The sequence below is a fragment of the Flavobacterium sp. GCM10022190 genome, from assembly GCF_042656445.1.
Classification (GTDB): Bacteria; Bacteroidota; Bacteroidia; order Flavobacteriales; family Flavobacteriaceae; genus Flavobacterium; species Flavobacterium nitratireducens.
On sequence record NZ_JBHSOQ010000001.1, the window covers coordinates 1,577,050 to 1,634,720 of the forward strand.

52 protein-coding genes (2 of these 52 only partly in view) are annotated in these 57,671 nt (G+C 34.5%); 28 read left to right on the forward strand and 24 right to left on the reverse strand.

The genetic code is table 11. From position 1 onward, the window contains the following. Nucleotides 1–377, forward strand: the 3' portion of a protein-coding gene (locus tag ACFPTQ_RS06505) for a peptidoglycan-binding protein LysM (protein WP_379775301.1). It extends 262 nt beyond the left edge of the window; only the last 377 of its 639 coding nucleotides appear in the window; the start codon falls outside the window, past its left edge; its stop codon occupies nucleotides 375–377. 50 nt (nucleotides 378–427) lie between these two features. Here the strand turns inward: ACFPTQ_RS06505 and scpA are convergent, their stop codons facing one another. From scpA to dnaA, 10 genes are all read right to left on the reverse strand, one after another. Beyond that, on the reverse strand, nucleotides 428–2,593 hold the full coding sequence (gene scpA, locus ACFPTQ_RS06510) for a methylmalonyl-CoA mutase (protein ID WP_379775304.1): 2,166 nt from the start codon (nucleotides 2,591–2,593) through the stop codon (nucleotides 428–430). 46 nt (nucleotides 2,594–2,639) lie between these two features. After that, a complete protein-coding gene (locus ACFPTQ_RS06515; protein ID WP_379775307.1) occupies nucleotides 2,640–4,004 on the reverse strand; it encodes a methylmalonyl-CoA mutase subunit beta in 1,365 nt (454 codons plus the stop codon). 50 nt (nucleotides 4,005–4,054) lie between these two features. Continuing rightward, nucleotides 4,055–4,378, reverse strand: a complete 324-nt coding sequence (locus ACFPTQ_RS06520; protein ID WP_379775309.1) for an FtsB family cell division protein — start codon at nucleotides 4,376–4,378, stop codon at nucleotides 4,055–4,057. Nucleotides 4,379–4,483: 105 nt separating this feature from the next. Then, complete coding sequence (udk, locus tag ACFPTQ_RS06525; RefSeq protein ID WP_379775312.1) at nucleotides 4,484–5,092, reverse strand: uridine kinase; 609 nt, start codon at nucleotides 5,090–5,092, stop codon at nucleotides 4,484–4,486. Nucleotides 5,093–5,463: 371 nt separating this feature from the next. Beyond that, a complete protein-coding gene (locus tag ACFPTQ_RS06530; RefSeq protein ID WP_379775315.1) occupies nucleotides 5,464–6,624 on the reverse strand; it encodes a hypothetical protein in 1,161 nt (386 codons plus the stop codon). A 423-nt stretch (nucleotides 6,625–7,047) separates the two neighbouring features. Next, nucleotides 7,048–7,929, reverse strand: a complete 882-nt coding sequence (locus ACFPTQ_RS06535) for an SDR family oxidoreductase (protein ID WP_379775318.1) — start codon at nucleotides 7,927–7,929, stop codon at nucleotides 7,048–7,050. 171 nt (nucleotides 7,930–8,100) lie between these two features. Then, the gene (locus tag ACFPTQ_RS06540) at nucleotides 8,101–9,228 is read right to left on the reverse strand and encodes a methionine aminotransferase (RefSeq protein WP_379775321.1); all 1,128 of its coding nucleotides are present in this window, start codon (nucleotides 9,226–9,228) and stop codon (nucleotides 8,101–8,103) included. Between the two features lie 351 nt (nucleotides 9,229–9,579). Then, nucleotides 9,580–10,302: an SAM-dependent methyltransferase gene (locus ACFPTQ_RS06545; protein WP_379775324.1), complete on the reverse strand. Its 723-nt coding sequence runs from the start codon at nucleotides 10,300–10,302 to the stop codon at nucleotides 9,580–9,582. 31 nt (nucleotides 10,303–10,333) lie between these two features. Further along, the gene (locus ACFPTQ_RS06550) at nucleotides 10,334–10,801 is read right to left on the reverse strand and encodes a low molecular weight protein-tyrosine-phosphatase (RefSeq protein WP_379775326.1); all 468 of its coding nucleotides are present in this window, start codon (nucleotides 10,799–10,801) and stop codon (nucleotides 10,334–10,336) included. Between the two features lie 4 nt (nucleotides 10,802–10,805). Then, the gene (gene dnaA, locus ACFPTQ_RS06555; protein WP_278035086.1) at nucleotides 10,806–12,233 is read right to left on the reverse strand and encodes a chromosomal replication initiator protein DnaA; all 1,428 of its coding nucleotides are present in this window, start codon (nucleotides 12,231–12,233) and stop codon (nucleotides 10,806–10,808) included. A 188-nt stretch (nucleotides 12,234–12,421) separates the two neighbouring features. Here dnaA and ACFPTQ_RS06560 point away from each other — a divergent pair, with 188 nt between their 5' ends. Continuing rightward, a complete protein-coding gene (locus ACFPTQ_RS06560) occupies nucleotides 12,422–12,823 on the forward strand; it encodes an acyl-CoA thioesterase (protein ID WP_379775329.1) in 402 nt (133 codons plus the stop codon). Nucleotides 12,824–12,845: 22 nt separating this feature from the next. On the opposite strand, the gene ACFPTQ_RS06565 is transcribed toward ACFPTQ_RS06560, so the two are convergent. The 3 genes from ACFPTQ_RS06565 to ribD all read right to left on the reverse strand — a co-directional run bounded on the left by ACFPTQ_RS06565 (nucleotide 12,846) and on the right by ribD (nucleotide 15,179). Next, the gene (locus ACFPTQ_RS06565) at nucleotides 12,846–13,451 is read right to left on the reverse strand and encodes an IMPACT family protein (protein ID WP_379775331.1); all 606 of its coding nucleotides are present in this window, start codon (nucleotides 13,449–13,451) and stop codon (nucleotides 12,846–12,848) included. Between the two features lie 89 nt (nucleotides 13,452–13,540). Beyond that, entirely contained in the window at nucleotides 13,541–14,143 is a 603-nt protein-coding gene (locus ACFPTQ_RS06570) for an HAD family hydrolase (protein WP_379775334.1), read from the reverse strand. Further along, a complete protein-coding gene (gene ribD, locus ACFPTQ_RS06575) occupies nucleotides 14,136–15,179 on the reverse strand; it encodes a bifunctional diaminohydroxyphosphoribosylaminopyrimidine deaminase/5-amino-6-(5-phosphoribosylamino)uracil reductase RibD (RefSeq protein ID WP_379775337.1) in 1,044 nt (347 codons plus the stop codon). The genes ACFPTQ_RS06570 and ribD overlap by 8 nt, the downstream gene beginning before the upstream one ends. Nucleotides 15,180–15,380: 201 nt before the next feature. Here ribD and prmC point away from each other — a divergent pair, with 201 nt between their 5' ends. Further along, complete coding sequence (prmC, locus tag ACFPTQ_RS06580) at nucleotides 15,381–16,265, forward strand: peptide chain release factor N(5)-glutamine methyltransferase (RefSeq protein ID WP_379775340.1); 885 nt, start codon at nucleotides 15,381–15,383, stop codon at nucleotides 16,263–16,265. Between the two features lie 105 nt (nucleotides 16,266–16,370). On the opposite strand, the gene ACFPTQ_RS06585 is transcribed toward prmC, so the two are convergent. Together ACFPTQ_RS06585 and ACFPTQ_RS06590 are read right to left on the reverse strand one after the other, a co-directional pair. After that, complete coding sequence (locus ACFPTQ_RS06585; protein ID WP_379775342.1) at nucleotides 16,371–16,730, reverse strand: four helix bundle protein; 360 nt, start codon at nucleotides 16,728–16,730, stop codon at nucleotides 16,371–16,373. Between the two features lie 63 nt (nucleotides 16,731–16,793). Then, nucleotides 16,794–18,035, reverse strand: a complete 1,242-nt coding sequence (locus tag ACFPTQ_RS06590) for an ABC transporter permease (protein ID WP_379775344.1) — start codon at nucleotides 18,033–18,035, stop codon at nucleotides 16,794–16,796. Between the two features lie 171 nt (nucleotides 18,036–18,206). On the opposite strand from ACFPTQ_RS06590, the gene hisS reads away from it, so the two are divergent. The 18 genes from hisS (at nucleotide 18,207) to ACFPTQ_RS06680 (ending at nucleotide 41,079) form a co-directional block, all read left to right on the forward strand. Further along, a complete protein-coding gene (gene hisS / locus ACFPTQ_RS06595) occupies nucleotides 18,207–19,865 on the forward strand; it encodes a histidine--tRNA ligase (RefSeq protein ID WP_379775346.1) in 1,659 nt (552 codons plus the stop codon). Between the two features lie 329 nt (nucleotides 19,866–20,194). Continuing rightward, complete coding sequence (locus ACFPTQ_RS06600) at nucleotides 20,195–20,773, forward strand: nucleotide exchange factor GrpE (RefSeq protein WP_379775348.1); 579 nt, start codon at nucleotides 20,195–20,197, stop codon at nucleotides 20,771–20,773. Nucleotides 20,774–20,827: 54 nt separating this feature from the next. Then, the gene (gene dnaJ / locus ACFPTQ_RS06605) at nucleotides 20,828–21,937 is read left to right on the forward strand and encodes a molecular chaperone DnaJ (RefSeq protein ID WP_278035094.1); all 1,110 of its coding nucleotides are present in this window, start codon (nucleotides 20,828–20,830) and stop codon (nucleotides 21,935–21,937) included. 158 nt (nucleotides 21,938–22,095) lie between these two features. Continuing rightward, on the forward strand, nucleotides 22,096–23,022 hold the full coding sequence (locus tag ACFPTQ_RS06610; protein ID WP_379775351.1) for an ABC transporter ATP-binding protein: 927 nt from the start codon (nucleotides 22,096–22,098) through the stop codon (nucleotides 23,020–23,022). A 69-nt stretch (nucleotides 23,023–23,091) separates the two neighbouring features. Further along, complete coding sequence (locus ACFPTQ_RS06615) at nucleotides 23,092–24,408, forward strand: ABC transporter permease (RefSeq protein WP_379775354.1); 1,317 nt, start codon at nucleotides 23,092–23,094, stop codon at nucleotides 24,406–24,408. A gap of 96 nt (nucleotides 24,409–24,504) precedes the next feature. After that, a complete protein-coding gene (locus ACFPTQ_RS06620; RefSeq protein WP_278035097.1) occupies nucleotides 24,505–25,668 on the forward strand; it encodes a sigma-54-dependent transcriptional regulator in 1,164 nt (387 codons plus the stop codon). 72 nt (nucleotides 25,669–25,740) lie between these two features. After that, nucleotides 25,741–26,415, forward strand: coding sequence for a DEAD/DEAH box helicase (locus ACFPTQ_RS06625; protein WP_379775356.1), 675 nt, complete (start codon nucleotides 25,741–25,743; stop codon nucleotides 26,413–26,415). 11 nt (nucleotides 26,416–26,426) lie between these two features. Beyond that, complete coding sequence (locus ACFPTQ_RS06630) at nucleotides 26,427–26,645, forward strand: DUF2007 domain-containing protein (protein ID WP_379775359.1); 219 nt, start codon at nucleotides 26,427–26,429, stop codon at nucleotides 26,643–26,645. A gap of 392 nt (nucleotides 26,646–27,037) precedes the next feature. Then, nucleotides 27,038–27,604 carry an RNA polymerase sigma-70 factor gene (locus ACFPTQ_RS06635; RefSeq protein ID WP_379775361.1) on the forward strand — a complete coding sequence of 189 codons (567 nt, stop codon included), beginning with the start codon at nucleotides 27,038–27,040 and terminating at the stop codon, nucleotides 27,602–27,604. A gap of 82 nt (nucleotides 27,605–27,686) precedes the next feature. After that, complete coding sequence (locus ACFPTQ_RS06640) at nucleotides 27,687–28,652, forward strand: FecR family protein (RefSeq protein ID WP_379775363.1); 966 nt, start codon at nucleotides 27,687–27,689, stop codon at nucleotides 28,650–28,652. Nucleotides 28,653–28,824: 172 nt separating this feature from the next. Beyond that, nucleotides 28,825–32,349, forward strand: a complete 3,525-nt coding sequence (locus ACFPTQ_RS06645; RefSeq protein WP_379775366.1) for a SusC/RagA family TonB-linked outer membrane protein — start codon at nucleotides 28,825–28,827, stop codon at nucleotides 32,347–32,349. 10 nt (nucleotides 32,350–32,359) lie between these two features. Then, nucleotides 32,360–33,928, forward strand: a complete 1,569-nt coding sequence (locus ACFPTQ_RS06650) for a SusD/RagB family nutrient-binding outer membrane lipoprotein (protein WP_379775369.1) — start codon at nucleotides 32,360–32,362, stop codon at nucleotides 33,926–33,928. A gap of 13 nt (nucleotides 33,929–33,941) precedes the next feature. Then, nucleotides 33,942–35,168, forward strand: coding sequence for a BACON domain-containing protein (locus tag ACFPTQ_RS06655; RefSeq protein WP_379775371.1), 1,227 nt, complete (start codon nucleotides 33,942–33,944; stop codon nucleotides 35,166–35,168). A gap of 7 nt (nucleotides 35,169–35,175) precedes the next feature. Next, nucleotides 35,176–37,155 (forward strand): calcineurin-like phosphoesterase C-terminal domain-containing protein, encoded by a 1,980-nt coding sequence (locus ACFPTQ_RS06660; protein ID WP_379775373.1) that lies wholly within the window; start codon nucleotides 35,176–35,178, stop codon nucleotides 37,153–37,155. A 22-nt stretch (nucleotides 37,156–37,177) separates the two neighbouring features. After that, nucleotides 37,178–38,761, forward strand: a complete 1,584-nt coding sequence (locus ACFPTQ_RS06665; RefSeq protein WP_379775376.1) for a calcineurin-like phosphoesterase C-terminal domain-containing protein — start codon at nucleotides 37,178–37,180, stop codon at nucleotides 38,759–38,761. Nucleotides 38,762–38,824: 63 nt separating this feature from the next. Continuing rightward, entirely contained in the window at nucleotides 38,825–39,739 is a 915-nt protein-coding gene (locus ACFPTQ_RS06670; protein WP_379775379.1) for a glycerophosphodiester phosphodiesterase family protein, read from the forward strand. 222 nt (nucleotides 39,740–39,961) lie between these two features. Continuing rightward, nucleotides 39,962–40,252 carry a hypothetical protein gene (locus ACFPTQ_RS06675; RefSeq protein WP_379775381.1) on the forward strand — a complete coding sequence of 97 codons (291 nt, stop codon included), beginning with the start codon at nucleotides 39,962–39,964 and terminating at the stop codon, nucleotides 40,250–40,252. Nucleotides 40,253–40,281: 29 nt separating this feature from the next. Beyond that, nucleotides 40,282–41,079, forward strand: a complete 798-nt coding sequence (locus tag ACFPTQ_RS06680) for a Cof-type HAD-IIB family hydrolase (protein WP_379775383.1) — start codon at nucleotides 40,282–40,284, stop codon at nucleotides 41,077–41,079. A gap of 242 nt (nucleotides 41,080–41,321) precedes the next feature. Here ACFPTQ_RS06680 and ACFPTQ_RS06685 read toward each other — a convergent pair whose 3' ends face one another. Together ACFPTQ_RS06685 and ACFPTQ_RS06690 are read right to left on the reverse strand one after the other, a co-directional pair. Next, entirely contained in the window at nucleotides 41,322–41,744 is a 423-nt protein-coding gene (locus ACFPTQ_RS06685) for a hypothetical protein (protein WP_379775385.1), read from the reverse strand. Nucleotides 41,745–41,788: 44 nt separating this feature from the next. Further along, on the reverse strand, nucleotides 41,789–42,598 hold the full coding sequence (locus ACFPTQ_RS06690; protein WP_379775387.1) for a T9SS type A sorting domain-containing protein: 810 nt from the start codon (nucleotides 42,596–42,598) through the stop codon (nucleotides 41,789–41,791). Between the two features lie 377 nt (nucleotides 42,599–42,975). Here ACFPTQ_RS06690 and mtaB point away from each other — a divergent pair, with 377 nt between their 5' ends. Further along, entirely contained in the window at nucleotides 42,976–44,304 is a 1,329-nt protein-coding gene (gene mtaB, locus ACFPTQ_RS06695) for a tRNA (N(6)-L-threonylcarbamoyladenosine(37)-C(2))-methylthiotransferase MtaB (protein ID WP_379775389.1), read from the forward strand. A gap of 147 nt (nucleotides 44,305–44,451) precedes the next feature. Here mtaB and ACFPTQ_RS06700 read toward each other — a convergent pair whose 3' ends face one another. The 4 genes from ACFPTQ_RS06700 to ACFPTQ_RS06715 all read right to left on the reverse strand — a co-directional run bounded on the left by ACFPTQ_RS06700 (nucleotide 44,452) and on the right by ACFPTQ_RS06715 (nucleotide 49,215). After that, nucleotides 44,452–46,362: a vWA domain-containing protein gene (locus ACFPTQ_RS06700; RefSeq protein WP_379775392.1), complete on the reverse strand. Its 1,911-nt coding sequence runs from the start codon at nucleotides 46,360–46,362 to the stop codon at nucleotides 44,452–44,454. A 39-nt stretch (nucleotides 46,363–46,401) separates the two neighbouring features. Continuing rightward, nucleotides 46,402–47,565, reverse strand: a complete 1,164-nt coding sequence (locus ACFPTQ_RS06705) for a carboxypeptidase-like regulatory domain-containing protein (protein WP_379775394.1) — start codon at nucleotides 47,563–47,565, stop codon at nucleotides 46,402–46,404. A gap of 2 nt (nucleotides 47,566–47,567) precedes the next feature. After that, nucleotides 47,568–48,068 carry an RNA polymerase sigma factor gene (locus ACFPTQ_RS06710; protein WP_379775396.1) on the reverse strand — a complete coding sequence of 167 codons (501 nt, stop codon included), beginning with the start codon at nucleotides 48,066–48,068 and terminating at the stop codon, nucleotides 47,568–47,570. Between the two features lie 430 nt (nucleotides 48,069–48,498). Continuing rightward, complete coding sequence (locus ACFPTQ_RS06715; RefSeq protein ID WP_379775398.1) at nucleotides 48,499–49,215, reverse strand: 3-ketoacyl-ACP reductase; 717 nt, start codon at nucleotides 49,213–49,215, stop codon at nucleotides 48,499–48,501. Nucleotides 49,216–49,354: 139 nt separating this feature from the next. On the opposite strand from ACFPTQ_RS06715, the gene ACFPTQ_RS06720 reads away from it, so the two are divergent. Next, entirely contained in the window at nucleotides 49,355–50,233 is an 879-nt protein-coding gene (locus ACFPTQ_RS06720; RefSeq protein WP_379775400.1) for a PPK2 family polyphosphate kinase, read from the forward strand. Between the two features lie 135 nt (nucleotides 50,234–50,368). Here ACFPTQ_RS06720 and ACFPTQ_RS06725 read toward each other — a convergent pair whose 3' ends face one another. Next, a complete protein-coding gene (locus ACFPTQ_RS06725; protein ID WP_379775402.1) occupies nucleotides 50,369–50,911 on the reverse strand; it encodes a hypothetical protein in 543 nt (180 codons plus the stop codon). A gap of 286 nt (nucleotides 50,912–51,197) precedes the next feature. Between ACFPTQ_RS06725 and ACFPTQ_RS06730 the strand changes: the two genes are divergently transcribed. The 3 genes from ACFPTQ_RS06730 (at nucleotide 51,198) to ACFPTQ_RS06740 (ending at nucleotide 53,754) form a co-directional block, all read left to right on the forward strand. Next, complete coding sequence (locus ACFPTQ_RS06730; RefSeq protein ID WP_379775576.1) at nucleotides 51,198–52,574, forward strand: MATE family efflux transporter; 1,377 nt, start codon at nucleotides 51,198–51,200, stop codon at nucleotides 52,572–52,574. A 66-nt stretch (nucleotides 52,575–52,640) separates the two neighbouring features. Further along, on the forward strand, nucleotides 52,641–52,871 hold the full coding sequence (locus ACFPTQ_RS06735) for a hypothetical protein (RefSeq protein WP_026713350.1): 231 nt from the start codon (nucleotides 52,641–52,643) through the stop codon (nucleotides 52,869–52,871). Nucleotides 52,872–53,010: 139 nt separating this feature from the next. Next, a complete protein-coding gene (locus ACFPTQ_RS06740) occupies nucleotides 53,011–53,754 on the forward strand; it encodes a hypothetical protein (RefSeq protein WP_379775405.1) in 744 nt (247 codons plus the stop codon). Nucleotides 53,755–53,771: 17 nt separating this feature from the next. Here the strand turns inward: ACFPTQ_RS06740 and meaB are convergent, their stop codons facing one another. Beyond that, nucleotides 53,772–54,842: a methylmalonyl Co-A mutase-associated GTPase MeaB gene (gene meaB / locus ACFPTQ_RS06745; protein ID WP_379775408.1), complete on the reverse strand. Its 1,071-nt coding sequence runs from the start codon at nucleotides 54,840–54,842 to the stop codon at nucleotides 53,772–53,774. Between the two features lie 186 nt (nucleotides 54,843–55,028). On the opposite strand from meaB, the gene ACFPTQ_RS06750 reads away from it, so the two are divergent. Both ACFPTQ_RS06750 and ACFPTQ_RS06755 read left to right on the forward strand, forming a co-directional pair. Further along, nucleotides 55,029–55,940: an AEC family transporter gene (locus ACFPTQ_RS06750; protein ID WP_379775410.1), complete on the forward strand. Its 912-nt coding sequence runs from the start codon at nucleotides 55,029–55,031 to the stop codon at nucleotides 55,938–55,940. Between the two features lie 639 nt (nucleotides 55,941–56,579). Beyond that, the gene (locus ACFPTQ_RS06755) at nucleotides 56,580–57,218 is read left to right on the forward strand and encodes a peroxiredoxin (RefSeq protein ID WP_379775413.1); all 639 of its coding nucleotides are present in this window, start codon (nucleotides 56,580–56,582) and stop codon (nucleotides 57,216–57,218) included. A gap of 112 nt (nucleotides 57,219–57,330) precedes the next feature. Here ACFPTQ_RS06755 and nudK read toward each other — a convergent pair whose 3' ends face one another. Further along, a protein-coding gene (nudK, locus tag ACFPTQ_RS06760) for a GDP-mannose pyrophosphatase NudK (protein ID WP_379775416.1) crosses the window boundary here: on the reverse strand, nucleotides 57,331–57,671 show its 3' portion. The gene runs 241 nt beyond the window's last position; only the last 341 of its 582 coding nucleotides appear in the window; its start codon lies beyond the right edge, outside the window; it ends in the stop codon at nucleotides 57,331–57,333.

Here is a 57,671-nt window from a genome sequence, read left to right on the forward strand (position 1 = left end):
GGTATTTGGGGAAATATCAATTTGGTAACGAAACTTTAAGGTCTATTGGAATTCATGACACTCAAAAATTTTTAAGAAGTCCTAAACTACAAGAAAGAGCCTTTGTTGCTTTATTATCTAAAAACAAATCTATTTTAAAAGACATTATTGAGAAATACGACGGAAAAGTTGTAGGCGGTGTTTTGATTACTGAATCAGGTATCTTGGCTGCTGCTCATTTAGGAGGTGCAGGATCTGTAAAACGTTATTTTAAAAATAATGGTAAACGACAAATTCGAGATGCGTACGGAACTTCGATTCGTAGTTATTTAATCGCTTTTGGAGGTTATGATACTTCGTTCATTCAACCCAATGTAAATGCGGTTGTTTCCCTTTAATAGTAAACCAAAAAAAGATAAGAGTCATTTGTTTATAAATGGCTCTTTTTTTAGGAGTTAATTTCGTCAATAAAAAGGCTTAAAATACTACAAGCTATTTTACTGATGTTCGTACCAGGTCCGAAAATAGCAGCTGTTCCAGCATCAAATAAGTATTGGTAATCTTGATTAGGAATTACGCCGCCTACAACAACCATAATGTCTTCACGGCCTAATTTTTTTAATTCTTCGATAACTTGTGGAACCAGTGTTTTGTGTCCAGCCGCAAGTGAAGAAACACCTAAGATGTGAACATCATTTTCCACGGCTTGTTTCGCTACTTCAAATGGTGTTTGAAAAAGTGGAGCAATATCCACATCAAAACCAATATCGGCAAAGGCTGTAGCTACTACTTTAGCGCCACGGTCATGACCATCTTGCCCCATTTTGGCAACCATAATCCTAGGTCGACGACCTTCTTGTTTAGCAAAAACATCGGCTAGGTGTTTTGCTTTTTCAAAATGTTTGTTCTTTTTTATTTCCTTGCTGTACACACCACTAAACGATTTAATTTGTGCTTTATGTCTTCCGTAAACCGTTTCTAATGCCTGACTAATTTCGCCCAATGTGGCTCTTTCTCGTGCAGCTTCAACGGCAAATTCTAGTAAATTACCAATTCCAGTTTCGGCGGAAAGTCTTATTTTTTCTAAAGCTTCCTTTACTTTCGAAGCATTGCGTTTGGCTTTAACCTGAAGTAATCGTTCCAATTGTTGGTTGCGAACTTTTTCAATATCAATATTTAATATATTTAAAGATACTTCTTTTTTGGCTTGAAATTTATTAACCCCCACAATTATATCCTGTTCGCTATCAATTCGGGCTTGTTTTCGGGCAGCGGCTTCTTCAATTCGTATTTTTGGAATTCCAGTAGCTAAGGCTTTGGTCATTCCTCCTAAGGATTCGATTTCTTCAATATGTTTCCAGGCTTTTTGCGCTATTTCATGTGTCAAACTTTCCACATAATAGCTTCCAGCCCAAGGGTCAACAGTTTTACTAATCTTTGTTTCTTCCAATAAATACAATTGGGTATTTCGGGCTATTCGTGCCGAAAAATCACTAGGCAAAGCCATAGCTTCATCTAAAGCATTAGTGTGTAGGGATTGGGTACCTCCAAAAACAGCAGCGGCGGCTTCTATACAGGTTCGAGCCACATTATTAAAAGGATCTTGGACAGTTAAACTCCATCCGCTAGTTTGGCAATGGGTTCTTAAAATCAGTGATTTTGGATTTTTAGGATGAAAACTTTTGATGAGTTTCGTCCAAATCATTCTGGCAGCTCTCATTTTGGCAATTTCCATAAAATGATTCATTCCAATACCCCAGAAAAAGGATAATCGAGGGGCGAAATCGTCAATTTTCATTCCGGTGGACAATCCTGTTCTTACGTATTCTAAACCATCGGCGAGGGTGTAAGCTAATTCAATATCAGCCGTTCCTCCTGCTTCCTGAATGTGGTAACCCGAAATAGAAATCGAATGAAATTTGGGCATTTTTTTACTGCAATATTCAAAAATGGATGCTATAATTTTCATCGATGCTTCTGGTGGATAAATGTAAGTGTTGCGCACCATGAACTCTTTCAGAATGTCATTTTGAATCGTTCCCGAAAGTTTCTCGGGACTAATACCTTGTTCTTCGGCGGCAACAATGTAAAATGCCATAATAGGTAAAACGGCTCCGTTCATGGTCATCGAAACCGACATTTTGTCCAAAGGAATTTGGTCAAATAAAATCTTGAAATCTTCTACGGTATCAATTGCCACGCCTGCTTTGCCTACATCGCCTACGACACGTTCGTGATCGGAATCATAGCCCCGATGGGTGGCCAAATCAAAGGCAATCGAAAGCGCTTCCTGACCTGCTTTGAGATTTCGTTTGTAAAAAGCATTGCTTTCTTCTGCGGTTGAAAAACCTGAATATTGACGAATGGTCCAGGGTTTCTGAACGTACATGGTCGTGTGTGGACCCCGAAGAAAAGGAGGGAAACCCGCCCCAAAATCCAAATGTTCTAAATCTTCAATATCCTCTTCTTTATAGTTTTGTTTCAACTCAATTCCTTCGGCTGTAACAAAATTTTCAGTTGCCGAATTTTCTTTTGCAAAAGAATATTCGAAACTGGAGTTAACTTCAGATGGCTGAGTTTTGAGTTGAATATGGCGGAGGTCTTTTCGAATCATTTGGGTGTTTTTTTACCAATGTATAATTACTAATTGAATTTTATTGTTATTCGGCTGCGAGTCGTTCCTGTTCAATTTTCTCAGCCAAACGTTTTTCAATTATAGGGGTTATCAGAGTTTTTCGGGGTTTTATTTTTACAAAAGGATACAATTCGATGTTGTCTTTCATCTTGTCTTTTGGATTCGGGTATTTGTTGGTTCCAATTAAGATTTCCTTATCCGAATCAAAAAGCTGTTGTTCTTTGTCGGCACTCTCCTGAATTTTTCTTTTGATAATACCTTCATTCAGTTGTTTTAAAAAACCTCCGTTGGCTTCGATTTCTTTGAATAAAGTCAATGCTTTTTCAGCTAGTTGTTGTGTCAAAGTTTCGATATAATAACTGCCCTCAGCGGGATTGTTGACTTTGTCAAAATAACTTTCGTCTTTCAGAATCAACAATTGGTTACGTGCCATTCGGTCGCCAAATTCATTGCTTTTATGATAAATCGCATCGTAAGGCAAATTAGCAACGGCATCCGCACCTCCAATTATGGCCGACATGCATTCGGTAGTGGTGCGCAACATATTCATATTGTAATCGTACAAGGTTTTGTTGCGTTTAGTTGGGGTTACCAAAAGATGGCAATCTTTGTCATGGTAGTATTCCTTGGCGATTAATTGAAATATCAAGCGCAAAGCACGCAATTTCGCAATTTCAAAAAAGTAATTGCTTCCTACCGCCACTTCAAAAACAATGGATTGATGTATGGTTGGAATGCGGTTGAAATATTCATTGGCATGTGCCAAACCATAAGCCAGTTGTTGCACCATGTTGGCTCCCGCATTTTGGTACAAGCCCATATCGACGCTTATCAACGAACTTTCTCTGGTGTTTTTGGAAAGGAGTTGCAGCGATTCGAAATTGTTTTTTTCTTTAGTTTGGTGCCAATTTCCCTCGCGGGCTAATTGTCCGATAGGATCCAGATTGTAAAAAACCTTTCCTTTTTTTTGAGCAAGGAGGTTATTTATTTTCGAAATAGATTCCACCGATAAAAATTTGAAATCAAAATAGATCGGAGTGTTTTCTAAAGGCAAACTTGCAAGTAGTAGGGCAATATCCAGCGATTCATCGGTTATGGTAAAACGCAGGCTTTCGGCTCCTCTATTGAGTGAATCTAAAGCTCGGTCTATTGATTTTTGGATATCAAAAACAAAGATATTTTGGCAAATTTTAAATTGGGTGGCAAGGGTTGGAGCAGTAGCAATTTGGCTATAGTCGTCCCCATGATAAAAAGGTCTGACTTTGATGTCTTCGGGTGAATTCCAAACTAGATTTTCATTATAGTCGGCTCCATCCAATTCGAATTGGATTTTTTGTTTCCATTGTTTGGATGAAACAGCATCGAATTCTTCGAAAAGTAGAGTAGCCATTTTAGTTTGGTATTAATTCCCCTCTTGAGAGGGTTTAGGGATGTGTTGTATTATTTCTTTTCAATCGTGTCGCCTTCAAATTCAATGATATAGATATCTTCGCTGTCTTTTTTCATAAAGTATTTTTCGCGGGCGTATTTTTCAACTTGGTCAGGATTTTTGAGTTGTTTAATTTGTGACTCATCTTTTTTAATTTCCTCCTGATAATAGTTTTTGTTGTCTTCTAATTCTTCAATTTGATTGTCTAAAACACGATGATCAAAATAAGAATAATTGTCCAGAAATAACATCCAAACGACGAAAAATAATAAGGACCAAATGTATTTGTTACTTAAAAATTTGAACCAAGCTTTTTCTTTATAGGGGTTTGTCATGAGTTGTATTTAATTTCAAATGATGGTTACTTGATTTTTGGGGCTTCGACAGGCTCAGCCTGACAATTCAAGTCAATAATTAAACGCAATAAAATTACAATAAAATTATAGAATTTTTTGATTAATTACGCTGCGAAGCATGTCGATGGCTACAGTGTTGTAATGATTGTTTGGGATGATGATATCCGCGTAGGCTTTAGTAGGCTCAATAAACTGTTCATGCATCGGTTTTAGCGTTTTTTGATAGCGGTTTAACACCTCGTCCATATCACGACCACGTTCGGCGATGTCTCTTTTTAAACGACGGATTAAGCGTTCATCGGCATCGGCGTGAACAAAGATTTTGATATCAAATAAATCTCTTAATTCAGGATGTGCCAAAATCAAAATACCTTCTACTAGCATTACTTTTCTAGGGTGAGTGCTTATGGTGTCCTCGGTACGGTTATGGGTTACAAAGGAATAGACAGGTTGATCGATGGTTTGACCTGCTTTGAGTTGGTTTAAGTGCGCTACCAAAAGATCAAAATCAATGGCTCTGGGATGGTCAAAGTTAATCAAAGCACGTTCGTCATAACTCAAATGACCTGTAGGTTTATAGTAGGAATCCTGAGAAAGTACGCCTACTTCGGCATCCGGTAACTGATTCATAATTTGCTGTACCACCGTTGTTTTTCCACTTCCTGTACCGCCTGCAATTCCTATAATAAGCATAAAAAGGTTTTGTTTGATTTGCTAACAAAAATAGGGATTTAATCGCATTAGGCCACGGATAACACAGATTAAACGGATTAATACAGGTAGTTTTTTGGAAACGTTAAAAGAAACGGTTTGTTTTTGCTCCGCAAAGTCTCTGACTTTGAGGAATCGTTTTGCTGTCTGTGACAGCTATAGTATCGGTTGCAAACCGATAAACACTGCCGCAAAGTTGCAAACTTTGCGGAGCTGGGGTAGCATATAACGGTTGGGCTAAGAGTAGTTGCGTGGTTTAGCGATTAACTTTACAAGTACACACCAAACTGAAAATCCAATAGGATTTTCAGAAGTAGGCTAGAACAAGCAATTACTTTTAGCCATTATTGTGCTTAGTTTTTTTTAAATCTTGCAAGAAAATCATCAAAACTACCAGAGTTTTCAGGTAAGTCAAAGTCGCCATTTTTTGGTGCTGTTGTTTGACCAAATACTTTGTAAAAACTTTCAGTTTCTTTAATCCAAAATATCCAAGCTGTTCCAGTGCTTCCAGAACTATTATTAGCCCCAAAATTTCTTGAATAAATTTCAGAATCTAATTGAGAATCTAAAATTTTAAAATCAAGATTTTTATTTAATGTGTTGTTATATCCGACATACAAAAATTGTCCAATAGAATTGTAAGTAAAATGCAATAATTGACTTAAAAATTTTGTGTTAATTAAAGTTCCATCAATATTGTACACCTCTATTTCCGTTCCTAATCCTTTATTATATAAACGATGTATTCTGTTGTTTAGAACTATTAATCTATCGTAACTGTTATCAATGTAGTCAAAACTGTTACTGTAAATCAGCTGTCCATTAATATCATAAACACGGCATATTTGGTTTTTGTATCCTTGACCTAGCACAAAATTATTTTTACCAATTAAAAAGACTTTATTATTCTCAAAATAGACATTCTCAATTAAAGGATCGTCAGTGCTTAAGTCAATCGTTTGATTATTTATTAGATTACCAGCTTGATTAAATATCTTGTATTTCAGAGAATGTTCCTGTGAATTCCAGATTTCTGTAAAAGCTAGGAATCCATTAGAGAGACTTTTTAAACTTGCATAGATAGTATTAGTTTCTAATGTTTGTTGATTAATTAAAGTTCCGTTATAATCAAATGTTATTAAGTTAATATTTAATTGAGATGGATTTACCTCTTCCTGAACAAAAACTAAATTGATCTGATTGTTATAGTCATAGAGAATATAATTTGAAGAAATACCATAATTTGATATAACTGAAGATATATCAGTTGTTGTTGTATTGCCTGATTCATCAATTCTTATAAATTCTGATAAAGATGTCTCATTATTAGTTCTTAAATAAATGGAATTGTCATTTTTAATAGTTTCAAATCCGAGTCTTAATATCCCTGAAAACATTTGTAAAAAATAGGCATCATTTTTTTCTGGATTTTGTGATGAGTCACTGTCACTAGAACAACTCAAATTAGAAAGAATTAGGACTAATAGAATGATTATGTTTAAAATGTTCTTCATTATGATTTTGTTAGGTTGAAAATTAAGCACAACTCGTTTATACACGCAACAAAGTAGCTACAATCTACCTCTATTCGGTTGTATAGTCGCAATTTTATGCGTTTTAGTTTTTCAAATATATCAAAAAATATTTACAAATATAGGCTTCTGGTTTTTAGATTTAATTGTGTTTGAAAAGCTGGATGCGATTAGCTAAAGCTTAATTTGCTGCGCTTGGGTGCTTCCGCCACGTCGGACAAGTCGCTTTTCGCAATGACAAACTTGATGGGGATTGGGGTTTGCGTTAAGGATGGAAGCGGTATCTCCCGATACAAAAACGAGGCTTTTTGCCGAAGTTTTTATCGGGAATAAAGCGTACAGCCTGACCTGAGCCACGGAGCTTTGCGGAGTGGGGAAGGGAACGCCCAAAAAAAGAATAAGGAATTATGGGTTCTTTTTGGCTTTAATCATCATTTCGAGTTGGTCCCAAAGTTCCTCAGGAATGGCTTCCAGTAGGTTGAATTGGCCAGCGCCTTTGAGCCATTCGCCACCGTCAATCACGATGACTTCGCCATTGATATAAGCGGAAAAATCAGAAACCAGATAGGCAGCCAAATTGGCTAATTCCTGATGGTCGCCCACGCGTTTGAGTGGTACTTTTTGCGCTAAATCGAATTTTTGCGCTAAATCGCCTGGTAATAATCGGTCCCAGGCGCCCTTGGTAGGGAAAGGTCCGGGAGCAATGGCATTGGTGCGAATGCCGTATTTAGCCCATTCTACAGCCAGACTTCGGGTCATGGCAAGCACGCCAGCCTTGGCAGTGGCACTGGGAACCACATAAGCCGAGCCCGTCCAAGCATAAGTAGTGACAATATTTAAAACCGTCACCGAAGTTTGCTTAGAGTCAATCCAGTGTTTTCCAAATGCCAGCGTACTGTTTTTAGTTCCTTTTAAAACGATATCGATGATGGTGTCAAAAGCATTAGCCGAAAGTCGCTCGGTAGGCGAGATGAAGTTGCCCGCAGCATTGTTTAGTAAAACATCGACTTTGCCAAAGCTTTTTAAAACTTGTTGCAGCATATTTTCGACTTCCTCATAATGACGAACATCGCATTGCAGTGGCAGGCAGGTTCCGCCTGTTAGCGTTTCCAGTTCGGTGGCTGTATGTGTTAGTTTGCTTAAATCGCGGGAAGTGATGGCTACTTTAGCACCTAGTTCTAAGAAATATTTCGTCATGGCTTTCCCTAGTCCGCTACCACCGCCGGTAACAACAATTACTTTGCCCTGCAAGGCATCGTCTCGTAACATTTTTTGGTTAAAGTTCATTTTGATGAGGTTTTATGGTAAATATACGAAATCGGTTTTTCTTTTTTGCTAGGACATTTTGTAAAAAGGAACACAGATGACACAGATAAAACGGATTTTAATGAGTTTTTTTAATACAATCTGCGATAATCCGTAAAATCAGTTTAATCTGTGTACCAATTAATAATCAATTTAAATTTTACAAAGTCGTCTCGCAGCTTCTTCTAAAGTAGCATTATCCTTAGCAAAACAAAAACGAATCAAACGCAAATCTTTCCCATTTTCATAGAAAGTAGAAATAGGAATGGCGGCAACTCCGTGTTCGATAATGAGGCGTTTGCAAAAATCTACATCATTTTCATCCGAAATGGCTTTGTAGGACACGACCTGAAAATAAGTGCCTTCGCAAGGCATTAATTCAAAACGACTGTTGGTGAGTAATTTTCGGAAATAATCTCTTTTTTCCTGATAAAACGGACTGATTTCTTCTACCGAAACCGAATCTAAATACTCACTAATGGCTGCCTGAGAAATACTGTTGACGCTGAAAACCAGAAATTGATGTACTTTTTTGATTTCATACATTAAATATTCAGGCGCTACTACATAGCCAATTTTCCAACCGGTAATATGGAAGCTTTTTCCAAAAGAAGCGGTAATTATCGCTCGATTACGTAGGGCAGGACGTGTATTAATGGAGATGTGTTTTTGTTCGAAAGTGATGTATTCGTAAACTTCGTCCGATAGCAAAATGATATTGGGGAATTTTGCTAAAATGCTTTCCAATCTTTCGATATCGGTCAATGACAGAATCTTTCCTGTAGGATTGTGCGGGTTGGTAATAACAATCATTTTGGTGTTGTCATTACAGCCTTTTTCGATTAAATCCCAATTTGGGGTGTAATCGTCATTTAATGGAATTCGGACAGGAATTCCGCCGGATAACAGAACATTGGGTTCGTAAGAGTCGTAACTGGGGTCTAAAATAATGACTTCGTCTCCGCTTCCTACTAAAGCCTGAATACTGCTAAAAATGCCTTGAGTGGCTCCAGCTGTTACCAATATTTCGGTTTCAGGTTGAATTGTTCTTTGGTACGAATACTTAACCAGCTTAGCAATTTTATTTAGTAATGGCGGAAAACCTGCCATCGGAGTGTATTGATGAACGTCTTCTTTGGTCAGTTGAGCTACGATATCAGTAAGTTTTTGATCAACTGGAAAATTAGGGAAACCTTGGGATAAATTGATCGCATTGTACTCGGTTGCCATTTTTGACATAACCGTGAAAATACTGGTGGTGAAATTGGGAAGTTTAGACATGACTTACTTTTTGAAAGTCTAAAAATAAGGAAAAGTACCAATAAGTAGTGTTGATTGAACCATTAAGGGATTAAGTTTTTTAAGTTTAGCTTTTGAAAAAAACTTATGTGACTTTTGTGGTTAAAAAAAATAAATAACCATATAAGTCATATAAGTTCATGTAAGGGGAAGTTCTTAAAATGAAGTGTTTTGTATGGGCTATATGTTTTAATTTATTAATGGGAATTAAAAGCTTAAATAACTTACATGACTTATATGGTTTAAAAAAAAGCAATTATAATCATGTTAGCTAATTAAGAGTAAAGCTTAATAAACTTATTTTCTTAATGGTTTAAAAACAAAAAACAAAAACTACATTTTATGAATAATAAAAATAGTAGGGCGTTTGTGTAAATCTACATTTTCTTTTTTCCATGCCGAAATTTTCTTGGTTTTGATGTACTCCGTTGGCAAGGTGATGTCGGTAGCGATACATAAATGAGTTTCAGGATGTAGTATCTGAATTAAATCTTCTACTAATTTGTTGTTTCGATACGGAGTTTCGATAAAAATCTGAGATTGGTTTTTTTCGAAAGAAAGACGTTCCAAGCTTTTTAGTGCGGTTCTTTTATCGTCTTTTTCAATAGGTAAATAGCCGTGGAAAGTAAAACTTTGTCCGTTCATTCCAGAAGCCATCATAGCTAATAAAATAGAAGAAGGGCCTACTAAAGGAATTACCTGAATCCCTTTTTCGTGAGCTAATTTTACAATTACAGCGCCCGGATCGGCAACACCAGGACAGCCGGCTTCGCTCATTAGACCTATGTTTTTTCCTTCTAATAAAGGTTTGATGAAATCTAAATGTTCTTTAGCATCTGTGTGTTTGTTTAATGCAAAAAGTACTAAATCAGACTGTTTTTTCTCTGGATGAACCGCTTTGATTGATTTTCTTGCTGTTTTTTCGTTTTCTACAATATAATGGTCTATGAAATCAATTGTTCTTTTTACGGTTTGAGGTAAAACATCCATTGGATCACATTCTCCCATTGTTGTTGGGATTAAATAGAGTTTGCCAAAAAACGTGCTTGATTTCATTTTGTTTGTGTTTGGAGTATTCAGCTAAAAATTAGTTGTGATTAGCTTTTAATTTTGAGGCTATGATTTCGCAAGCTTCGTCCAGCATTTGGTAAACCATCTCGAATCCATTGGATATACCATAATAAGGATCCGGAACATCTACGTTTTCATCTGGATACAACTCGTTCATAATGATTTCAATTTTTTCTTTTTGTGTATCATTTTCAGCTAAACGGATTACGTCTCTATAGTTGGATTTGTCCATTACATAGATGTAATCAAAAGTTTCGAAATCCTCTACTTTGAATAGTCGGGCTCTTTGTGAAGAAATGTCTAAATGATGTTGTTTAGCAACAGCAATAGAACGAGAATCTGGTTGGCTTCCTGAATGCCAAGCTCCTGTGCCAGCAGAATCAACGAAGAATTTATCTTTTGGTAGTTTCGAGGCTAAAATTCCTTCGGCCAAAGGTGACCTACAAATGTTACCCAAACATACCATTAAAATTTTAACAGACATTTCCTTAGAGCGTTAGTTTTTTGTGGATATCCTCTACAAATTTTTTGAACTGTTTATCAGTAGCAACAAGATTATCAACTGTTTTACAAGCGTGTAGCACTGTTGCGTGGTCGCGATCTCCTATTTGAGAACCGATGTTAGCCAAAGACGATTTCGTGAATTTTTTGGCAAAAAACATCGCTAACTGTCTCGCCTGAACAACGTGTCTTTTTCTTGTTTTTGACTGTAAGGTTTCAACGTCCAATTGGAAATAATCGGAAACAATTTTTTGAATATAATCGATTGATATTTCGCGTTTTACATTCTTAACAAATTTCTCTACGACGCTTTTGGCTAGTTCGATAGTTACTTCTTTTTTGTTAAAAGAAGATTGTGCAATCAATGAAATAATCGCTCCTTCTAATTCACGAACATTGGTCTTAATGTTACGAGCTACATATTCGATAATTTCGTCTGGCATTTCTACCCCATCACGGAATAAGATATTTTTTAGAATTGAAATTCTAGTTTCATAATCCGGTTGGTGTAATTCGGCAGATAATCCCCATTTGAAACGAGATAATAAGCGTTGCTCAATATCTTGCATATCAACAGGAGCCTTGTCAGAAGTCAGGATTACCTGTTTTCCGTTTTGATGCAAATAATTAAAAATATGGAAAAATACGTCTTGTGTACCGGATTTTCCAGATAAGAATTGCACGTCATCAATGATTAATACATCGATTAGTTGGTAGAAATGAATAAAGTCATTTCTGTTATTTTTCTTAACAGAGTCTATATATTGTTGCGTGAAAATTTCAGCTGAAATATACAGAACTGTTTTTTCGGGATATTTGTCTTTAATCTCAACCCCAATAGCGTGTGCAAGGTGTGTTTTTCCTAATCCTACTCCTCCAAAGATTAGCAATGGATTGAAAGATGTTCCACCAGGTTTATTGGCCACAGCCATACCAGCCGAACGTGCTAATCTATTTGAATCTCCTTCTAAGAAATTGTCAAAACTGTAGTTGGCATTTAATTGCGATTCAATTTTTAAATTTCTAATTCCAGGAATTACAAACGGATTTTTTAATTCAGGATCAAGGTTTTTTAACGGAGCATCTACGTTTTGTGGTTTCACAGGAGGACGACTGGCACTTGGTAACTGTTCTGTAAACGGTTGTTTGTTGCCATAGGTGTTCTCCATTTTAATTTTATAAAGTAACTTTGCATTTTTGCCAAGTTCTTTAGTAAGGGCAACCTTCAATAATTTAACATAGTGTTCTTCTAACCATTCGTAGAAAAATTTACTAGGAACCTGAATGTATAAAGCATTATCGGTAAGTTCAACTGACTTGATTGGTTCAAACCAAGTTTTGTATGCTTGGTCTTGAATATTGTCTTTTATGAAAGACAAACAGTTATCCCATACTGATTGAGCAGTTTTGTTCATAAATTCTGTTAAATTATTATATTTTTTATTCTGTTGTTTGAAGTAAATAACAGCAAAAAAAGATGTTATTTCTTGGGGTAACAAATATGTGAACAAATTTCTTTAAAAAAAAATTTAAGGGCATTGATTTTGTAAAAATATTGTTGTAAGTAATAGTAAAATTATTTCAAAAAATATAAAATTAAATTATGAGAGAATACGAGTTTAAGGTAAGAGTAAGGTATGCAGAAACCGATCAAATGGGGGTAGTTTATCATGGAAATTACGCGCAGTATTTTGAGATGGGACGTGTGGAATGGCTCAGAAACATTGGGATTTCTTATAAATGGATGGAAGAAAATGGTGTGATGCTTCCAGTGGTGTCCTTGACAATGAATTATAAAAAACCAGCTCGTTATGACGATATATTAAGAGTAAAAACGATTTTCAAAAGTCAGAAATCAGTTAAGATTGAATTCGATTATGAAATCTATAATGAACAGGATGAGTTATTAACAATTGGACACTCGGTTTTGGTGTTTGTTGATATGAAAACGGGTCGTCCAATAGCTGCCCCAAACTATGTTAAAACGCAAATTTTACGAATGTAAAAATCTAAGAATCTGATATTGATTATTCTTTAATTTTTACCTCTATTTCGTATAGAGAATTTAAAATTTCGAATAGTTGGGAGGCATTTTTTTTACGCGTTTTTACCTCAATTTCGCAGCTCATTTCCATTTTTTGATGTACAATATCTAAGTTTTTTTCTTTGATAATGCGCATTATTTTGTTCATGTTCTTGTAGTCAAATGAAATTAAAAAATGCGTGTCGATTGTTTTTTCGATAATTGTAGCATTTTCTAATGTAAGTTGAGCGGCGGTTTTGTAAGCTGTAATTAGTCCGCCAACACCTAATTTGGTTCCGCCGAAAATGCGAACAATAACGATAAGGATATTGGTGACAGAAAAAGATTGGATTTGTCCATAGATTGGCATTCCAGCTGAATTACTTGGTTCTCCATCGTCATTGGCTCGGTAACTGATTTTTTCAGCGCCAATTTGGTAAGCGTAGCAATAATGACAAGCGGTTGGGTGTTTTTTTCGAAGTGAATCAATAATAGGTTTGACTTCTTCTTCTGAAGTTATAGGATAAGCATAGCCAAAGAATTTACTTCCTTTTTCTTTAAAAAGAATTTCTTCTGAGGGAAAAGCAATCGTGTTATAGGTGTCTTTCATAATCAATGGCAATGGCAAAAATCAATTTCAATTGTAAAAGTCAATTTAAAAAACATTGCCATTGCCTTTGACTTTTGAAATTGTCATTGTTAGAGTATGTTTTTTTCAAATAGATCGACAACGTCTTCTTTGCCTACTTGTAGATTCCAAACTTGTATGCCTAATGCAGCTGCTGCATCGGTATTTTCTTTTTTGTCATCAACAAATAAAGTGCGCTTTGGTTGTAATTCGTGTTGGTTTAAAAGCGCTTGGTAAATTTCGGCATCAGGCTTGCGCATTCCCATTTCAAATGAAAAATATACTTTTTCAAAACATTGGTAAAAATCGCCGTAGAAGGACGAACCAACTCTTTGTTCGAAAGTTTCGATGTGAATCGAATCGGTATTGCTCAATAAAAACAAGCGGTATTTTTTAGACAGCATTTGTAAAAATTCCAATCGGTACAAAGGGAAATCGGCTAGAATCGTATTCCAAACATCTTGAATTTCTTCGATGGAAGCGTTAGGCATGTGTTTTTGAAAACCAGCTAAGAATTCGTTGCTTGAAATATTTCCTTTTTCAAATTGAATATTCAATTGGTCAAGCTCTTCATTCCATTCTTTTAGTCCTAAATTTTTAAAACCATCCATAGTGGTTTTTTTATCTAGGTTTATAAAGATATCTCCAAAATCAAAAATGATAGTATTAATCATGGTTTCTAAAAATTAAAAGTTCATCCTTAAGGATTAGCTGGGTTTGGTTTGTAGTTGGTTTTATAATTGGTGCTTTTGTTCCATTTTTAAAAGTATTTTGTCCTTTAAATATTCGTGCTTCGTCCCAAAGATTTTCATCAATGAAAGTTTGCAAGGTTTGACGTCCTCCTTCTATAATCACAGATTGGATTTGGTGATTAAATAATGTTCGAGCAATTTGAGGGGCAATATTTTGATTAAAATCAATTACCTCAAAGATAAGGTTTTCTTGGTTTGTATTTTGGTTTGATTGGCAAAAAACAATGGTTTTTTGTTGGTTGTCCAATAGGTGATTTGTTTTTGGAATGCGATTATTTTGGTCTAGAACAATTCTCACGGGTGATTTCCCTGTCCAATCACGAACATCTAATTTAGGATTGTCGTCTATTGCGGTTTGAGTGCCAACAAGAATTGCTTGTTCTTCAGTACGCCATTTGTGTACTAATTGTCTGGAATACGGATTACTAATCCAGACTGGTTTTTGTTTGTTTCTTTCATTTGGAGCAATAAAACCATCTGCGCTTTCGGCCCATTTTAGTATAATATAAGGACGTTGTTTTTGATGAAAAGTAAAAAAACGTTTGTTGAGTTCGTTGCATTCGCTTTCAAGTACACCAACGGTCACATTGCTTCCTGCTTCAATTAATTTTTTGATGCCTTTTCCGGCTACTTTTTCATTCGGGTCAACAGTTCCAATAACTACATTGGGAATTTGGTGCTGAATAATTAAATCACAACAAGGTGGTGTTTTTCCAAAATGACTGCAAGGTTCTAAGCTTACATAAATAGTAGCTTCTTTAAGTAAAGATTTGTCTTTAGCTGAATTTACGGCATTGACTTCGGCATGCGGTTCTCCCGCTTTTTTGTGCCAACCTTCACCTATAATTTGGTCTTTATAAACAATTACACTGCCCACCATCGGATTAGGATAGGTGGTTCCAAGCCCATTTTGAGCTAATTCAATACAACGTGCTAGGTATTTTTCATGTTTCTTCACGGGGCAAAAATAGGTATTTTTGAGTTGTTTTTTAAAACCATATAAGTCATATAAGTTTACATTCTTATTTTTTTTTAAAAAAGGGATTCACTTACGAAAGGGAGTGTAAGTTTTGATGTTATCTGGTTTTGAATTCATTTGCTAAAAATAATTTTAGTTATTTTGCACGTTAACAGTTTTGTTTCTAAACTGAATATGACTATGAGAATTAAAGAATACAGAGCCCAATTTATTCAGGAACTTTCACCTATATATGGAGTGGAGGAAGCGGAAAGTTTTTTCTATTTGATTTTAGAAAATCAAAAACAATTGAAGCGAATTGATTTGGCTTTGAATTCAGATTTGGTTTTTTCGGATTCCGATTTAGACTATTGGAATAGCATTTTGAATGAATTAAAAAAAGAGATTCCTGTTCAATATTTGCTAGGTAAAGCCCATTTTTACGGATTAGAGTTTGAAGTGAATGAAAATGTTTTGATTCCAAGACCCGAAACGGAAGAGTTAGTGGATTGGATTATTGAAAGTAAGAAGTCGGAGGTTAGAAGTCAGAATTTAAGAATTCTGGATATCGGTACAGGAAGTGGTTGTATTGCGATTTCATTGGCTAAAAATATTCCGAATGCTCAGGTTTTTGCCATTGATGTTTCTGAAAAGGCTTTGGCTACAGCCCAAAAAAATGCTGAAATGAATCAAACGGAAGTACATTTTATAAAAACTGACATTTTAAAAACGGATGATTTGGAGAATCTTCCAGCTTCTAACTTCCAGCTTCCAACTCAATTTGATATTATTGTGTCAAATCCTCCTTATGTACGAAATTTAGAAAAAGAGGAAATCAAGAAAAATGTTTTGGACTACGAACCACATTTGGCGCTTTTTGTTGCGGATGATAATGCTTTGATTTTTTATCGAAAAATAGCCGAATTGGCTCAAAAAAATCTAGCTCCAAACGGACAATTATTTTTCGAAATTAATCAATATTTAGGGAAAGAAATGATTGTATTACTCGAAAATATGAATTTCAAGAATGTTGAGTTGAGAAAGGATATATATGGTAATGATAGGATGACCTTAGGGAGAATTTAGAATTCAGAAATTAGATTTGAGAATGCATAAAGCAGACTATAGAAGGCATATTGCAGAAATTGTTAGTATAGAGCAGATTTTAGAATGTAAAGATAATTGTGTGTTTTACGAGAATTTATCTGGGTTATTTATCATGTAATTAATAAGCTTACCAATCTCTAAACTTTTTGTGGTTAATTCTGAGAATAATTCTTCAGAGATGTATTCACAAGCAAATGAATACTCTAACCAAGCTTGGGTTTCTGCATTTTCAGCGTCAGAGTCTGTAAGTTTTAATATAAAATGTTTTTTATATCTTATTTTCCGTGAAGCTTCGGCAATGTTAGCTGATACACTTCTTAACGAACGTCGAATTTGGTCAGTTAATGAATATTTTTCTTCAATTGGAAATGTTTTGGTTGTCTTGAAAATTAACATTGACAATTCGAAAGATTTTTTGTAAGCTAGTAAATCTTGAAATTTCATTTTTTCATTTTTTTATTAAATCTGCCTTCTGATTTCTGCCTTCTGATTTCGGATTTCTGAAAACTATTCGTAACGCAGCGCCTCAATAGGATCGAGCATTGCGGCTTTAATTGCTGGGTATAAACCAGAAACAATGGCTACAGCAAAACTAGTTAAGAAAGCAGCCATAATAGCTTGCCAGGGAATTACAAACACAAAACTAAGGGCAGATGCAATTCCGTAGCCAATGAGGATGCCAAAAATAATTCCGGCTAATCCGCCTATTTGCCCTATAAGTAAGGTTTCAATAAAAAATTGAATGGCTACCGTAGAACGTTTTGCTCCTAATGACTTTCTGACGCCAATTTCACGCGTTCGTTCTGTAACCGATACAATCATAATGTTCATTAAAGCAATGGAAGAGCCTAGAATGGTGATAATTCCGATTACCCATGACGCCCAACCCAAATATTGAGTAATACTTAGAATTCGGTTAATCAAATCGTCACTTCTTACTACAGCAAAATTATTTTCTTTGATAGGACTTAATTTGCGAATGCTACGCATCGAACTAATAGCATTGTCAATAGCTTGATCTAAAAATTCTTTGTTATTCACCATCACACTTACGCTATAATTAATGTTAGCTGCTGTAAATAAGGAACGAGCAACTTGGATAGGAATTAAAACTCTCAAATCTTGACTGTTGCCAAAGGTGGAGCCTTTTTCTTTAAGCACACCGATGACTTTAAAACGAGCACCACGTATCGAAATGATTTTATTGATAGGATTCACATCTTTTAGTAAGCCTTTCAAAAAGTCAGAGCCTACCACACAAACATAGTTGTTGTTGCTAATATCGAAGTTGTTAAAGTTGCGGCCTACACTGGTTTCTAATCCTGAATTAGGTACAAAATACTCATCAACTCCCATTATTGTAATTTCAGGATCTGTTTTTTCAGTGTCAAATTTTACCTCGGCAGTTGAAGTGGCTTTGAAAGAAAGTGAAGTCTGCGCTAAGGGGAAATTGTATTTGTTTTTAAAAGTTACTGCTTCGGGATAGCTAATAATGGGATTGATAATGGTTCGTCCTTCTCCACCTCGTCTTTTAATCGTGTTTTCATATCGATTTATGTTGAATGTGTTGGCGCCCATTGAAGCAAAGTCAGACGAAATTGTGTTTTCTAATGCCGAAACGACAGTTAGAATTCCAACCAATGCTGTAATCCCTATAGCAATAATTAGTACGGTTAAAGTCGTGCGTAGAATTTGGGTTTTGATAGATCCAAAAGCGATTTTTATATTTTCTTTTAAAAGACTGTTCATGAGGATAGTTTGTACGAAAATACAATTTTTGCTAGAAGTTTGTTTTCAAGGCAAGTTATTTATTTTAAAAATTGGATATTTGCACAGCGAAGCAGGAAGTGGGAAGATGGAAGTTTAATACTTCCGGCTTCGAACTCCCAGCTTCCAACTTCTAACTTCTAACTTTTAAAAATGGCATCAAAACCAAGTATTCCTAAAGGAACAAGAGATTTTTCACCAGCTGAGGTGGCAAAACGGCAATATATTATCCAGACTATAAAAAGTAATTTTGAAAAATTTGGTTTCCAACCAATTGAAACGCCTTCGTTTGAAAATTCAGAAACCTTAATGGGTAAATATGGAGAAGAAGGTGATCGTTTGATTTTTAAAATTTTAAATTCTGGGGATTATTTGAATGAACTTAATGATTGTTTAGTTCAATTTGTTAATGGTATGAGTAAATTTTATCAAAATTATTATAAAAATTTTGATGATTATTTAGAGGATGAATTGATTGTAAACTTTCAAAAAAATATTAAAAATTATGCTTCTGGAGCATTGAAATATTTGCAAAATACGAATATTACTATTGAAAGGTTTTCAGAAGATTTATTTCCGTTAATTGTATCAGGGGTTGGAAAAAGTGAATATGAAATTGAAAGGTTTTTGAATTTAGATGAAAATGAACTAACCTTTTTTTCAAAAGCCATTATAGGTAGATTTTATACTGAATTAAAACCTAAATATTTGACGGATTGGTTGACCGAAAAAGCTCTCCGTTATGATTTGACTGTGCCTTTTGCACGATATGTGGTACAGCACCAAAACGAAATAGAATTTCCATTTAAAAGATACCAAATCCAACCGGTTTGGCGTGCCGACAGACCCCAAAAAGGTCGTTTTAGAGAGTTTTTTCAATGTGATGCCGATGTGGTAGGTTCGAAATCATTGTGGCAAGAAGTAGAGTTGGTACAATTGTACGATACTGTTTTTACAGCTTTAGGATTGAACGGAGCGACGGTTAAGATTAACAATCGTAAAGTGTTGTCTGGAATTGCTGAGGTAATAGGTGCTTCGGATAAGTTGATTGATTTTACAGTAGCCTTGGATAAATTAGATAAAATTGGCGAAGACGGTGTAAAAAAAGAAATGATTGAAAAAGGAATTTCAGAAGAAGCTTTGGTGAAAGTACAGCCTTTGTTTTCTTTTTCAGGAAGTATCTCGGAGAAAATCGAGCAACTTTCCAGATTGTTGTCAACATCTGTAGAAGGGATGAAAGGGGTAGAGGAGTTACGTTTTATTTGTGACAAGGTGACTCAATTAGGTTTGTCTACTGCCATTTTGGATTTGGATGTAACTTTAGCACGTGGTCTAAATTATTATACTGGAGCTATTTTTGAAGTTGGTGCACCAAAAGGTGTTGCCATGGGTTCCATAGGCGGAGGCGGTAGATACGATGATTTGACGGGGATTTTTGGTTTGAAGAACATGAGTGGTGTAGGAATCTCATTTGGATTGGATCGTATTTATTTGGTTTTGGAAGAATTGAATTTGTTTCCAGAAACCGTAACTGCTTCTTCAAAGGCTTTGTTTGTTAATTATGGCGACGATGAAGCTTTTTATGCTTTACAAGCGATAAAGAATTTGAGAGCGCAGGGTATAAAAGTGGAACTGTATCCAGATAAGGCAAAAGTAGGGAAGCAATTTCAATATGCTGATAAGCGAAATATACCTTTTGCGGTAGTTGTAGGTGGTGAAGAAATGAGTTCAAATACCTATTCTTTAAAAAATTTGGTTTCAGGGGAACAAATTACCTTGGATTTTGAAGGTTTAAAGAATGCTTTACTTTAAAATTTACTCGAAGTAATAAAAAAAGCTTTGTCGTTTGACAAAGCTTTTTTTTGGTATAATAATCGTGAATTAATAATTGTTTAGAAATCAATTCTAATTTTCAGTCTTTTTTTAGAACGAAAATTAGAGACTGATTAGAACCTAGTAACAAACATATACAATCTATTTGAAATATGTATTAAAATTTTATTAAAATTTTAATTTAAGGCTAAAAAAAAAATAAATTCAGGAAAAAACCACCCTGTAAAATGCTTATTAGGAAAAAGAGTGACAATTTGGCATTTGATGTGGTTTGGCAGTACTTTTGCTATCCAAAGGAAAGTGTAAAAATGAAGTTTAAGAATATTTTTAAAAATAAAGGAAGTATGAGTACTGAGAATACAGAAATCGATAAAGAGATGGATGAAGTAACTATGGAGAACAAGGCTAGTGAAGAGCAAGCAGTTACTGAGGAGTTAAGTGTTGAGGAGCAATTGGCTCAAGACTTAGCGAATGAAAAGGATAAATATTTACGATTATTTGCTGAATTTGAAAACTACAAAAGAAGAACTTCAAAAGAGCGTATCGATTTGTTTAAAACAGCTAATCAAGAAGTTTTATTAGCAATGTTACCAGTTTTAGACGATTTTGACAGAGCTATAGTTGAAATTGCTAAATTAGAAGATGAAACTTTTACAAAAGGGGTAGAGTTAATCCATGAAAAATTAAAAAGCACCCTATCTTCTAAAGGTTTAGAGTTAGTAGATGTGAAAACAGGTGACGCTTTTAATGCTGATTTTGCCGAAGCAATTACTCAAATTCCAGCTCCATCTGACGAATTAAAAGGAAAAATTGTGGATGTACTTGAAAAAGGATATAAACTAGGCGATAAAATTATTCGTTTCCCAAAAGTTGTCATTGGACAATAATAAATGGGGTTCTGTACTAGTGCTAATCAGTACTTTTCTAAAAAATAGATACAAATGAAAAAAGATTTTTACGAGATATTAGGTGTTTCTAAAAATGCTGATGCTGCGGCGATCAAGAAAGCCTACAGAAAGAAAGCTATTGAGTTCCATCCTGACAAGAATCCGGGCGACAAAGCGGCAGAAGAAAAATTCAAAGAGGCAGCTGAAGCTTATGAAGTTTTAGGAGATCCTGACAAAAAAGCAAAGTATGACCAATTTGGGCACCAAGCTTTTGATGGTTCTGGCGGTTTTGGCGGTCACCATATGAATATGGATGATATCTTTAGCCAATTTGGAGACATTTTTGGCGGTGGCTTTGGTGGCTTCGGCGGAGGAAGTCGCGGTGGAGGTCCTCGTCGTGCAAAAGGAAGTAATTTACGAATCAAAGTGAAATTAACTTTGGAAGAAATTGCTAATGGTGTTGAGAAGAAAGTAAAAGTAAAGCGTAAAGTTCAGGCTCCTGGAGTTACTTACAAAACGTGTTCTACATGTAATGGACAAGGTCAGGTAATGCGTGTAACGAATACTATTTTAGGAAGAATGCAATCGGCTTCAACTTGTCCTAGTTGCGGTGGTTCTGGTCAAATTTTAGATCATAAACCGTCTAATGCTGATGCGCAAGGAATGATCGTAGAAGACGAAACAGTTTCTATCAAAATCCCTGCTGGGGTAGTGGATGGAATGCAATTAAAAGTTTCAAACAAAGGAAACGATGCTCCAGGTAATAGTATTCCAGGTGATTTGATTGTAGCTATTGAAGAATTAGAACATGAATTCTTAAAGCGTGAAGGTGAGAACTTGCACTATGATTTGTATGTGAGTTTCCCTGAAGCGGTTCTTGGGGTTTCTAAAGATATCGAAGCAATCAATGGAAAAGTAAGAATCAAATTAGAAGAAGGAATCCAATCGGGAAAAATCCTTCGATTAAAAGGAAAAGGTATTCCTAGTATCAACGGATATGGTAATGGAGATTTGTTAGTTCATATTAATGTTTGGACACCAAAAACATTAAATAAAGAACAACGACAATTCTTTGAGAAATATTTGGAGGATGATAATTTTTCACCAAATCCTGAAAAATCAGATAAATCATTCTTTGAAAAAGTAAAAGACATGTTTTCTTAAACTTTTTGAGTGAATCAAAATCAATAATTATAACCCATTCGCTGCGGCGAGTGGGTTTTTTTATAACACAATTATCGTCTATTTCGCTTGTAATTATTTACTTTTACAACCGCTAGGCCATAATGGCTTACTTGGTGAGCTAAATTCAAAAAATCAGCATGAGTACCTTATTAGAAGTCAATAAAATAGTTAAGCAATATGGAGATTATGTAGCGCTTAACGAAGTTTCTTTGTCTGTTCCTAAAGGCAGTATATATGGACTTTTAGGTCCAAATGGTGCCGGAAAAACATCTCTTATTCGTGTCATTAATCAAATAACCATGCCAGATAGTGGTCAAGTTATTTTGGATGGCGAAAAATTACAGCCTAAACACGTTCAGTATATTGGTTATTTGCCTGAAGAAAGAGGTTTGTACCAAAGTATGAAGGTAGGAGAGCAATGTTTGTATTTGGCTCAAATGAAAGGATTGACAAAGGCCGAAGCCAAAAAGCAGTTGGATTATTGGTTTGATCGTTTGGGAATTCAAGGATGGTGGAACAAAAAGATTCAAGAACTTTCTAAAGGTATGGCGCAAAAAATCCAGTTTGTGGTTTGCGTATTGCACCAACCTAAATTATTGATTTTTGATGAGCCTTTTTCAGGTTTTGATCCTGTAAATGCTACTATTATTAAAGACGAAATTTTAGCATTGAAAGAACAAGGAGCTACGATAATTTTTTCGACGCATCGAATGGAAAGTGTAGAAGAATTATGTGATCATATTGCTTTGATACATAAATCGAATAAATTAATCGAAGGAAAATTAGAAGATGTAAAAAGGCAACATAAGTCCAATAGTTTTGAAGTGGGTATTCTTACGGATAATGTAGAAGGTTTAATGTTTGACATCACACAAAAATTCACTGTTAGCCCAGCTAATTTTAAATCTTTGAATAATGAATTAAAGTTGGAGATTCAAATAGGAGATGCACTTCCTAATGAATTGTTGCATCTCATTACACAACGAGGTCAAGTCACTCATTTTGTCGAAAAAATTCCAAGTGTAAACGATATTTTTATTAAAACTGTAACAGAAAAGCAATAACCAATATTTAAAATTCCAAATCCCAATACGCATTGGAATTTGGAATTTGAGATTTGAATATTTTAAATTATGAGCATAATATCACTAATTATAAAAAGAGAGTTTTTTGCCAAAGTGCGTAACAAATCTTTTATTGTAATGACTTTTTTAAGTCCGTTATTGTTTGTTGTTATTGCTGTTTTTGTTGGTTATTTGAGTTCCATGAAAGCCGATGTAAAAAGGGTAGCAATTCATGATGAAACAGGTTTGTTTGTTTCTGAATTTTTAGCTCAAAATACAGAAGATAATGAGTATCAATACCTAGATTTGTCGCAAATAGACAGTCACTATTTAAAAGATAGTATTGTAAATCATAGTTATGAAGGAATTTTGATTATTCCTAAAACAGAGGATGTAAAGACCTTAGAAAATAAAATTGAATTTGTTTCTAATACGAGTCCGAGTATTTCTTTTATCGAAAATACACAGGGAATTATTGCTCAAAAATTAACCAAAATTAATTTGGAGAAAGCGCATTTAGATACTTTAGCCATACAAAAAGCGCAAGCTAATGTCAATATTACTATTGCTAAAACTTCAGGAGAGCAAGGTCTAAAAGGATTAAATGAGGCTAAAATTGCCATAGGCGGTGCTTTTGGTTACTTAATTATGATGTTTATCATTATTTATGGAAATATGGTGATGCGCTCTGTAATTGAAGAGAAAACGAACCGAATTATAGAAATTATTATTTCTTCTGTAAAACCTTTTCAGTTAATGATTGGGAAAATTATTGGAACCTCTTTGGCGGGAATTTTACAATTTACTATTTGGGTAGTTATTGGACTTAGTCTCTTGTTTACAGCTTCAGTATTTTTTGGAGTAAATGTAGGGGCATCGACAACAATAGCGCCAACAATGGAAGTGCAGTTGCCAACAGAATTAGCAGGAACGGCGCAGTTGTACATTAAAGAATTATGGAATTTGCCTATTGCTAGTATATTACTTGGTTTTGTAGTTTATTTTATTGGTGGTTACTTTTTATACAGTTCGTTTTATGCGGCAATTGGTGCTGCTGTAGACAATCAAACCGACTCGCAACAGTTTCTTCTACCTATTGTAATGCCTTTGGTGCTGAGTGTTTATGTTGGTTTTTTTAGTGTTGTAAACGATCCTCATAGTGACATTGCAGTAGCTTTTTCCTTGATTCCGCTTACTTCGCCTATTGTAATGTTAATGCGACTCCCTTTTGGAGTTCCTTTTTGGCAAATTGCCGTTTCAATTTTATTGTTGTTTGGAACCTTCTTATTGGTGGTTTGGTTTGCTGCCAAAATTTACCGAGTAGGAATTTTGATGTATGGTAAAAAGCCAACTTGGAAAGAATTATTACGATGGTTAAAATATTAATTTGAAGTAACTAAGTGTCAAAGTTGTTAAGTTTTCTATAATAGTAAGAAAAGAAAATAGAATCTTAGTAACTTAGAACTTTAGAATCTAAAAAGTATGAGTAAAATATTAATAATCGAAGACGAATCAGCTATTCGAAGAGTACTAACAAGAATCCTTACGGAGGAGAATGATACTTATGAAGTCGAAGAAGCTGAAGATGGTGTATCGGGTTACGAAAAAATTAAAAATAACGATTACGACTTGGTAATATGCGACATCAAGATGCCTAAAATGGATGGGGTCGAATTACTGGAAGAAGTCAAAAAAATAAAAGCCGAAATTCCAATCGTCATGATTTCAGGTCATGGCGACATGGAAACAGCTATTCAGGCGATGCGTTTAGGGGCGTTTGATTATATTTCAAAACCACCTGATTTGAATCGTTTATTGAATACAGTTCGCAATGCTTTAGATAGAAAACAGCTGGTAGTTGAAAATAAAATTCTAAAGAAAAAAGTAAGCAAAAACTACGAAATGATTGGGGAGAGCGAAGCTATTAATCATATCAAAATGATGATTGATAAGGTGGCGCAAACCGAAGCTCGTGTATTGATTACGGGACCTAATGGAACCGGAAAAGAGTTAGTAGCGCACCAATTGCATGAAAAGAGTGAGCGCGCTTCTTTTCCTTTAATAGAAGTAAACTGTGCTGCGATTCCGTCTGAATTGATAGAGAGTGAATTGTTTGGTCACGTAAAAGGAGCTTTTACATCGGCGGTAAAAGATAGGGCTGGTAAATTTGAAGCAGCAGATAAAGGAACTATTTTTTTGGATGAAATTGGAGATATGAGTCTTTCGGCTCAGGCCAAAGTATTACGTGCTTTACAGGAAAATATCATTACCCGAGTGGGTGCCGATAAAGACATTAAAGTCGATGTGCGTGTGGTAGCGGCAACCAACAAGGATTTGAAAAAAGAAATCGAAGAAGGACGTTTCAGAGAAGATTTGTATCACCGATTGGCAGTCATCTTAATCAAGGTTCCTTCATTGAATGACCGTCGAGATGATATCCCGTTATTGGTAAGTCATTTTGCTGAAAAAATTGCATCAGAGCAGGGAACAGCGGTGAAGAAATTCTCCGATGAAGCGATCAAATTATTACAGGCTTACGATTGGACGGGAAATATTCGTGAATTGCGCAACGTAGTAGAGCGTTTGATTATTCTTGGCGGAAGCCAAATATCCGAAACAGATGTAAAGCTATTTGCATCTAAATAAAAGTTAAAGGTTAAGTGTTATAGGTTAGAAGTATAACCTCATAACTCATAACCCATAACGCAAACTATAAATATGAAACTAAAAAAAATAAACGAAAAGTTACAACTAGGATTAGTTGAAAACGGATTAACCGAGGCAAATGAAGTCCAAAAAGAAACTTTTTCAACCTTAAAAAGTGGGGCAGATTGTGTGATTTTTGCACCTAAAGGAAGCGGGAAAACCACAGCAATTGTGATGAATGTCATTCAGCGATTGGCAGGCAGTAATGAAGAATCGCCACGTGCTTTGATAATGGTGGAAGACAAGGCTAAAGTTCTAGAAATGGAAGAGCTTTTCGAAAAGTATGGTAAACATACCTCTTTAGAAGTTTATGGTGTTCACGAAAAAGGCGACATGGATTACGATAAGAATTATGTTTCTACTGGAATTGATGTTTTAATTGGAACGCCAATCAAGTTAAGTGATATGTTTTCAACAGCGGGTTATAATGTGAACCGTTTGAAAATGTTTATCATAGACGATGCGGATGTGTTGTTACGAGCGCGTCATGAAACAAAAATTATGCGTATTTCCGACAGTATTGCTAAAACGCAACGCATCATTTTTTCGGATTTATACACAGAACGTGTGGCCATTTTAGCTGATAAAATGTTAATTGAGCCTTACGAATTTGACTTTGAAGAAGGAGAAGAAGAGGATGACGATTTTGAAGAAGATGAAGGCGACGAGGAAAATGCTAATAACTAAATAAGAATAAGATGGGATTGATGAAAGTGTTTTCAGGTAGTGAAGTTTTGGCTTTGGTTTTGAAAGAAAAAATAGAAGCGATAGGTGTGGATGTATTGATGAAAGACAATATTCAATCGGCACGGTTAGCCGGTTTTGGGAGCATGGGTGCTGCGGTTGAATTGTTTGTTCAGGAAACCGAATTTGCTAAGGTAAATCCTGTTATTGAGGAGTTTCGGTTGAATATTTGATATGTATTTTGATAATGAGCAAATAAACATTTTGTTTCAGATTCTACAACTGTAGATTTTTAAAACAAATTAGTTTTCAATTGTAAATAATTCCATTGAAGAGTTTTAGGATGATTAGATTTGTCATTTTAAAACTCTTTTTTTATTCCTTAAATTTCATCTGAATGAGTTGCTAAATGCGATATGATATTTTGTAAAGTTTTTAAAAGGGAATGCTAGTTATTTGGTAATATTTTGTTTTTAAGTACATTAGGTTTGGAAATATTGTGAATATTTAGTGTGTTGGAATTTTCGAGTTGAAATTAAGTAACATTAATTTAATTTTATTGTAACAGGGATTATAAATTGAAGAAATAGTTTTACCGAAAATAATAATACTATTTTTTGAATAAATGAAACCAGATGAAATCCTGTTTGAATCTGTTAAAAAAGATAGCCAATTGGCTTTAGAACAGCTGTTTCAAAAATATTACTTTAGTCTGTGCTTATTTTCTAAAAAGTATGTTGTCGATTCAAGTTTGGCAGAAGAAGTTGTTTCAGATGTGTTCTTCAACATCTGGCAAAATCGCAAAACACTAACTGTTAGCAGTTCGTTAAAAGCCTATTTATTTGTAGCAACAAAGAATCAATCATTAAAAGTGATTAGAAACACACAATCAACTTCTTTTGACGAAGATCTAAGTAATTTACATTTAAAACTTTCACCTTATTATAGTAGTGATTCCTTAGAATATAACGAGGTTAAAAACCGTATTGAATTAATTATAAATGAGTTGCCACCGCAACGAAGGATAATTTTCAAACTAAATCGAATTGATGGCTTAAAATACAAAGAGATAGCTGATAAATTAGGTATTTCAGTAAATACAGTTCAAAAACAAATGCTTGAAGCGATAAAGCATGTTTCGCAATACGAATCGCAATTTATTTCCTCAATTCTTTTGATTTTATTTTCATGATGTTTTGGTAACTATTTAGTAACGTCTTTCAATGGTAGGTCTACTGCCAAAAAAGGGTCTTTACAGTAAAAGATCAAATTAAATGAAAGACGAAGTTTTTTACGAAATTGCATTACGATATTTGAATAATACCGCTTCAGAAGAAGAAAAGTATTTGCTTGAACACTATCTTTTGAATGATGAATATAGTAAGAAGTATAATATATTACTTGATACTTTTCAAGGTAAATCAATAAACCTCGAAGATGAATTTAGTTTAGAGCGTGGATTAAAAATGCTACGCTATAAAATTGAACAATCTGAAAAAAGAAAGCTAATTAAATTTAGTAAAAGTTGGGCTGTTGCAGCAACTATAGTCACTTTGTTGGGTTTAGGAATTCTTTTAAAATCTACCATTTTTAATCCTCAAGAAATTCAATATATATCAGTTACTAGTAGAACTGGTGAACGCATCAATATAGTACTTCCTGATAGTTCTTTAGTTTTTTTAAATTCTGGAGCTACACTAAAATATCCAAAACAATTTGTAGATGATAAACGGAATGTGGAATTAAAAGGAGAGGGTTTTTTTCAAGTTAAAAGGAATCCTAATAAACCATTTATTGTGCAATCTGGAAATTTCAAAACAACAGTTTTAGGAACCTCTTTTAATGTTATCAATAAAAAACAGCAATTTCAAGTAATTGTGAAATCCGGAAAGGTTAGGGTTGAAAACACATTAACAAAAAAACATTTCATTTTAGAAAAAAATACTCAGGTTGTTTTCAATTCAGTGGAAGGCGATTTGGTTGAAGAAGCTGTAGATGCTGCGGTCTATACAGATTGGCATAAAAACATACTGCGTTTTGATGCAATAACAGCTAAAGAAGCTTTTAACAGAATTGAACAATGGTATAACGTAAAAGTAGATTGTAAATCCGAAAGAATTTTAAATCGAAAGATTCGTGCTTCTTATAAAAATGAACCAATTGAATCGGTACTTAAAAGTATGGAATTTATGATTGGTATTCAATATACAATTAAAAACGACTCGATACTAATTAAATAAACACTATGAATAAAATCCAGAATTAGAAAAAAAAAACTGGAATTGCGTCAACAATTCCAGTCAGCTTAAATTTTTTAAATCCTATTTGCTTAATAGAAAACACTAAATTATGAAATTAAATTTATACAAAAAAAGGAATTTAGAGTCCTTTACAATTTTAAAGCTTTTTATCATGCTATTTGCGTTGTGGGGAATGACTTCACAATCTGTAATGGCTCAAAGTACTCTCGAAAAAACAATCAGTTTTAATGTAAAAAACGCCACATTACCCCATCTTTTTAATCAATTAGAAAAAGAAGCAAACTGTCAGTTCAGTTTTTCAGATGAAGTCCTGAGCAATAAAAAGCTGTTTACTTATAATTTTAATAATCAAAAATTAAGAACCGTTTTAAATCAAATTAGTCGCGATGCACACTTGAGTTATATGATTAACGGCTCGACAATTACATTCACAGCTTTAAAAAAAGTAAAGGTGTATGGTGAAGTAAAAGATGTAAATGGTTTACCGTTAATTGCTGTAAATGTTCTTGTCAAAGGGACTAATACAGTAGTCCTGACAGATTTTGATGGGAAATTTAATTTAGAAGCTCCTGAAAACAGTACTCTGGTTTTTTCCTATTTAGGAATGCAAAATTTTGAGCAATTAATCAAGGCGGGTGGTGCTTATAAAGTAACCATGCAAGAAGATGTAGTTGCAATGGATGAGGTAGTGGTTACTGCATTGAATATTTCTCGCGAGGAGAAATCCTTAGGTTATTCGGTTGCTAAAGTTAAAAGTGATGAAATAACCAAAACAGTTTCTGGAAACTGGTTAAATAGTTTGAATGGTAAAGTTGCAGGATTGTCATTTACTACGGCTAATTCAGGTCCAAGTAGTTCTATTCGTGTGACTTTACGTGGAGATCAGTCTTTGAATTATGGTAATAATGAAGCATTGTTCGTTATCGATGGAGTACCCGTGAATTCAGGAATGACTTCTACAAATGCTGTAAGTAACTATGCTCAATCCGATGCTCCTGTAGATTATGGTGATGGTATGAGTGATATTAATCCTGATGATATCGAATCTGTTTCAGTGTTAAAAGGTCCAGCAGCAGCTGCATTGTATGGATCAAGAGCAGCTAATGGAGCAATTCTTATAACAACTAAAGCTGGTAAAACAACTAAAGGTCTTGGTGTTAGTGTAAACTCTTCGGTAACTTTTGAAAGAGCAGGTTATTTTCCCGATTTTCAAACACAGTATGGAAATGGTGCTGATATGGGAGCCAGTGAATATTCACTTTGGGATATTTCTTCAGAAATGGCTTCTGATGGCGTTGCTCAATCACGTAATTATTCCAGATATACTTTCGGAGAAAAGTTTGATGCAAACAAGCTTAGGTATTTATATGCTTCAAAAAATTGGGATGACAATACTTTTACTAAGTTACCATGGGTGTATCAAGATGATTGGTATACAGGGCTTTTTAAAACTGGTTTAACAGTAGATAAAACGATTAGTATAAATGGTAATAACGGGAAAGGAACATCTACGCGTTTTTCGGTAACTGATTTTAAAAACGATTGGATAATGCCTAATACAGGTTTTAATCGAAATACCATTTCGCTAGCTATTAATACTCCGGTTTCAGACAAAATTAAATTAAATACTAAAGTTAATTATTATAAAAAGACGAGTGACAATATGCCAGTGAGTGGTTATGATGAAACAAATCCGATGTATGCTCTAGCTTGGGGATTTAATGTAAGTAGTATTCAAGATTGGAAAAATGAATATTTTAATGGACGTTATAATTATGCAAACTGGTCTTCTGCTGGTCAAAACGGAATGGGGCTTGTTTTCCCTGCTTCAGGATCTTTTAATCCATACCGTACGCTTTATGAAGCATTGAATACCCAAGATAAAAATCGAGTATTTGGAAGTATTGGTTTAACTTTTGACATTTTGAAAGGTTTGACACTTGATTTGCGTTCTGGTTTAGATTGGTCTGATGAATTTAGAACACAACGTAAGCCTTTTTATACCGAAGGTTATGAAAATGGATTTTACAGAGAACAAACTGTAAGGTCTGTAGAAAATAATAACGATTTTATGCTTCGTTATAACAAAGAATCCAAGAATGGTCGCTTTGGTCTTTCAACGATGTTAGGAGGAAATAATCGTGTTAACGAATATTTTAATAACAAAATAGCATTGAGTCAATTAGGTGAGGAAGGAATCTACCATACTACAAATTTACCAACAGGCGTTAACCCAGATCCATACAACTACAGAAGTAAAAAAGTGGTTAATAGTTTATATGGTTTAGTGTCATTAAGTTGGGATGATGCTTATTTCTTAGATATTACAGGTCGTAATGACTGGTCAAGTACATTGTCTAGAGGAAATTGGTCTTATTTTTACCCATCTGTTGCGGCGAGTGTTTTATTAGATAAGACATTTAATTTTAAGGAAAATGCAGCTTGGATTGATATGCTAAAAACCCGATTTTCATGGGCAAATGTGGGTAATGATACATCAGCATATTCATTAGATCAGGTATACAGCAACACATCGTTTCCTGGAGGTTATACTTTACCTGGGGATATTCCAAATCCATTAATAAAACCCGAAAATGTTGAAAGTTGGGAAGCTGGAATTGAAGCCAAATTATTCAGAAACAGAATAAGTTTTGATGTTACTACCTATTATTCTTCAACCACTAATCAAATCGTTTCAGTTGATGTCGATCAGATTACTGGAGCAACTGGAATGACAATTAACGCTGGAGAAATTTCAAATCAAGGACTAGAAATATCAGCAAGTTTTACCCCTATCAGAACTAAAAATTTTAAATGGGATTTTGATATTACTTGGTCAAAAAACAAAAATAAATTAAAAAGTCTTCAAGAAGGTTGGGATCCAAGTGTGCCACTACAAACCGATATGGGAACTACTATAGGTAGTAGAACCTATGTGTATTCCTATGTAGGACAAGAAATGCATGTTATCTACGGGCGAGGATTTCAAAGAGCACCCGAAGGAGCAACTTATATTGATGAAAATGGAAATGAAATTGATGCTTCAGGGATGCACATCGTAAATTCTGAAGGTTATCCAGTACTGGATAATTCTCCAGATACAAAAATTGGAAAAGTTAATCCAGATTGGAGAGCGGGTATGGTACAACGAATTAAGTATAAAAATCTATCATTGTCGGCTACTTTTGCGGCTCAGATGGGTGGTAACGCTTTTTCAGTAACCAACTTTGCTTTATCCTACCAAGGAAAACTTAACAATTCTATTGAAGGTAGATATGATGGTTTAGTGCATCCAGGAGTAAATGCCATTCAAAATACGGATGGAACAGTTACGTATACTAAAAATAATACGGTGACTAATAATATTCAAACCTATTACAATAATTATATCTGGAACCGTAATAATACCGAAATGAATACTTTCGATACTTCTTATTTAAAATTAAGAGAGTTACGATTAGATTACGACTTACCTGCAAAATTAGTTAGCAAAATTGGGGTATTCCAAAAAGTGAGTTTTGGTGCTTATGCTACAAATCTATTTAGTATTTCCAATTTTCCTCAATATGATCCTGACACAGGAATGTTAAACGGTTCAAATATTTATAAAGGTATTGAAGCGATGACTTTTCCAATGACTAGAACTTACGGATTAAACGTTCAACTTTCTTTTTAAAAATAACGTAATGAAAACAATAATAAAAATTTTAATAATCGGATTTCTTAGTGTTTTTGCTAGCTGTACTTCTGATTTTGAGGAAATAAATACAAATCCTAATAGAACCAATGTAGGTGATATTAGGGCAAGTGGTATGTTTGAACCTATATTATACAATGGTATTAATGCTTGGCAAAATTATAGCTGGTATTGGAATAATGAGTTGATGCAATTTACTGCTTTCACTGGTGGGGGAACCCGTCAGGAACATCGCTACTTTATAGGTGATCAGGACTGGCAAAATGTTTGGAATACTTATTCTCGCTATACTAACAATGTATTGCATATGTACAATTTAAGTGTAAAGCAAAATGATAAATCATTACAGGCAATTGCTTTGACTTTAAAAGTATTGTATATGTCTAATCTTACCGATATGTTTGGTGATATTCCTTATTCTGAAGCCTTTCAAGTTACTTCTGGAGGAACTACAAAGCCAAAGTTTGATTCCCAAAAAGAAGTTTACCAACAAATGTTTGCTGATTTAGAAAAAGCCAACAGCATGTATGCAGAAAAACCTGTTTTTAGTAAGCCTGCTCTAGATGGAATGTATGGTGGCAATATGGAAAAATGGCAGAAATTTAATAATTCATTGTACTTAAGGTTGTTATGCCGTGTTAGTGGTCGTCCCGAAATGAATTCTGCTGCTAAAATGATGGATATTATAAATAATTCAGCAAAATATCCAGTATTTATTGCTAACGCCGATAATGCAACAGTAAAGTTTACTGGATCGGATCCTTATCGTAGTCAATTTGCAAATACTAATGAGAGTTCCTTTACAAGTTCAGGCCGAAAATTAGCCGAACAGCTAATTAAAATGACGGTCATGACAGATGTAAATGGTAATCAAATTTATGAAGACCCACGTTTAGCCATTTATGGAAAAAAGAATCCAAATTATTTAGTAAACAATACAACTGTTTGGAAAGGAACAATAGCTGGTTGTACAGAATCAGAACAAAGCGTAGCAGACCGTGGTACATCTTGGTTAAATGCAGCCGTTTTTTGTAGAGCCGAAATGCCGGCAAGTTATATGGATTATGCCGAAGTTCAGTTCATTCTTGCCGAAGCAGCTTTGAAAGGAGCTATTTCGGGTGGACAATCAGCTGCAAAGCAATATTATGAAAATGCAGTTACCGCATCTGTCGAAAAATGGGCAGAACTAGGTCAATTTAGTGGAATTCCTGTGACCATTACTTCAGAGAATATCACCCCTTTTTTAAACTCAAATTTAGCATCATGGGATTTAGCCTCAAATAAAAATGAGTTAATCGCTAATCAAAAATATCTAGCACTTTTTTGGATAGGAATGGAAGCCTATCATGAATACCGTCGTACGGGTTATCCTAAATTAACAATTGGGCGTGGTACTGTATTTAACGATTATATTTTACCTACCCGTTTTGCTTATCCCAATACTACAATGGCAACTAACAATACGAATGCTCGTGAAGCATTAAGCCGTATGGGTGGTGAAAACAATATGAAAACTCCAGTTTGGTGGAGTAAACAAGCTATTGAAAGCGGAATCTAAAATTTAAAAAAAAATGAAAAGTTTAAATCAATTACACAAAAGCAAAGTATTTGTATTATTTACTTTCTTAACAATACTTTTTTTATCGGTGTCATGTGCTAATGACAATGAAACTTCTGTAGAACCTTATTTTACTATTGAAGAAAATCCAACAGGACTTGCTGTTGATGTTAATGGACTAACAAAAAGTTATGTTGTGCGAGCTAAAGGACATTGGAAAATTGTTCCACAAGGAGAAGCCAGTTGGGTTAAAGTATTTCCAGCAGAAGGAGATGATGATGGGATTTTCAAAATTATTGTAAATAAAAACAATACGTTTGACAGCCGAATATTAAATTTTGCTTTTATAAATGACGGAAAGGAGCAACCTGCTTTATTCCGTGTTGAGCAGCAAGCCAATGTCCCTTTTATTATTGTTGATAAAGCTGATGAAGGTGTCAGCGTAACATCAAATGGAGGAGAGTTTGGTGTGAAAATAAGTGCCAATGTAAATTGGACTTATAGCTTGTCGAATACGAATTGGCTTTCAGTTGTCGAGGCAAGTGCTACATCAATTAAATTTTCTGCTTTAAAAAATAAAGGAGTTAAACGTTCTGCAATACTCACAATTAGTTCAGCCGATTATCCGTCATTAACAAAAACGATTTCAATAATACAATCTGACGGGAGTGTTGTTTTAGAGGAACATTTCGATTGGTTAGCTTATGGAAGCACCATTTTTTATACTACAACAGCAGAGGCTAGAATAGACAATGCTTGGACTACTGAGGAAAAAGCAAAAGGGTGGACTAGTTCATCAAATGTATTTAGTAACAATGAACAATTGGTTTATGCAAGAACAGGTTTTGTAAAATTAGGCAAAACGGGGTATGGTGGGGATTTTATTTCACCAAAATTTGAAATGCTTGAAGAACCAACAACTGTTAAGGTTACTTTTAAAGCAGTTCCCTATCAAACTAAAGCAGGAACAAAGGATGATAATATTTTAAAAGTTGGAGTAGTAGGTCCAGGAACTGTAAGTGTTTCGTCATTTACAATTGATAACTGGCCAGATTATACTTTGGATCCAGATTGTATTAACATATGGAAATCCCCATCGGCAACCTATTCATTTACAATCAGTGGGGCAACATCGCAAACTCAACTTAGTTTTCTAGGTGGCGATTTCAACCTTGTAGGTGTGGGCGCTGGTAAAAACAGAATTTTCATTGATGACGTAAAAGTCGAAATAATAGAATAATACAATCATGAATCAATCAAGAAGAAAATTTATAAAAATAGGTGGATTAACCACAATAGCAGGATTTAGTGGTTTAGGGTTTACCTTACTTAGTTGTAGTAGCGATAGTAGTATTATCGATGAAAATAATAGCTTAAATATTTCAGGAGTTTCTATACCATCTTCTATCAATGTAGCAAAAGCTGGCGAGGTCATGCTAACAGGAAAAGGGTTTAGAGTTGGCGATACAATGGAGTTTGAATCGTTAATTAATAAAAATATAATTTTCAAAGGAACTGTGGTTTCTGTAACCGAGAATACATTTACGTTTTCAGTACCTTCTGATTTTGAATCAGGAAACTACAAAGTAAAAGTTATAAGAAACGCTCAAGCTCTTATTTTAGGGAATATACTTTTTAATGTTGTAGCGAATACGAACATACCTGATATTTCAGGTAAGAATATCAAAGGTGTCGTTTACAGTAATGGAAAAGGTGTTCCAGGAGTAGTGGTTTCTGATGGTTATGAAGTTACAGTTACTGACTCAGAAGGCCGATATTATTTATCATCATTAAAAAAAGCAGGTTTTGTTTTTATTTCCGTTCCAGGAAATTATGAAGTTATAAATACAGGAAGTGCTCCACAGTTTTTTAAAAGAGTAAGTAATAGTTTAGACGCTATTGAGCAACGAGATTTTTCGTTGTTAAAAGTAGATAATGATAAACATGTTGTGCTTTCCTTAGCTGATTGGCATTTGGCAAATAGAAACAACGATTTAGAGCAGTTTACTTCAAAAGTATTGCCTGATATCAATGCGACGATCAATAAATATTCATCAGATGGGACAAAAGTATACGCCTTAACATTGGGCGATTTGACTTGGGATGGCTATTGGTACAGTAATAATTTTGGATTAAATGAATATGTACCTTATATGAATAAAATAAACGCTCCAGTATTTAATCTTATTGGGAATCATGATAATGATCCCTACTTTGCTAACGACTGGGATGCGGAAAATAAATATAGAGATATTTTAGGACCAACTTATTATTCTTTCAATTTAGGGAAAGTACATTATGTGGTGCTAGATAGTGTGGAATACATCAATACTGGTGGAACACAGGGAACTATTGGGAGTCGTAATTACAGTGAGCGACTAACTAATAATCAGTTAGAATGGCTAAAAAAGGATTTGGCAACAATTACTGATAAGAGTACGCCTATCGTTTTGGCAATACATACGCCACTATACAAGCAACCATCATTAGATGCTAACGGTAATCAGATAAATACGGTTGATTTATTAAACGGAGATGTTTTAAAGAATATAGTAAGCGAATTTACAAAAGTTCATGTGTTGTCAGGTCATACGCATATTAATTACACAGTTGAAGAAGGTAATATTATGGAACATAACACAGCAGCTATTTGTGCCACTTGGTGGTGGACGGGTAAAAATGGTTATGCTAATAATCATATCTGTAAAGATGGAAGTCCTGGAGGTTATGGCATTTGGAAAATGAATGGCAACGATATCAAATGGCTGTATAAGAGTATTGGTTACACTGAAGATTATCAGTTTCGTGCTTACGATTTAAATAGTGTTCATATCACATCGGCTAAATATGCACCCAATTCAACCGATGCTCTATTAGCTCCATATTCGGATGTTTATGCCGCTCCAAGTTCTAATAACGAAGTATTAATTAATGTTTGGGGATATGATGTGCAATGGAAAATTGAAGTTACTGAAAACAATCAACCATTAAAGGTTAGTCGTGTTAAAGAAAAAGATCCGTTGCATATTATTTCATACGAAGCATTACGCTTAAATGCTGGTGCAACCCCAACAGATGCTTTTGAAACCGAAAAAACACCTCATTTTTTTAAAGTGAAAGCTACTACAGTTAATTCAACTTTGACAATAAAAGTGACGGACAGATTTGGTAATGTTTATACCGAAATTATGGAAAGACCAAAGGCATTAACCTTGGGGATGAAATAATGTTTTACTAAAAATAAATATAATGAAATACGTAAAAATAAAAATTGCCTTAGCTGTTTTTAGTACACTAAGTTATAATGCAATAGCACAGGATAAGGTTGTGGGCTATGTTTATAACGATCTTAACCAAAACAATAAGAAGGATAAAACAGAACAAGGTATCAGTAATGTAGCTGTGTCTAACGGAGAGCAGGTTGTACTTACTGATAGTAATGGTAAATACGAACTTCCATTAGGAATCGATAATATTATTTCTGTAATAAAACCTACGGGATACCAAGTTGCAGTAGACAAGAATAACTTGCCAAAGTTCTTTTACAACTATAAACCCAAAGGATCTCCACAATTAAAATTTAAAGGAGTCAGTCCAACAGGGAAATTACCCAAATCAGTCGATTTTGCTTTGATTAAAAAGGACGAAAGTAATGATTTCACAACCTTGGTTTTTGGAGACCCACAACCTTATACTTTAGAGGAAGTAGAATATTTTAAAAAGGGAATTGTTGAGGAAGTTAAAGACATTAAAAATATTCCTTTCGGAATCAGTTTGGGCGATTTAGTAGGGAACGATTTAGATCTATTCAATCCTTATATTGAAGCTGTAAAAGCAGTAGGAGTGCCTTGGTATAATGTGATGGGGAACCATGACATGAACTTTGATGCTACTACAGATAAATGGAGTGATGAAACTTATGAAGCGCATTTTGGTCCGGCAAATTATGCATTTAATTATGGGAAAGTGCATTTTATAGTTTTAGATGATATTTTATACCCTGATCCGCGAGGATTGACACAATATTGGGGCGGTTTTCGTGAAGATCAAATCGCCTTTATAGAAAACGATTTAAAGTTTGTTCCTAAAGATTATCTAATCGTATTGGCTTTCCATATTCCTTTGAGTGAACCAGAAAATGATTCGTTTAGAGATTACGACAGAGATCGATTATTTAGTTTACTTAAAGACTACCCTAATACCTTATCTCTTTCGGCACATACTCACATTCAAAAACAGGATTTTTTTGCTAAAAAAGAAGGTTGGTTAAGAGAAAAACCGCACCATGAGTATAACGTTGGGACGACCTCTGGAGACTGGTATTCAGGTCAATTAAATGAGTTAGGGGTTCCTGTATCAACCATGCGTGATGGAACACCTAAAGGTTATGCTTTTATTCATTTTAAAGGCAATACATATACTGTTGAATACAAAGTAGCTGGAAAGCCAAAAGAATATCAAATGGAAATTTTTGCCCCAAAAGTTGTCGCCAAAGGGAAACGAACAAAATCAGGTATCTACGCTAATTTTTTTATGGGGAATGCACAGGATAAAGTAGTATTCAGAATAGATGATGGAGAATGGCAATCCATGACGCATGTGGAGGAATATGATCCGTCCTATGCGTCTTTAGTTAACCAATGGGATACGTCAGAAAAATTATTGCCAGGAAAGAGAGGTTCTAATCCTATTATTAGTAACCACCTTTGGAGAGGGAATATTCCAACCAAATTAAATGCAGGAGAACATACTATTGAAGTTAAGGCTAAAGATATGTTTGGTAACGAATTTACCCAAAAAAGCAGCTATAGAATTGAAGAGTCTTTAAATTAAACGTAAAAACATTACAAACTAAAACTTGCCTTTACAGAGGCAGGTTTTTTTAATTATGAAATTATGAAATGTATTAAAATCCTGTTGCTTTGGGTTGTTGTTACAATCGTTTCCTGTAAAGCTAAAAACGACAAAATAATTACTGAAAAGGATCGAAAAATTGAAATTCAAGGGCATCGTGGAGAGCGAGGGAATCAACCTGAAAATACTATCGAAGCATTTGTTGGAGCACTTCATAAAGGGGTTGATGTGTTGGAATTAGATGTTGTAATTTCCAAGGACCGAAAAGTAGTAGTATCTCACGAACTTTTTATGTCTTCGGAATATATGTCGAAACCTTCAGGTGAAGCTGTGAGTAAAGAAGAGGAAAAAAACTTCAATTTATATCAAATGACTTATGATAGCATTAAAGCATTTGATGGAGGTTCCAGAGGAAACTTAAAATTCCCTAATCAGCAAAAAAGGAAGACTTACAAACCGCTTTTAAGCGAAGTTTTTAAGGTAATTGAATCCGAAATTAAGACTAAAAAGTTAAATAAGGTAAAATACAACATTGAAATAAAATCAGAGAAAGAGGTGTATGGAATTTATCAGCCACAACCAGAGGAATTTGTTGATTTAGTCATGCAGCTTGTTAAGGATAATCACATGGAAAACCGAATCAATATTCAGTCTTTTGATCCTGTAATTTTGAATATTTTACACAAAAAGTATCCGAATATCGAAATAGCTTATTTGGTATCAAAAGGCAGTATTCAAGATAATTTAAAGCAACTTGATTTTAAACCCAACATTTACAGTCCCCATTTTAAATTAATCAACAATAAACAATCAGTTGATTCTTTGAAATCGATGAAAATAAAATTGATTCCGTGGACGGTAAATGAAGTTCAGGATATAAAACAACAAATTCAATTGGAGGTAAATGGTATTATAACCGATTATCCGGAAAGAGTAATGGGGCAAATGAAAAACTAGTCCTTAAGAACAGAGTTTATTGTTTTTAGACCAATTTTTTCCAACTATTTCTTAGTTTTGCCGTTATAATACTGATGACCCAATTAGAAAGGGTTTAGACTATTAAAGGATGATTTGAGGGTAAGAGGACGGTCTACGCGATTGTCATAAGATTTTTGAAATTTAGTCTAATTTTGTTGTTATTATTGAATCGAAGAAAATCTTAACGACCTTAAAGCTTAAATGAGAAAATCATATCAAATAACATTAATTGTGTTTTTATTGTTTATTGGAGACAGGTTTTTATTAATGTCAAGTCGATTAGATAATTTATGGGAATATGAAACCGGTTATTATATAGGTGATCCAATAGCTCTCGAACAAAATATTGTAGTTAAGAATAATTTCGAAATTAAAATTTCTAAAAACAATGATTCGGCTTCTTTTTATTTGTTAGGATGCTATTTTGGAGAATTAGTTTTATTAGAAAAAGAGAATTTAAAATACACTAGATATATAGCTCATCAAAGATAATATTTTGGAGAGTAAAAAAAAGGAAAACTATGAAATACAAAATGTTGGTCTTGGACATGGATGATACCCTGTTGAACGACGACCATATCATTTCGGAAGAAAACAGAGCCATGCTGGCAAAGGCAAAAGAAAAAGGAGTGAAAATCATTTTGGCTTCTGGCCGACCAACACCAGCGATGATTGAATATGCTAAGGATTTAGGATTGATGGATTCCTATATGATTTCGTTTAACGGCGCTGTAATTACCGATTTGAGTACCAATGAAGTGATTTTTGAGCAAAACTTAACGCAGGAGCAAATTCATACTTTGTATGATTATAGCAAAGCAAAAAATACGCATATCATTACTTATTTAGACGGAAAAGTCGTGAGCGAAACCCGTTCAGAATATATTGATGTGGAAATAAATATTACTGGACTGGAACACGAAGTAGTGCCTAATTTTAAAGAGCGTGTGCAAACTTCGGCAATTAAATGTATTTTGCTGGAAGAACCAAGTTATCTAAAAGAAGTAGAAGCCGATTTAAAAGCAGCCATGCCGCATTTAAGTGTGTGTATGTCAAAACCATTCTTCTTAGAAGCTGCTCAAACCGGAATTGACAAAGGAGCTAGCGTTAAATTTTTAGCTGAAAAGTTAAATATTGCACAAGCTGAAGTCATTGCAGTGGGTAACGCTGGAAACGATTTATCAATGATTGAATATGCAGGTTTGGGTGTTTGGGTAGATAATGTGGATGCGCATTTAAGAGACAAAGGCGATGTGGTGGTAGCTTCTAACAACGACCACGGTGTAGCTGAAGTAATCCAACGTTTTATCCTGGCTTAAGATTTTATATTTCTATTTAAAAACCATTAAACAATTAAGGGATTTTTAAGTGTAAGACTTAATAAACTCAATTGCTAAATGGTTTTTTTCAATTTGTGGTCTTTGCGAGCGATAGCGTGGCAATCTCATCAAGTATTTCTAGAAAGTATTTAAGTGAAGTATCTATTATATGTTGATGAATATCTTAGACGGCACGAGCGTGACGCTTGCACTAGCATGGAATAAATTGTATTTATAATGTATTAATCAAATCCTTCTTCTGAATAATACCATCTGTCATCCAGTTGTTTAATGGTATAAGAAGCATTTGGAATATTTTGATTTCCATAGTTTTTTGGGATTTTATGAAAATCATAAATAATCCTTTTCTCGGAATCAAATATGTTGTTTGCTTTTTTTATAAAAATAATTAGGCTGTCATTTTCTTCTGTTAATCCCGTATATGAAGGATTCTTTTTAGTCCCATTTTTAATTACCAAATCAATATCTAAATCTTTAATCATAATTTCATCAATATCATCTCTATGATAAGAGCCATCAGGGTATTTTTTGATTTTAGATACTAAATTATTCAATTCAACTTTATACTTTAAAACGCTGTTTTCATCAAATGAATTACAGGAGATGAGAGCGAATATAATAAGGGATGAAATGATTTTTTTCATAAAGTTTGTATTGTCAACTGAAGTATTGATCATAAATAGGAAGTCTATTTAATGATTATTTTTAGTGTTTTAGATTGATTGTTTTCGATGTTTTTTACAATGAGAAAATACAAACCTGATTGTTGATTGCTAATATCTATTTTGTTTTTTTCATCAGTAAGTTGTCCTTCTAAAATAAGTTTATTAGAACTGTTGAATAGCTGAAAACTAGATTTTTTATTTGTTTCAACATTGATATAAGCTACAGCTGGATTTGGATAGGCTTTCACTGAATATTCTAAATTTTCAGAATCATCTTCATCTTTTTCAGTGACTAATTCGTTTTTTGAAATAGTATTTATTGTTGATTTTGGTTGGATAAGTGTATCGGGAACCGTATTGTTCATTATGATTGTAAACAATTTTTTTAATTCGATTTTGTTAGTCTTTAATCTAATTACAGATGTATCTGAATTGATAGATACCAATTCTTTTTTATAAACCCCTTTTAAAATGTTTTCATCCACAGCGAAATATTGTGGAAGAAAATCTAGTCCGTAAATCAAATCTCTTTTTATTTTGAATGCACTAATGTAATAGCTAGTGTCGTTAACTTTGTGATTGAAATAGTAGTAGTCTCTATATTTACATACTTTGCCATAGAAAAGGGTATCTCCTTCTTTAGAGGTTATTAAATTAGTATATTTGTTTGATTTGATATTTAAAACTAAGGTGTCATTGTATTTTTTGACTAACAATGTTTCGCCGAAAATTCTATCGAGTTGTTTGTTATTTTTAGGGAAAGGAGAATCGAAGGTGCTTTTAGGTGATTCCAGACTAGCCTCTTCTGCTTTTTTGCATGAGATTACAACCATAAGTAATAAAAATAAATATTTGAAGAGTTTCATAGAATTGTACTAAGGTTGATTATTGAGTTATTTCAAATATATAGAAAAAAACTACAAAATACTCTTTTGGATTCAAATTTTTCTCACTAAAAGAGACCGCGTGAGGGATGGAAGCGGCATCTCCCGATTTTTAAAAACAAGGCTAATGCCGTAGTTTTTTTAATCGGGAATATAGCGGACAGCCCGACCCGAAAGTGGCGAGGAAGCATGACGAAGCCATCTGGAGGGACACGCCCATAACCTAAATTAGAATAAAATAAAATTCCTTGTACAGTTGCTTTATTTGTTTGTAAATTTGCACACGCTATTTTTTTGACAACGATTTCATTAGATAGCGCTTACTTATGGAAAAAAGAAAAAAAGTGGCCTTCTATACCTTAGGCTGTAAACTGAATTTTTCAGAAACTTCGACAATTGCCCGTAACTTACAGGACGAAGGTTTTGACCGTGTGGATTTTGAGGAAGTGGCGGATATGTATGTCATCAACACTTGCTCGGTTACCGAAAATGCCGATAAACAATTTAAACAAGTCGTGCGCAAAGCAATGAAGCTCAATGATAAGGCTTTTGTTGCTGCGGTGGGTTGTTATGCCCAATTGAAACCCGAAGAATTGGCCGCTGTTGATGGTGTGGACTTGGTTCTGGGAGCGACGGAGAAATTCAAACTGAACGATTACATCAATGATTTGTCTAAAAATGATATGGGTGAGGTGCACTCTTGCGAGATTGCCGAAGCCGATTTTTATGTAGGCAGTTATTCTATTGGCGACCGTACCCGTGCTTTCTTGAAAGTGCAGGATGGTTGCGATTATAAATGTACCTATTGTACGATTCCGCTGGCGAGAGGGATTTCTCGTAGTGACGAATTGCAAAATGTACTGAAAAATGCCAAAGAAATTTCGGCGCAAAATATCAAAGAAATTGTTCTTACCGGAGTAAACATTGGTGATTACGGTAAGGGAGAATTTGGTAACAAAAAACACGAACATACCTTCTTGGAATTAGTTCAGGCTTTGGATGAGGTAGAAGGAATCGAAAGATTGCGTATTTCGTCTATCGAGCCAAATTTGTTGAAGAACGAAACGATTGAGTTTGTTTCGAAAAGTAGAACTTTTGTTCCGCATTTTCATATTCCGCTACAATCAGGAAGCAATGATATTCTGAAACTGATGAAACGCCGTTATTTGCGTGAGGTGTATACCGAAAGAGTGAGTAAAATTCGAGAAGTGATGCCGCATGCTTGTATTGGGGTGGATGTGATTGTTGGTTTCCCTGGAGAAACGGATGAACATTTCTTAGAAACCTATCATTTCCTGAATGATTTGGATATTTCGTATTTACACGTTTTCACGTATTCGGAGCGTGATAATACCGAAGCAGCTGCCATGCCGGGAGTGGTTCCGGGTAATGTACGCGCGAAACGTAGCAAAATGTTGCGCAGTTTATCGGTTAAAAAACGCCGTGCTTTCTATGAAAGTCAGTTAGGTACTAACAGAACCGTTCTTTTTGAAGGAGAAAATAAGGAAGGTTACATCCACGGATTTACGGAGAATTATGTAAAGGTAAAAACGCCTTGGAATCCGGAATTGGTAAATACTTTACACGAAGTAAACTTAACACATATTGACGAAGACGGAAGCGTACGAATGGAATTCGTTTCGGCTTTAGTTTAGTTTTTTCTAAATATTTTAAACCATTAAGGGATTAAGGTAATTAAGTGTAGGGCTTAATCAACTTAACTTCTTAATGGTTTTTTTTAAGCCACAGATTTTAAAGATTAGCACAGATTATTTTAATCCTTTTAATATGTGGCAATAGTTTTATTGAACGGCTTCAACTAATCGTACAAATTCGGCTTTGTAGCCTTCTGGGTCTTTAGAAAGTGCTTGTTTGGATAGTTTTACAATTTCGTTGCGGTTTTTGTCCGGAACTAATTTGGAATCTCTTAATTTCAATCCAAACCAAGCTACTGCTGCGCTGAATTTGAAATCTTCAGTTGTTGTCGCTAAACTTTTGTTTTTGTCTTCAATGGTCTGAATCATTTCGATACTTTTTTCACCATCCGGTTTTTTGTAGCGGAATTTGATAGTCGCCAATTCATTGCTGTAATTTCCAGTACTCACCGCTTTTGTATATTTTAAATCAGAAGCAGTATAGTCGCTTTCAATTCCGGTTGGAATGATTTCGTATAAAGCGGTTACGCTATGTCCGCTGCCTAATTCTCCTGCATCAATGGCGTCATTTTTAAAATCTTCGGGACGTAATTTTCGGTTTTCGTAGCCAATTAATCGGTAAGATTGTACGTGTTTTGGGTTGAATTCAATCTGAATTTTTACATCTTTGGCAATGGCAAACATCGAACCTTTGAATTCTTTTCCTAAAAAGCGATTGGCTTCCTGAATGTTATCGATATAGGCGTAGTTTCCGTTGCCTTTATTGGCTAGAATTTCCATTTTACTGTCTTTGTAATTCCCCATTCCGTAGCCTAAACAGGTTAGGAATACACCTGATTTTCTTTTTTCTTCAATCAATGTTTCCATGTCTTTGTTAGAGGAAACACCCACATTAAAATCGCCATCAGTTGCCAGAATGACACGGTTGTTTCCGCCTTGGATAAAGTGGGCTATGGCAGTTTTGTATGCCAATTCAATTCCGGCTCCTCCCGCAGTACTGCCACCTGCATTCAAATTGTCCAGCGCATCAATTATGGTTTGTTTTTGATCTCCCGATGTTGGAGGCAAAACCATTCCTGCTGCTCCGGCATAGACCACCATAGCTACTTTATCTTCTTTTCGTAATTCGTTTACTAAAATTTTCATCGATTGTTTCAATAAAGGCAATTTGTTAGGATCACTCATAGAACCCGACACATCAATAAGGAAAACCAAATTCGAAGCTGGTAAATTATCGGTTGGAATGTTTTTTCCCTGTAAACCAATTTTTAACAAACGGTGTTTGCTGTTCCAAGGGCAATCGCTGTATTCTGTATTGATTGAAAAAGGATGATTGTCTTTAGGTTGCGGATAGCTGTATTTGAAGAAGTTCATCATTTCTTCAATTCTCACCGCATCTTTAGGAACTTTTTGTCCGTTATTGATAAAACGACGAATATTGGTGTAAGAAGCATTATCTACATCAATAGAAAAAGTAGAAAGCGGTGCGTTTTTAGGTGTTTCAAACTGGTTTTCTACAAATTCTTCATAATCTTCTTGGTTAGGAATGCTAGGATTGAGAATGACTGTATCTCTGTTATTGTACCTTCTTTTGGATTCAGCTTTTGCTTTAGCAGGAGCGACCATCATTGTCGTACTGACATTTTTGCTTAAAGTAGTAGCAGCATATTCTTTTTTATCATAAACAACTGAGGCTTTAGGGTTAGAATTTCTTTTTCGTGATGTTCCATATCCAACAACGACAATTTCTTGTAATGATGAGGTTTCACTTTTTAAACTGATATTGATTATTTGAGAATTTTCAATTTTTACCTCTTTGGTTTGATAACCGAGATAGCTACAGACTAATATTTTTCCTTTTTGAGCCTGGATGGAATAATGCCCGTTAAAATCCGTCAGAGTAGCTATTTTAGTTCCTTTAATTGTAACGGAAACAGCAGGAAGAGCGAAGCCATCCGTCTGGTCAGTTATCGTTCCGGTAATGGTGATTTCTTGTCCAAAACTTAGGATAGAAAAGAGCATAGCAAGGGCTAATGAAATAGATTTTAGACTTTTCATGATAATAATTTTTAAAATGTTTGACAGTATTTTTGCGAATTAACGCTTCAGTGGAATTCCGTTTTTCGTGGTAATAATGATGACTTTGTTTTTACCTTTTTCTCCATATTTTGCAATGGATTCTTTTTTCGATAAAACCTTAAGGCTTTCAATTTTTTGCTCACTCAAAGGTGCATAGGGACTTGTAACATTAGAACCAAACAAAGAGGCTTCAGGATACTCTTCTTCATTGATAATATACAAAGCATCTTTAATATGTGGAACTGTTATTACTTTTTCATTCTTATAAAATTTTGTAGTTCCATATTTGGCAATTGGAGCTGCATTTTTTGCCTGTTTTTTTCGCGCTGTTCCATAACCCACAACCACCACTTCGTTCAAAGCATCGGAGCTAGGAGAGAGTTTAGTATTCAATTCATTCGATTTGCTAACTGTTGCATAAGCATTTTTATAACCTATGGTGCTGAATATAAGTTGTTCACCTTTTTCTGCTTCAATCGAATATTTTCCTTCCAAATCAGTAACAGTACCTTTATTTTTTCCTTTGATTTGAACAACAGCTCCAGGGATAGGTAAATTATCTTTTTCATCTACAATAACACCAGTAATTGTTTTTACAGTTTTTTGATCGGCAACAGCCATTTTTGCGGTTTCTTTTAATTCACTGGTAGTAGGAGCTAAACTTTTGGACATCATTTTATCCTTCAATGCTACCACCGCATAATCAGGTGCTTTCTGAATTGAAGAAGTATCAGAAAGTTGTTGAACTTCAACTGTTGTGGTTGTTATTGCCGTACAAGGTTCGTCCGGTGTTTTGATAGTTGTTTCATTCGAAACTACTGGGTTTTTCTTGCTTAATTGTTTTTGCAAAATTTCCGATGCTTCTGCTTTGATGTTTTCAGAAGGAAGTACACTATCAGTAGTAATTTCGTTTTTTTGAAGCACTACTTTGTTTTGTATGCTTTGTGTTGGTGCTTCAATTTGAGAATCTGTTTTAAGAAATTGGTAACCCAAGGAAACAAAGAGCAATAGCGAAGCCGTAATCGCTAACTTTTTCCAAAGAACAATTGCTTTTTTATCTTCTTTTTTATCGAGTTTTTCTTCCACACGAGCCCAAACCTTATCCATTGCTGGAAAATCTTGTTGCTCGGCATTTTGGGCAGCATTTTTGATTTTAGTAAATATTTTATCTTGATTGTCCATGACTAATTCGATTTTTGGTAATACAGACCGTTTACTAATTCCTTTAATTTGGTTTTAGCAGCATTCAGTTGTGATTTGGATGTACCTTCAGAAATGTTGAGCATGCTAGCTATTTCTTTGTGATTGTAACCTTCAATTACAAAGAGGTTAAAAATAGTCTTGCATCCCTCAGGGATATGATGAAGTAAATCCAGTAAATCTTCTTCTTCAAGTTGGGTTACTTCTTGTGTATAAGGTTGCGAAAGCGTTTTTACATCATCGAGATACATGTTGAAGTTGGTTTTCTTTTTAATAGTAGCCAAACATTGGTTGACCGCTATTTTTCTAGCCCAGGCTTCAAAAGCGCCAATTTCTTTCAATTGGTCCAGTTTCGTGAAAATAATATAAAAAGCATCTGCTAAGGCTTCCTCAATTTCTTCTTCCTGTTTCAAATAGCGTTTGCAGCTAGCGTAGAGTTTTGGCGCCAAAAGCTCATACAGCTGACGCTGGGCATCGCGTTGCATTTTTTTACAGGCTAGTATTAAATTTTCGTTTATCACAATATGATCTTTACTAGTAAAGAGGGTTAAAAAAGGAAAAAGGTTGGGACGGTAGTCAATTTTTTTTCAAAATAAAATATTTTTTATTCTAATAATGAGGTTTTGAGTTGATTGGTTTTATTTTTTTACCATATACCCGCCTGCTGGCGAGGCAGGAGTCATATAAGTATTTTAAAGTGTTGAGATACAGTTAAGCTTAAATAGTAAAGTACAAATAAGTTTAAACCATTAAGTTAAGGGAATTAAGTGTAGCGCTTAATAAACTTAACTTAATGGTTTTTGATTTTGAAATACATATCCGCCTGACGGTGAGGCAGGAGTCATATAAGTCTTCAAAAGAGAAAACTTATATGACTCCTGCCTGTCGGCAGACAGGTATATGTTTAATTACAATTTAAGGATTAGTAGACCAAATGCTACTGTTTTTGATAAAAACACGTCGGTTTAGTTTGAGTTGTGCTATAATTAACTCGGCCATATCCTCAGATTGCATTACTTTTTCAGGGTTTCCATCCGTTAGATTGAGGTTTTTAGCCATATCAGTTGCAACGGTACTAGGAGTTAATGCAGTAACACGAATGTTGTATTTACGCATTTCTTGCATTAAAGAATCAGTCATGCCTAGCAAAGCAAATTTAGAGGCACTATAAGCACTGGTCATCGCATTTCCGGCTAATCCAGCTGTGGATGAAATATTGATAATGTCTCCGGTTTGTCTTTCCATCATACCAGGAAGTACGGCTCTGGTTACATAATAAGCTCCCATAAGGTTTACTTGTATGATACGTTCCCATTCTTTAGGCTCTAATTCTAAAAATTTCCCAAAAGCAGCTATTCCAGCATTATTCACTACAATGTCTATAGTTTTAAATTCAGCTAATGCTTTTTCTACAGCGGCATTTACTGAATCGATATCGGCAACATCAGCCGTTAAGGCTAATGCTTTTACCCTAAGTGAACGTGCTTTGGCTGCTACATTGTCAATTTCTTCCTGAGTTCTAGCTATTAAAATAACATTCACGCCTTCTTTGGCTAAAGCCAAAGCGATTGCTTTTCCTATTCCTTTTCCAGCACCTGTAATCAGGGCATTTTTATTTTTTAAATCGGTCATGATGTTTTGAGATTGATTGAATTTTTATAAACGTTAAAGATAATAGAATAGAAGACAAAATGGCTGTTAATGCTTTATTAAAGAATTAAATTATTGTTTATAATCCTTATATTTGAGAATATCTATTAAATCAGACTCCATGAAATCAATTGATCCAGAAGAATTTAAAGTAACCGTTCCTATTAAGCTATCTGAAATCCCTACGAATTTAAACAACAAAGCGAGTGACGATGATAAGGAAGAAAAGCTAGAAAAAGTTCAGGAAAAATTAAGTGCTTTGCAGGATGTGATGTATGCCCATAACCGTTATGGGGTTTTAATTTGTTTGCAGGGAATGGATACTTCGGGAAAAGATAGTTTGATTCGTGAAGTTTTTAAGGAATTTAATCCGCGTGGGGTAGTGGTTCATAGTTTTAAAACACCTAATTCAACCGAATTAGAACATGATTATTTGTGGAGGCATTATTTGGCTTTGCCGGAAAAAGGAAAGTTTGCTGTTTTTAACCGTACCCATTATGAAAATGTTTTGGTTACTCGTGTGCATCCCGAATATGTTTTAAATGAAAATTTACCCGGAATCGAAAAAATGGAAGATATTACGCCTGAATTTTGGAAAAGTCGAATGGAGCAAATTCGGAATTTTGAAAAACACATTTCTCAAAATGGTACTATTGTGTTCAAATTTTATTTTCATTTGAGTAAAGAAGAACAACGAATACGTCTGTTACGCCGTTTAGAAAACAGGGAACATCATTGGAAATTTTCGCCAGGGGATTTAAAAGAGCGTGAACATTGGGATACTTATATGCAATACTACGAAGAAGCCATCAATAAAACGGCAACTGAAAATGCACCTTGGTACATTGTCCCAGCAGATGATAAAGAAATGGCACGATATATTGTCGCTAAAATTATTTGGGAGGAATTACAAAAACGAACCGATATTAAAGTCCCCGATTTAGAAGAAAAAGTAAAAGCTAATTTTGATAGTTATAAAGAACAGTTAGCAAAAGAATAAGGCTTTAAGCCTTATATTTCGGGATAGTCACATTTTTATTTTACCGCAAATTCCCAAATTATATAAGTGTAATTTGCAAATTTGCGGTGATTTTAAAACTAACAGCTTTCAAAAAATGGTTTGTTTTTATAGCTATTACAATTTAAAGCCATATGCCAGTCTCAGAGATACCTGTCCGGCGCCTTTTCCTGGAGTACCATCCGTATTGATGGTTGGAAAATCAGAATAATGTTCGTAACGAGCAGAAATGTCGATGTATTTATTCGCATAACCTATACCTGGAGAGAGTAATAAGGAAGTTTTTTTGTAATTATTTGTTACAGGTATTGCAGCTCCAGCTTCTCCTGTTAGATAAAATTGATCATTCCACACAAAGGCTTTAAGACCAGCTTTGGCTGGAATAAAACCTAAATCTTTTCCATCACTCTCGCTTACAAATAAGTTAGTATAACCTGTTGTTAGGGTTATAGAATACCGCTTGCTAAGATCGTATTGCAATCTTGCATCACCTCCAAGGGTTAATTTATAGGGGTTTTCGGTAGCATAACCCGCATTAAGACCAAAGCCTAATCGAAATCCTTGATCGTATTTCGGTGTTTCTTGGGCATTAACTCCGTTAAATGAGCATAAAGCAAGGGCAAGCATTATCGCTGCCGTAAGTTTTTGTGTTGTTTTCATAATTTGGGGGTTTTAAACGTTACTAAATTGATTTTACAAATTGAAACTTTTACTTATTTACTAAGGCTAATAAACGTTTGATCTTTTGTTATTGGTATAAAATAGACCTTTTTAGGGCTGTTAAAAAAAATATAATTTAGTTAGTAGTGTGATTTACAGTCGATTAATATGTTGAGGTGACTTGCTAATTTTTACTCCGTTAATAGTATTGTGTTCTAAATATTAATGTTAAATAAACTTGCTATCGATTTGCTTCTGCTTACCTTTGTCGCCCAAAAAAATGAAAATGACTTTAGCTACTTACACCAAAGAGTTCTCTTATAATCTCCGTTTGGCATATCCAATTATTTTAGGGATGCTTGGGCATACCATTGTTGGAATTGTAGATAATGTAATGGTAGGGAAGTTAGGGCCTACCGAATTAGCAGCCGTTTCTCTAGCTAATAGTTTTGTGTTTATAGCCATGTCCTTGGGAATTGGTTTTTCTACAGCGATCACTCCACTAGCCGCAGAAGCTGATGGTGAAAAAAATATTCAAAAAGGGAGAAGTGTATTTCATCATGGTTTGTATTTGTGTACGTTTTTAGGTTTTTTTCTATTTCTAGTCGTTTATTTTTCAAAAGAAGCAATGGTATATATGGGGCAACCCAAACATGTAGTTGCCTTAGCAAAGCCTTATCTTGATGTTGTGGCATTTTCCTTAATTCCTTTAATTGTTTTTCAAGGGTATAAACAATTTGCAGATGGAATGAGTCAGACTAAGTATGCTATGTGGGCTACTATTTTAGCCAATGTTATCCATGTTTTTTTGAATTATATATTCATTTACGGAATTTGGATTTTTCCAGAAATGGGAATGTTTGGTGCGGCAGTAGGTACGCTTGTTTCCCGATTTTTGATGTTGGGGTACATGCATTATAAGATGAAAAAAAATGTGAAATTTCATCCCTTTTTTGAAGGCTTTTCACTCAAGGAAATGAAGCGGGAGATGAATCTCAAAATCTTCCGTTTGGGAGGCCCTTCTTCGATGCAAATGTTTTTCGAAGTAGGTTTGTTTACGGGGGCAGTTTGGCTTTCGGGAACTATAGGAGTGGCGAATCAAGCGGCTAACCAAATTGCGTTAAGTTTAGCTTCTTTTACCTTTATGTTTGCTATGGGGCTGAGTGTTGCTGCTACGATTAGAGTAGGGAATCAAAAAGGTTTGGGGGATTTTAAAAAAATGAAAATTGTAGCGTATTCTATTTTCTTATTGGCGGTTTTGTTAGAGGTATGTTTTGCTTTAATTTTTGTTTTGTTTCATGAGCAAATGCCTCAATTATTTGTAAATATGGATAGTCTAACCGATTTGACAGCGAATACCGAAGTAGTTTCCATTGCATCTCAATTATTGTTAGTGGCAGCTGTTTTTCAAATTTCAGATGGGATTCAGGTAGTGGTTTTGGGTGCTTTGCGTGGCTTACAAGATGCTAAAGTTCCTATGTATATCACTTTTGTAGCCTATTGGATAGTGGGATTCCCAGTGTCAATTTATTTAGGATTGTATACTAATTTAAAAGCAGTTGGGATTTGGATTGGACTTTTAGCAGGATTAACAACAGCAGCTTTATTTTTGTATATTCGCTTTCTAAAATTGACAAAGCAATTAATTTTAGAAAAGCATTAAAAACCAAGATAGTTGTTCAGTTTGTATAAATTAGGACAATTAGTAAATAATCAAATTAATTTTAGGATGGAATTACCAAAATTTGTACTAGGCGACAATACCGATTTCCCAGATGATATTTTTATCATTCATTTAGATTACCCAAGATTTATCATCAACCTAAAAGATGATGAAGTTGAAATTATGGAAGAACCAGAAGATTTAGATGAAGCCGAATTAAATGCCGAAATGGAAAGTCTAATTGAGCAAGCAAATGCTTTTTACGACAGAGAAATGGAGCGCTACGAGCAAGACTAACTCCTGCTGAAAAGCATTGAAATAATAGTTTAAAAGCTGTAAAATGATTAATTTTAATTGTTTTACAGCTTTTTTATTCAGTAGGGGTAACAAAATCAGAGTCTAATTGATATAGTATAAAATCAAAAAAAGATACGCCATGAAAACGTTAAAAAAAATAACTGTTGTTTTTGCTTTAGGATGCTTTTGTTTCGTAAATGCACAAATAAATAAAGCGAAAGAAGGAGCAGAAAAAGGAAGTTTTTCTACCTCTTCAACTATGAAAGGAATCAATTCCATTTCTAATTCGATGCCCAATAGGATTTCAATGAATGTTACAGTTCCTAAACAGACTCAAGGAGCTACATTTGGCGAAAAAGTAAGTTCCTCTCAAATCAATGTGAGGTTGATGGAGAATTCTTGTATCGTTTTATTTCCTAACAATGCGGGATATAAGGTGAATTTAAAAGAGAATAGTATTGTTTTTTTAACGGCTAATGAGCGAAATACATTTGGTGAAAAAGTGAATCAAGGCTTACATGCAGCTGGTAGTTCATTGTCACAAGGTGCCTCTTTGTTAGGTGGCGCTTTACCCGGAGGATCTATTATTTCTGCAGCAGTTTCTAGTGTGGGTAATTTATCAGGTGGAGCAGGAGGTGGCGCTGCCGCTGCATCGTATGCTAAAAATGCAAAAAAAGTTTTTTCGATACCAGATCAAGATTCTGATGCTATAATGGAGTTGTCTGATGGTGAGTACGAATTGGTTTTTGTTGTTTTGCAAAAAGCAACTTCCGGGTTAAAAGATACGCTGAAAACACAAGTTAGAATAGGTTTTACGGTTGAAAGTGGTATTTTAAAAACAAAGCATGATACAGCTAAAAATTCCGTTTCTAATATTCGATAAGTTATGAAATCACCTAATTAAGATTTGTGTTTAAAATAGGTTTCTACTAATAATCTAGCGGCTGCAAATGGGGAAGACTCATTATTTTGCACCGCTTTTTTTGTTTTGTCTACTAATTCTTGAATTTGAGGATGATTGAAGAAATCTTCTTTAAGTTGATTATTGATGGTTTCTAGTAGCCAATATTCATTTTGTTCCGCTCTTTTACGCTCAAAATAGCCGTTGTTTTTAACGGTATCGATATATTGCAAAATGATTTGCTCTATTTCTAAAATTCCAGCTTTCGTAATCGCACTACAAGTGCTTACACAAGGTTTCCATCCTGATTTTTTGCTAGGAAAATAATGCAAAGCCCGACTCATTTCTGTCTGAACAATTTTTGATTTAGCGATAGTATCTCCATCTGCTTTATTGATCACAATAGCATCAGCCATCTCTATAATACCTCTTTTAATGCCTTGTAGTTCGTCGCCAGCTCCCGCTATTTGCAACAGTAAAAAGAAATCCACCATACTATGCACAGCAGTTTCACTTTGTCCTACACCTACGGTTTCTATGATTATAGTTTCAAAACCTGCTGCTTCGCAGAGTGTAATTGTTTCTCGGGTTTTTCGGGCTACACCGCCCAGTGTTTCCCCTGATGCTGATGGTCGTACATAGGCGTTTGGATCTTTAGCCAATTCTTCCATACGGGTTTTATCTCCTAATATGCTTCCGTGTGAAATAGCACTACTGGGATCAATGGTAAGTACAGCTACTTTTTTACCTTGTTGCGTTAGATGTTTTCCAAGAGCTTCAATAAAAGTACTTTTGCCTACCCCAGGAACACCAGTGATTCCTATTCGGATTGATTTATTGGCATGTGGCAAGCATAAGTTTATTACTGTATTGGCATTCTCAAAATGCTCTGGATTTGTACTTTCGATTAAAGTGATGGCTCTACTTAATGCCACAGTATCTCCTGCCAATATACGGGATACGAGTTCCTCAGTATTAGGCTGAATTCTTCTGGCTTGCTGAATTTTTTTTAAAATCGCAGCATTGAATTTTTTAGGACTGTTTTCTTTTGAGTCTTTGTTTGCTTTCACTTTTCTACTTTACCAATTGCTTTAAGTAAATTTAAGATATAATATTTGTTTTTTTTTATCCAAATCGCAACAAATAATACATTGGGAACTTCTAAAAACTTTGTTATTTGTGAGATAATAAAATAATTGTGATAATTCTAACAAGCTTTATGATAGCTCCAAATTAGTGAATATCTTTGCAGCATTATGATAAATATAATCCTGATTTTTGTCTATTTACTTATTGGAGTGGCTTTGCAATATGTAAAATGGTTTCCTACTACTAGTTATAAATTAATCAATAAGTTTGTAATTAACGTATGTCTTCCGGCATTGGCTCTTTACTACATTCCTAAAATTCATTGGGATAATAAGTTGCTGTATCTCATTGGAGTAACATGGATTGGTTTTACAGTTTCCTTTTTTTTATTTCGTTTTTTGGGAAAAAAATACGGTTGGTCTAAAAAATTAATTGGTTGTTTGATAATCACCGCAGGTTTAGGTAATACGTCTTTCCTTGGTTTTCCCATAGTAAATGCACTATATGGTTCCGAAGGTTTAAAAATGGCTATTTTAGTCGATCAGCCAGGTACTTTCGTAGTAGTTTCTACGCTCGCAGTAGTGGTAGCTACTATGTATTCAAAAGATGCAACTAGTGGAGGAGCTATTTTTAAAAAAGTAATATTGTTCCCTCCGTTTATTTGTTTTTTAGTGGCTTGTTTAGCTAATATACTTGGTTTAGACTTTCATGATTATATTCAATTTGGTTTGACCAAATTAGGTAGCTTATTGACTCCTTTGGCTATAATTTCTGTTGGTTTACAATTGCATTTTGATAGTAGAAGTAAGCATTGGAAATTTTTGTGGATTGGATTGGCTTACAAATTGTTCCTCACACCAGCGCTATTGTTTTTGCTATATGTTGTTGTTTTAAAACAAAACGGATTAATGATTCAGGTAGCTTTGATTGAGGCTGCCATGGCACCTATGATTATGGCTAGTATTGTGGCAACTTCACACGGCTTGAAACCCCGATTAAGTAGTATGATGATAGGATTTGGTATTCCGATTTCGTTTGTTACTTTGGCTTTTTGGTATTTCGTTTTGCAGTATATTTAAACTAAATTTTTTAGAAGCAGAACTATTACTTTTCATAATAACTTTTTCTCCTGCTATTCGTTACAATCTTGTTTTCTGAACCCCAGAAAAACAAGGATTTTCACTTCTATCAGGGCTATGGATTACTTTTTACGTTTCAAGATATTTTTTTGTAAATAGAAACTAATATATTTGATAAAGGATAGTTAACTATTAATTTGAAGCAATTTTATTTTTTATGGATAAACTACGCAAACGATCAAAACAAATTTTTCTAGTATTCTTTCTAATACTAGCACTTTTGTATTTGGCAGATATACTGAGTATCAATCTTGGTTGGCTTATCTATCCAATCATTTTGATGATTCCGGTACTGTTTTCCTTTGCTATAGTTAATTTGTTTTCAATTTTTGTTTATGAATCTGAATTGAAGGGTAAAATTATACCATTAGTATTGTGTTTGTTGCCTATTATTTTTTTGGTTTATTTGTTTTTGGCCGTTTTGTCAATCCAATGTTAAATTTAAATTGTTGTTAAGGGAGAATAATGAATAGTAATTGTTAAATCAGTTCATGTTCTTTAACAAACATTTATTCTAATTAAATAACGAGTATTACTTTTTTTGACTAATTTTATAGAATTAATATAAATGTAAATACTATGGCAACAATACGATTAGGCGATATCGCTCCAGATTTTAAAGCAGAAACCACTCAGGGTACTGTTCAATTTCATGAATGGTTAGGAGATTCTTGGGGTGTTTTATTTTCACATCCTGCTGATTTTACTCCTGTTTGTACAACAGAGTTAGGAACTGTGGCTAATTATTTTTCTGAATTCCAAAAAAGAAATACGAAGGTAATTGCGTTAAGTGTGGATAGTTTAGAGTCGCACTTAAATTGGATCAAAGATATTGAAGAAACTCAAAACGTAACTTTACAATACCCTATAATTGCTGATGAGAACAAAGAAGTAGCTAATTTGTATGATATGATTCATCCAAATGCGAATGATACTTTTACGGTTCGTTCGGTATTTATTATTGGTGCGGATAAAAAAGTCAAGTTAATTCTAACGTATCCGGCTTCTACAGGACGTAATTTTGACGAATTGTTACGTGTAATTGATAGTTTGCAATTAACGGCTAATTATAGTGTGGCAACTCCTGCTAACTGGAAAGACGGTCAGGATGTTGTGATTTCACCAGCTGTAAAGGATGAAGATATTCCTGCTAAATTCCCTAAAGGATTTAATCGCATAAAATATTACTTGAGAATGACACCACAACCGAATAAATAAGAGTTGATTTTAACCCAATTGGTCATTGCGAGCGCAGCGAAGCAATCACATTTGCTATACATTTTAGTTGTAAACTCAGTGGGATTGCTTCTCTGTGCTCGCAATAAGTTTATTATAACTCCAAATTAATCTTTGCATATTGTAACAACATGATCGTTTTAGCATCTTTTAATTCGCCAGTTGCTATCATATTATACGCTTGTTCAAAAGGCATTTCGATTACTTCAATATCTTCTTGTTCGTGATCCAATCCACCGCCTTCACTTACTTTCATGGAAGCGTCGTATTCGCCAATAAAAAGGTATAGAATTTCAGTTATTGCTCCAGGGGACATGTAGGTTTCCATGATTTTTTGAACCTTAGTAATGCGATATCCAGTTTCTTCTTCGGTTTCTCTTATAATGCATTGTTCGGGTTCGTCTTGATCTAATAAGCCTGCGCAAACTTCAATCA

What these genes read in the sequence shown, in the direction of transcription:
- scpA (WP_379775304.1), bottom strand. Translation starts at nt 2,593, where the DNA reads ATGATTCGAAAAGACCTCCGCCATATTCAACTCAAAACTCAGCCATCT.
- ACFPTQ_RS06515 (WP_379775307.1), bottom strand. Translation starts at nt 4,004, where the DNA reads ATGGCTACTCTACTTTTCGAAGAATTCGATGCTGTTTCATCCAAACAA.
- ACFPTQ_RS06520 (WP_379775309.1), bottom strand. Translation starts at nt 4,378, where the DNA reads ATGACAAACCCCTATAAAGAAAAAGCTTGGTTCAAATTTTTAAGTAAC.
- udk (WP_379775312.1), bottom strand. Translation starts at nt 5,092, where the DNA reads ATGCTTATTATAGGAATTGCAGGCGGTACAGGAAGTGGAAAAACAACG.
- ACFPTQ_RS06530 (WP_379775315.1), bottom strand. Translation starts at nt 6,624, where the DNA reads ATGAAGAACATTTTAAACATAATCATTCTATTAGTCCTAATTCTTTCT.
- ACFPTQ_RS06535 (WP_379775318.1), bottom strand. Translation starts at nt 7,929, where the DNA reads ATGAACTTTAACCAAAAAATGTTACGAGACGATGCCTTGCAGGGCAAA.
- ACFPTQ_RS06540 (WP_379775321.1), bottom strand. Translation starts at nt 9,228, where the DNA reads ATGTCTAAACTTCCCAATTTCACCACCAGTATTTTCACGGTTATGTCA.
- ACFPTQ_RS06545 (WP_379775324.1), bottom strand. Translation starts at nt 10,302, where the DNA reads ATGAAATCAAGCACGTTTTTTGGCAAACTCTATTTAATCCCAACAACA.
- ACFPTQ_RS06550 (WP_379775326.1), bottom strand. Translation starts at nt 10,801, where the DNA reads ATGTCTGTTAAAATTTTAATGGTATGTTTGGGTAACATTTGTAGGTCA.
- dnaA (WP_278035086.1), bottom strand. Translation starts at nt 12,233, where the DNA reads ATGAACAAAACTGCTCAATCAGTATGGGATAACTGTTTGTCTTTCATA.
- ACFPTQ_RS06560 (WP_379775329.1), top strand. Translation starts at nt 12,422, where the DNA reads ATGAGAGAATACGAGTTTAAGGTAAGAGTAAGGTATGCAGAAACCGAT.
- ACFPTQ_RS06565 (WP_379775331.1), bottom strand. Translation starts at nt 13,451, where the DNA reads ATGAAAGACACCTATAACACGATTGCTTTTCCCTCAGAAGAAATTCTT.
- ACFPTQ_RS06570 (WP_379775334.1), bottom strand. Translation starts at nt 14,143, where the DNA reads ATGATTAATACTATCATTTTTGATTTTGGAGATATCTTTATAAACCTA.
- prmC (WP_379775340.1), top strand. Translation starts at nt 15,381, where the DNA reads ATGAGAATTAAAGAATACAGAGCCCAATTTATTCAGGAACTTTCACCT.
- ACFPTQ_RS06585 (WP_379775342.1), bottom strand. Translation starts at nt 16,730, where the DNA reads ATGAAATTTCAAGATTTACTAGCTTACAAAAAATCTTTCGAATTGTCA.
- ACFPTQ_RS06590 (WP_379775344.1), bottom strand. Translation starts at nt 18,035, where the DNA reads ATGAACAGTCTTTTAAAAGAAAATATAAAAATCGCTTTTGGATCTATC.
- hisS (WP_379775346.1), top strand. Translation starts at nt 18,207, where the DNA reads ATGGCATCAAAACCAAGTATTCCTAAAGGAACAAGAGATTTTTCACCA.
- ACFPTQ_RS06600 (WP_379775348.1), top strand. Translation starts at nt 20,195, where the DNA reads ATGAAGTTTAAGAATATTTTTAAAAATAAAGGAAGTATGAGTACTGAG.
- dnaJ (WP_278035094.1), top strand. Translation starts at nt 20,828, where the DNA reads ATGAAAAAAGATTTTTACGAGATATTAGGTGTTTCTAAAAATGCTGAT.
- ACFPTQ_RS06610 (WP_379775351.1), top strand. Translation starts at nt 22,096, where the DNA reads ATGAGTACCTTATTAGAAGTCAATAAAATAGTTAAGCAATATGGAGAT.
- ACFPTQ_RS06615 (WP_379775354.1), top strand. Translation starts at nt 23,092, where the DNA reads ATGAGCATAATATCACTAATTATAAAAAGAGAGTTTTTTGCCAAAGTG.
- ACFPTQ_RS06620 (WP_278035097.1), top strand. Translation starts at nt 24,505, where the DNA reads ATGAGTAAAATATTAATAATCGAAGACGAATCAGCTATTCGAAGAGTA.
- ACFPTQ_RS06625 (WP_379775356.1), top strand. Translation starts at nt 25,741, where the DNA reads ATGAAACTAAAAAAAATAAACGAAAAGTTACAACTAGGATTAGTTGAA.
- ACFPTQ_RS06630 (WP_379775359.1), top strand. Translation starts at nt 26,427, where the DNA reads ATGGGATTGATGAAAGTGTTTTCAGGTAGTGAAGTTTTGGCTTTGGTT.
- ACFPTQ_RS06635 (WP_379775361.1), top strand. Translation starts at nt 27,038, where the DNA reads ATGAAACCAGATGAAATCCTGTTTGAATCTGTTAAAAAAGATAGCCAA.
- ACFPTQ_RS06640 (WP_379775363.1), top strand. Translation starts at nt 27,687, where the DNA reads ATGAAAGACGAAGTTTTTTACGAAATTGCATTACGATATTTGAATAAT.
- ACFPTQ_RS06645 (WP_379775366.1), top strand. Translation starts at nt 28,825, where the DNA reads ATGCTATTTGCGTTGTGGGGAATGACTTCACAATCTGTAATGGCTCAA.
- ACFPTQ_RS06650 (WP_379775369.1), top strand. Translation starts at nt 32,360, where the DNA reads ATGAAAACAATAATAAAAATTTTAATAATCGGATTTCTTAGTGTTTTT.
- ACFPTQ_RS06655 (WP_379775371.1), top strand. Translation starts at nt 33,942, where the DNA reads ATGAAAAGTTTAAATCAATTACACAAAAGCAAAGTATTTGTATTATTT.
- ACFPTQ_RS06660 (WP_379775373.1), top strand. Translation starts at nt 35,176, where the DNA reads ATGAATCAATCAAGAAGAAAATTTATAAAAATAGGTGGATTAACCACA.
- ACFPTQ_RS06665 (WP_379775376.1), top strand. Translation starts at nt 37,178, where the DNA reads ATGAAATACGTAAAAATAAAAATTGCCTTAGCTGTTTTTAGTACACTA.
- ACFPTQ_RS06670 (WP_379775379.1), top strand. Translation starts at nt 38,825, where the DNA reads ATGAAATGTATTAAAATCCTGTTGCTTTGGGTTGTTGTTACAATCGTT.
- ACFPTQ_RS06675 (WP_379775381.1), top strand. Translation starts at nt 39,962, where the DNA reads ATGAGAAAATCATATCAAATAACATTAATTGTGTTTTTATTGTTTATT.
- ACFPTQ_RS06680 (WP_379775383.1), top strand. Translation starts at nt 40,282, where the DNA reads ATGAAATACAAAATGTTGGTCTTGGACATGGATGATACCCTGTTGAAC.
- ACFPTQ_RS06685 (WP_379775385.1), bottom strand. Translation starts at nt 41,744, where the DNA reads ATGAAAAAAATCATTTCATCCCTTATTATATTCGCTCTCATCTCCTGT.
- ACFPTQ_RS06690 (WP_379775387.1), bottom strand. Translation starts at nt 42,598, where the DNA reads ATGGTTGTAATCTCATGCAAAAAAGCAGAAGAGGCTAGTCTGGAATCA.
- mtaB (WP_379775389.1), top strand. Translation starts at nt 42,976, where the DNA reads ATGGAAAAAAGAAAAAAAGTGGCCTTCTATACCTTAGGCTGTAAACTG.
- ACFPTQ_RS06700 (WP_379775392.1), bottom strand. Translation starts at nt 46,362, where the DNA reads ATGAAAAGTCTAAAATCTATTTCATTAGCCCTTGCTATGCTCTTTTCT.
- ACFPTQ_RS06705 (WP_379775394.1), bottom strand. Translation starts at nt 47,565, where the DNA reads ATGGACAATCAAGATAAAATATTTACTAAAATCAAAAATGCTGCCCAA.
- ACFPTQ_RS06710 (WP_379775396.1), bottom strand. Translation starts at nt 48,068, where the DNA reads ATGCAACGCGATGCCCAGCGTCAGCTGTATGAGCTTTTGGCGCCAAAA.
- ACFPTQ_RS06715 (WP_379775398.1), bottom strand. Translation starts at nt 49,215, where the DNA reads ATGACCGATTTAAAAAATAAAAATGCCCTGATTACAGGTGCTGGAAAA.
- ACFPTQ_RS06720 (WP_379775400.1), top strand. Translation starts at nt 49,355, where the DNA reads ATGAAATCAATTGATCCAGAAGAATTTAAAGTAACCGTTCCTATTAAG.
- ACFPTQ_RS06725 (WP_379775402.1), bottom strand. Translation starts at nt 50,911, where the DNA reads ATGAAAACAACACAAAAACTTACGGCAGCGATAATGCTTGCCCTTGCT.
- ACFPTQ_RS06730 (WP_379775576.1), top strand. Translation starts at nt 51,198, where the DNA reads ATGACTTTAGCTACTTACACCAAAGAGTTCTCTTATAATCTCCGTTTG.
- ACFPTQ_RS06735 (WP_026713350.1), top strand. Translation starts at nt 52,641, where the DNA reads ATGGAATTACCAAAATTTGTACTAGGCGACAATACCGATTTCCCAGAT.
- ACFPTQ_RS06740 (WP_379775405.1), top strand. Translation starts at nt 53,011, where the DNA reads ATGAAAACGTTAAAAAAAATAACTGTTGTTTTTGCTTTAGGATGCTTT.
- ACFPTQ_RS06750 (WP_379775410.1), top strand. Translation starts at nt 55,029, where the DNA reads ATGATAAATATAATCCTGATTTTTGTCTATTTACTTATTGGAGTGGCT.
- ACFPTQ_RS06755 (WP_379775413.1), top strand. Translation starts at nt 56,580, where the DNA reads ATGGCAACAATACGATTAGGCGATATCGCTCCAGATTTTAAAGCAGAA.